The following is a 49,196-nucleotide window of genomic DNA, read 5'->3' on the forward strand; positions in this document are numbered from 1 at the left end:
TGGACGGCAACGCCGTTCAGGCCACCCTGCTCGTCGCCGAGCAAGAACGCGGCGTCGATGAAGGAGTCGGCGTCGAAGAACTCAGCGCCGCCGGTCAGGGCGGAGATGTCGCTGACGTTGGCTTCCATGCCGGTCGAGCCCATCGCACCACCGAGGGTCGCGAGCAGCGCGGTCTGCATGCGCTTGTTCCACCAGTCGGCGAAACGGTTGGCGATGGCTTCGATCGGGTCGGCGCCGGACAGGTCCGCCGCGAGGTCCGAGCTGCCGAACGCCTTACCGCGCAGAAGCTTCACGGCCACGTCCTGGCCGGTCGTCATCTTGCTGACGGTCAGATCGGTCGAATCGTCGAGCACCTGCTCGGCGTCCGAGGCGTCCAGATCGTTGAAGAACGGCATGTTGACCGTCTTGCCTTCGATCTCGGCGTTGATGACGCTGGTCAGGTCGGTGATGATGCCCGACGTAAACAGTTCCGACTTCTGCGTCGAAAGGGTCTGAACGTACTTGTTGAACTTGGTCGGGACGATCATGTCCGACAGACGAGTCTCAGTCATTTCTCACTCTTGAGGTTGTGACTGGCCGCGCCGCTTTTGCATTCAAGCAAGCGTCCGGACAGAATCCGGGCGCCTGCATGTTGGATGGCGTGAGGTTAAGCCTTCACGCCGGCCGCTGCTGAGAGCTGCTTGGCCAAATCAGGTTTGGTGTTTTCCAGCACCATTTGCTGGGTAAGGTTCCAGGTGTCCTTGGCCCAGGGGTTCACGACCCCACCGGCCGGAGGACTACCGTTGTTGCCCGGGGGCACCCCGAGGCCACGCTTCTCGTCGGGCTTGAAGAGAGACGCACTCTTTTCGCGAACCTCGGCAACGAGGTCGGCGACGGTGAAGGGAGTACCGTTGTGGTCCTTGATGCGCGGGTTGCCGTTGGTGTCGAGAACCTCGACGACGACCTTCCCGTCCTTCATGGACGTCTTGACGAACTTGCCCACCAGGAGTTCGACGGCATCCCGCGCGTCGTCCAGTGGGTTGGATTTGGCGACTTCGTCCTTGATTTGGTTGTCCCGCATCAAGTTCTGAAGCTGCCCCGTCAGGCTTTCGATCGTAGCCTTTCCGCCGTTCACCATCGAGGTCAACTCGGTCTCACGCAGGTTGAACTGCGCGGTGAGCTGGCCCCGGAGGGTGTCGAGCTTGGTGGACGCGATCTGTTCCGCCTGCTTCTCGGGATCGAGTGCAGTCAGTCGAGTTGCCGTTTCGACCGCCGTCTTGGCGGCTTCCGGCGTGATGTCACCGAAGGCGGCAATGCGCTCGATCGCAGTGCGAGCCGCGGTTGCATCCAGGCCTTCGTAGGGCTTCAACTGCGCGGTCAGAGTGGCAACGGAGTTGCGTTCTGCGCCGAGCGCGGTCTTGAGGCCCGTAACGTTGTCGAGTTGGAAACCATCGACCGGCGTGACGTTGAGGAAGAACTTGCCGTCCTTCTGCACGTAAAAGCCGCGGTGGCCCTCGTCGATTTCATTGATATCAATAACGACTGCTTTGAGCATATCCATCCCGGAAATGCGGGGCATCCCGCCCCTCGTGATAAAAGGACCCTGGGGCATCCCGCCTTCGGGTCCGGTGATATCCCCGAGGAGTTCGGGGAATCGGAGTTGCCAGCGGCGATCGGTTCGAGGCCGTCCCGGCGCTCGATCGGTCATTGCTGGCGAATAGGAATTGGTCAGCGGCGGCGCGGGCGTGCGACGCGCTCTTGGTTATCTCTGTTCGTCTTGTGCGGGATGCGAACTGAGACCGCTGACACCGCGCTCAACCAAGAGGGAGCGCGATCTGGTAGGGTTCTCGGCCGCAGCCCTCGAAGGCGCAGGCACAAAGAAAAACCCGCCCAGGACGTCCTGAGCGGGCTTGAATTGTGGTTTGGCGAGGATCAGGTCACGCGGCGCGAAGCTGCTCGGTCGTGACGACGACTTCGAAGTCCATTTCGAACTTCTCGGGCTTCTCGAACCCGATGGAATTGTCTTGGTAGAGGACGACGACGTCGCCTGCAGCGCACTGCTGGACGCCCCAGTCGGTTCGCATCGTGAGCCCGCCGAGGCGGTTGATCTCCAGATCGCCCGTTTGCAGGCGGCTCACCAGCCAATGCGGCGGCGTCTCGTCAGCAGCGCGTCCCCAAAGTGGCAATTTGAACGCCTGGACGAGGAGTTTGCGGGAGAAGAGCTGCACGGTCACTCCATTTGCATTTAAGCAAATGATTAAGCACAGCACCCGCCTTTTGTCAAGGCGAACGTTTTGCCTGTATGCAAATACCTAGCGCCCCAGGATGAACCAGACCAAGCCGATCAGAAGCAGGAACGCAATGCCCGGCGCGAAGAAGTCGAACGACTGCATCCGGCGCATCGCGCGGAGGTCTGAAGCCATTTGCTTGACCAGTGGATCCTGGATCGACTTGGAGGGCATGGGCGGCTGTTCACTTAATGGCTCGCAGCCGGTCCTTGCCTGATGCTCCAGATCGAGAATCCTTTGCCAGCGGGGCTTTGACATCTACCGGACTCCTCGTCTTCGCGTCGAATTTGGGCTCGAAGCAGATCGGGCAGCAGAAGTATTCAGGCCCCACCAGTTTGCCGAACACCACGACCGACTTGGGAATCATCCGCACGAGTTCCCGCACCACTGTGCCCTGCCTCATCGAGCAGGGATCACAGCGGTATTCGGAAATTTCTAGCTTCAGGGTCAAGTCAGCCATGGGGTGGCGTCGATAGCATTTCCGTTTGCCGGATGTCAATCAGATTTGCTTTTTCGGACGCAACTGACCGGGAGGAAAGTTCGGAAGAGGCTGTTTGCTTCCGCTCGCCGGAGTAGTGTTTGCAGGGGCTGCGGCTGCCGCTGCACCTGGCTCCTTGGCAGGATCGGCCTGGGTCCACCGGCCCGGCAGCATGCCGTCCGCGGCGAGCATGTTGGCATCATCGACCGCCTTCCAGAAGGCCAGCTCGTCTTGCAGGTTGAAGTCGTCACCAAGCAGATTGCGGTTTCGCACTTCGGTGAGCAGAACCTCGCGGGACAGACCGCGCTCTTCCCACATCTTCACCAGCTGGGCGACTTCGAGCAGCCGGTCCTTGGTGTTCGAGAACTCCGTATTCAGCAGGGCGGTGACCATACTCAGGTCTTTTCCGGTCCATTGCCCCATGAAGCGGAGCGCCTTCTCGATCGTGTCCTGGCAGTTGATCGCCATGTCGTGGACGACCGAATGCACCCGGGTCTCCTGGATGTCGCGCTCGTTCTGCGGAACGTACTGACGGTGCGTGCCCGTCACCGGGTTGAGCGCCATCATGTCCATCTGCATTTCGAGCTTGTCGAGATCCTTGGCGCCGGACTCGATCGCCGTGCCCTTGGGCTCGACGAAGTACCAGCGGCCATTGGCCTCGGGCGCGTAGAGCACCTTGTAGGGACCGATCGCGAACTGCTTCTCGTCTTCCGGGTCGATCTGGACGCCGGAGCATGCGAGCATGGGAAAGCGCGCGGCCGACAGGATCGATCGCTGATCCGAGCTGGAGATCCAGTGCTCGATCTGCTTATAGGCCAGATCGATAAACACCGGCCTGACCTGATAGTCCGCCTCCTTTTCGCCGGCATAGAGCGTGGCGAAAGGAACCTCTGCCATGTTGTTCAGTGGCGTCTCGCCGATGAAGTCCCAGTTCGAGCCACCCGACGTCGCTTTCTGCTCCCAGAGCTGAACAATGCCGGATGTCTTCGACGGGTCGATCTCGATCACCCGCATCTGGTTGTACAGCACTTCCTTGAAGCCGTCGCGCGCCGCCCGCTGACCGCGGATGCGGACGTGAACGGTCTTGGTGTCGCCGCCGACATACTGGTCATAGGCTGCTGCCACGTCGTCGACCTTGAACAGCTTCATGAACGGCCGGGCGCCGGACGCCTTCTGGGCGGCCAGGTTCGGCAGATTGTAAGTGTCAGGGTGATCGACCAGGATGTGGCACATGCCGTCGAGCATGGCATTGTTGAAGAATTGGTGGGCGAAGACGTGCAGGTGCGTGCCTTGTAGGTCGATGTCCTGGGTCCAGAGATCAACATCCGGATCGGTGTTGTTGAGTACCCTGAGCAGCGTGCGGAACGGCTTGGCAGAAGCGGCATCCACCGCCTCCCTCAGCTTGTTCAGTGCGAAGGTCGAGGCGAGCCGCGTGTTGTAGCGAGCGTCCGACTCCTTTTCGTACTGCGGCAGGAAGGTCTTGTCCTTGGCGCGCATCGTCTCGGTGCCGCCGTAGACGGCGCGAAGCATTGCCGTGCGGTTCTGCATCGTGGTGGCAGCTGCCGAAAGCAGGCCGGGATTGCCGGCCTGGGGAGACGGCACGTAATTGGCAGTTGTGTCAGCCATTGTTTTGGGTGGTCCTCGTTACCAGTCGAGAACTGCGGCCCGTCTCGGTCCGAGCAGAGAGTTGAAGGCATCGGAAGCGGCGTCGACCTGGTCGTCGTTGACGCCAAGCGGGAACATTTCCAATTCGTCGGTGAAGCACTGATTCCAGTGTCCCTTCACCATCTTCACATTCTTTGCCTCGCACTGCGCAGCGAATGCGGCAGCACGGGTTTCTTTCGGTCCGGTGGGGCGAACAGCCTTGACGATGTAGCCGGCGAGCCGGCGGATGAAGCTTTGGGCCTGGCTCTTTCCAGCCTGGCCGGGGTCTTGCGGAAGAATGATCTGGACAGACCGGCCGTCGCTCTTGGCGGTCTCAAAGATTTTCTTCTCGACGCCGAGCGGTGTGTCGCGAAAGCGGATCACGTTCTCGATGTAGAAGATGCCGTTGGCGTCCTTGGACATCAGGATGCCGACCGTGTAGTCGCCGTCCGCAGATGCAGCCAAGTCCCAGGCACGAACTCGCACGCGCTTGGCCGGAAGCTCGGTGGGAGCGTCGAACCAGTCGGCGCGGAACATGCCTCCGTCGTCAGCCATCGGCTGCTGCTGGTAGAGCGCAGAGAACGAACGCTCGCCAAGAACGTCCTGGCGGTCCCTCAGCGCATTGATCGAGAAGCGCCGCGGAGCCAATGGCTCGTTAGGCTTGCGTCCGAGCGGGTCGCCAGGAACGGTACCGTCCTCATTGAGGATCAGCTCTTTGGTGCCGTCCTCGCGCTCGATCGACTTGGTGTAGGGAAGCGCCGGCAAATACAGGATCTCCCAGGGGAGACCTTTGCCGTCGTTCATCAGCTCGATCAGCCGGCCGGCGATGTCGTCGTAGTGCCACCGCGTCAGGGTGAGAACGATTGCTGCGTCCTCTTCGAGACGGGTGTAGACGACGTCGCGGTACCAATTCCACTGGTCTTCCCGGAACGATGCCGAGTTGACTTCCTTGCGGTCTTTGATCGGATCGTCGATCAGGAAGAGATGGGCACCCTTACCGGTGGTACCGGTGCCGACGCCGACCGCGAAGTATTTGCCGCCCTGCTCCAGCTCCCATTCATCGGCCGCTCGGTTATCCGAACGGATCTTGATGTCGGGGAACAGGATGGGAAATTCTTTGCCGCGAACGATGTTGCGGACGTCACGGCCGAAGGTCGTGGCGAAGTCGCCATTGTAGGATGCCGAGATGACGTTCTTCTCGGGATTGCGGGCCATGTAGTAGGCCGGGAAGCGTCGGGTCGACAGCTCGCTCTTGCCGTGCCGCGGAGGCGCAAAGAGCATGAGACGCTTGATCTCGCCGCGCTCAACTGCCTCCAGCTTTTCCGCCACCAGGTGGTGGAAAGGGTCAGCGTTGTATTTTGGCAGCGTGTATTCGGTGAAGCCGATCAGCCGCTCGCGGCCCCTCCTGCGACGCAGGATTTCGGCCGCTGCCTCCTCGGGGGAGACATCGGTGAGTGATTGCACTGGATTTCCGTGGTTTAGACTCCGGTCGAGGCGCAAAGCGCTAATGCCCCCGAAGCGGCAACTCGACCAGAGTGAGGAATGTTTGAGGGCTGTCCCGCAGGAGCAGCCCACGAGCTTGCGCTCGTCGTGCGCCGAAGCGCAAAAAAGACGGCCCCACGCCCGCTGGCCAAGCGGATCGTCCTGTCAATTCAGGACTTGGTGTTGCGGTCGATCGTCACCGGGTAACAGGAATATCCGGCTGCCACGATCGATCCCGTCAGGGGACTTGTTCTCGGTGAATGGTGAACGGCCGGCACACATACGTCGTGCCTTTGGTTATCTCGCAGAGCCGTCCAATTCTTACTTGATGTTCAGCTTCGCAGCTTCGAACGCCTTCTTGGTGTCGTTCAGCCACTTGTTGACCTTGCCCTTCATGACGAAGGACTCGCCGTTCTTGGCGTAGTCGGCGAAGGTGGCGTTTGCGGCCTCGACGTATTCGGTGGCGCGCTCGTCCAGCTTGGCGATGTCGATACGGAAGTCGGCGCCGGACAGCACGTCGGTCGACACGCCAGCGATGCCCTTGAAGAAGGCGGCGTCGTTGGTGTGGTTGGTCACGACGAAGTGCCGGACACCTTGCAACAGCTTGGCGGTTCCTTCGATCTCGTTGAACGACTGGATCGTGCTGCCGATGACGTGCAGAACCGATACGTTCAGCTTGCCTTCCGTGACCAGGTCAAAGAACGCGATGTCCGTGAGCAGCTCCAGCGTCGGCGTCAGCAGGCCGGCCTGGATGTCGATGACGGTGACGTCGTTCTTGCCGACCGTATCGAACACCTTGATCTGGTCGTCCGAGGTCGACAGGTTCACGACTTCGGTTTCGGCTGGGAAGAAGCGCTTCAGGTTGCCATCGGGCTGCTGAGTGTCGAATGCACGAACGGTCGCGCCCTGAGCCTTGAAGTAGTCCATGACGGCGCGGGAGACGAAGGTTTTGCCAACGCCGCCCTTGTCGGCGCCGACGATTACAACGTGGGGAAGCCCCATTCGAATTCTATCCTCTTTTTTGGTTTGAACGACCTTTGGATGGTCGCGGTCTATGATGACCTTCGGCTGCTCGATCGGCGCAGGCGCTTCGGTGGTCCTGGGCTCTTCGACCGGCTTTTGGTCAGTGGTTTCCCGCCGGCTGGCGGAATAGTTGGCGCGGTGCCAGAGACTCTTCTCCAGAGCCTCCTGCCGTTGCCGGCGCGCTACTTCGGAAAGTCCCTGGGATCTGCGACGGTCGTAGTTCATCAGGGATCCCTTACTTCGGTGATCAGAACATGAGCCGCGTCAGTTCAGCTTTTCCTTTGGAGTGGGCTTGGGCGCTGGCACGCCGCGGGATGCAATCTCGAGGAGCTGATCCTCGGTCATCTGGGACGCTTCGGACTTGACGTTCTGGTTGATGGTGCTCTCGTCCTTCTGGGCGAGGTAGTTCTTGCCAAGGAAGATGGCGGCCGGCGCGTTCTTGTCGGCAAGCGACAGCTGCTTGCGGCGCAGCGACACTTTCGCGTGCTGCAGGCCGTCGTCCCAGACTTCGCGAGCCTCTGGATATTCGTTCAGGAAGTTTCCAAACGTCTTCTTGCAGACGCCGAGGACGCCAGCGACCTCTTCCTGGGTGCAGAACAGCTTTGCCAGCTCCCCGATGGTGCGCAGCGTATCCTCCTCTGGCTGGAGCTTGGTGTTGCGGCGTTTGATCGGTTGAGCCAGCACCTCGTCGAGGAATGCGGTCTCCTCGTTATCCTTCTTAGCCTTGTCCTTGACGGCTGCCTCGCGGGCAGCCTTCTCCTCGTTCGTCGGTCGACCCCGGCGACGCGGCGGCAGATCAGTCATGTTGTTGTTCTTTCTTGCGACTGAGTTTGTAATCAGTGGAATGAAGGGTAGATATGCTCGTTATCGAGGTCGCGGATGTCGACGGTGACCAGCCGGCCTTCAGGAGGCACCCGCACGACGACGTACACCGGATCATCTTCATGATGATCCAGTATCTCTTCACCCTTCTCGTCGAGGATGTTGGTGATCGGGCAAACGAACCCACCATCGAACGTCACGGTTTCGGTCTTGAGATCGATCACGAAACTGACGTCGTCATCGTCACCGATCATTTCGAAGGCTTGGGACGGACTGAACCATCCACTGGACGATTTCCGCTTTGGAAGCGGAGCCGTGCCGTTTGGCGATCATGATACCCTTGTCGATCGCGATGATCGCCGGGATTTGCGTAACTTGGTAGCGCTGGGCGATCAGGTTGCAGTGCTCCACGTTCGCGGTGAAGAACTGAACGCGGTTGCCGTATTCTTTCTCGATATCGAGGAGGATCGGAGTCATTGCCTTGCATGGCTGGCACCACTTGGCTTCGAACTTCATGACGATGGGCAGCTTGGCACTTTCCAGTTCGGAAACCAGGCTGGTGTCGGTGATGGCTTTCATCGGGAGAAAATCTTCTTGATCGCCCCGACCCCGGCCACGCCGCAGATCGTCATGACGATGTTGTATTGCATGTCGGCGTAGAGGCCTGGCAGCTTGGAGACTTGCCAGCTACCTACCTCGTGACCGAGAAGCGGAATGCTATCGAAAACGACAGCTGCGATGTGAATGATGAAGATGGCGAACGCGGTGGGCACCATCCAGGCCGTGAACCAGTGCTCACGGTCGTCCTTGCGCATGTCGGCCGCCATTCGGGCGACCTCGACCTTGTAACGCAACTCGGCGACATTCAACTGGACATCACCGCCAACCGCGGTCTTGAACTTTTCGAGATCGGCGTCGGACTTCTTGTTCAGGTAGTCGAGAAACGACGCCCCGAGCTTAGGCAGAAGCCCAAGCAGGATTGAAAACAGCATAACTTGTCCTTGAAGGTTTGACGTCCTAGAGCGACGAAGCCACTCGGAACAGCTCATCTATCTGCGCTTCCGTCAGGGAAAGACCGAGACCGATAGCTAAGATGAGAGGATCGGTTCTGGTAAAAACCGAAGCGTAATCCCAGGTGATCTTTGTTGCGCCGCCAGCAGCCTCGACAGCAGCTTCGACCTGCCCAAGAAGTCCAGCGCCCAGGAGCGCGAGGCGAGCCTGACGTGGCGTGACATTCTGAGGCACTATCGATGGCGTGTCCTCGTATGCGACGGTGACAACAACCTTCGTGCCGTCGAACGCTGAAGTTCGAGATACCTCGGCGTGCCACGGTGATGGAGGATCGTCAGACATCCAGCGCTCAACGAAGCGATAGTCACCGTAGGTGTCGCCAACGGTCGCGCAAAGAACCTGATCAAGGTTAGGAAGTACGAGGACTTCTGGAGGGCTACGAAGCTGCCCCTTAGTTTCACCGAAGGCGATAAGCTCGTTACCGCCTGCGTCCATGACAGAGTATCCAATCTGTTCCATTACATTCCTAGCATTGGCATGTTGAAGGCCGGTACGGATATGTACGGCGTGTAGTTGAGGACGATGACGCCTTGGTAGGCGGGGCCTGGTGCGCCGCCGGCCTTGGCAACACGGTCAGCGAAACCAGCGCCGCCGCCGCCACCGCCGCCACCTCCCCACGCTCCACCTGGAGAACCGGCACTTGGGTAGTTTGGAGATTGACCTGTCCCGGCTCCGCCGGCACCGCCATAAGGAGCTGCTCCAGAACCACCCGTACCGCCTGCGCCTCCATAGGGAGAGGAGATTCCTCCTCCTGCAACGCCATTGTTTCCGCTAACAGTTACGTCACCGACGCAAGATGCTGCGTTGCCTCCTAATTGGCCGTTGCCTCCAACAGCGAGACACGTACTGCCGTTGATAAACCAAGAGGTTCCTCCGCTGTTGAGGCCGATAGCGAATGAGACCGTCGATCCGGGAGTGACGGGTACGTTGTTTCTTCGAGCGTAAGCACCGCCACCACCACCGTACCCACCATTTCCTGGAGAAGTAAGGCCGTCAGTACCAACACCAGCTGCGCCTTGCGCACCCGCTCCCATGCATTCGACGCTGTCGAATTTGACGCAATCCGCAGGGATAATAAGCTGCGACCCAGACGAAAGAACAATCTGCGTCACTGGAGTGCCTTTATCGTGTAGGTCGAGATGCTGTTGATGCGCCTGATCGACATGATGAACTTGCTGCCGTTCGTGGTCGTAATCGCGTCACCGGTCGTTCCGATGGAAAAGCCTGATACCGTGATGGCACCTGCACCGGCCGCGTTGACGATGAGAAGGTCGACAGCGCAGTCAGTTGCTGGTGCCGTCAGTGTGAAAGCGCCAGCGTTGCTGCCGAACTGGTAGTTGCCCAGAGCCGGATTGACCGTGAAGCTGGTGAACGTTCCGAGGTTGGCTGGCGTGAACTTGAAGCCGCCAGTGATCGTCTGGTTTCCGGCAAGAGCAACCGCATCGGTAATGCCGTAGCCGGACAGGTTGGTCGGCTTCGATCCGATCTGAGCGAACGTGTAGTCATTGGCCTGAGCTGTGACAGCTCCGCTACGACCAAAGACCGTATTGGCAATCGCGTCGGTAATGCCGTAGCCAGCAATCGTCGTTGGTTTGGCGCCGATTTGAGCGAACGTGTAGTCGCCAGCCTGAGCCGTGACCGCACCGTAGCGACCAAACACCGTCTGAACTTCGTTATCGGCGCCGTCGATCGCATCCCAGGTCGTGCCATCGAAGATGATCGTATCACCGACTTGCCAGGTGTTATGGCCGTCGATGTTCGTCGTGCCTGGAACTGAGACCTTGTAGTACCAGCCCTTGGTGCCAACGCCTGAAGCGAGCGGCGGCGTATTGGTGCTGGCGTCCCAGGTGCCGTGATAGACAACAGCCCCGACAAGAGAAGCAGGGATCTGAGAGGTCGACAGCTTTCCGCCGGCATCGAGGGTAGCAACGCCGTTGCTGGCGCCAAGGCTCGATGCACTCACCGCGTCGGTGATGCCATAGCCGCCCAGCGTGGTCGGCTTGGAACCGAGCTGAGAGAAGTTGTAGTCACCAGCCTGAGCGGTTACAGCCCCTGAGCGTCCGAAGACAGTGTTCGTCAGGGTGTCGGTGATGCCATATCCCGAGATGGTGGTTGGCTTGCTGCCAATCTGCGCGAAGGTGTAGTCGCCGGCCTGCGCCGTTACTGCGCCGGTCCGCCCAAATACCGTTGGAACGCCAGCCGTAGCGCTATATGCGCCCCAGGCAGAGCCACTGTAGATCTTCAGCGTATGGGAAGTCGTATTCCAATACATTCCGCCAGCTGTGATGGCGGCGCCGAGCGGATCAAGGGTCGGGTCAGAGGATTGCGCTCCGTACCAAGCGCCCTTGAAGCTATTCAGGCTACCCAATGCGCTCGATGCGCTTCCGGCCGCTGCGGTGGCGCTATTGCTAGCGTTGGTCTCGCTGGTTTTTGCGTCGCCGGCTTTGGCCGATGCCGTAGCAGCGCTGGTAGCTGCGTTGGCCTCGCTTGTATTGGCGCTGATTTTCGAAGCCGCGGCAGATGTCTTGCTTGCGAGACCTTCAGCGGCACTAGAAGCCGCGCTGGCAGCACTGGTGTTCGCTACGTCTACCCGCGCTTCCACAGCGGCAAACGCATTTGCGAGATCATCCGTGATGCCTCCGGTGTCTCCCTTTACACCCTTTTCACCCCTGTCCCCCTTCAGGCCACGCGGTCCAGGAGGGCCTTCTTGACCTTCTGGTCCAACGATACTCGGGAACATTGCCCGGAGCTTGGTAAGCGTTACGGACAGGAACCGGTTGCCAACCTTGATGTCGACAAGAACTTCATCTTCGCTCGGTCCCGGCAGCTCGCCGACTGGCGCCTGATCGGAAGCAATCGCAATCTTGCTGTCCCGGACTAGATATTTTGCACCAGCGGTCGTCAGATTGACGATGGCGTTGATGTCGTAAAAGTCTTCGCCGACGAAGATGCCCTTCGGGGCGATAACGCGGTACCGCTGCGTGCTCATCGTTCTTCTTTTTTTGTTGTTGGCACCGGAGGAGAGACTTGAACTCTCTCACAACAGTTTTGGAGACCGGGCGCCTTCGCCGGAGGACTCCGATGCATGTTTTTTGAATGACGTTCCCCAGCCCGATTTCTTCAAGCGACGGCGTAAGCCAGTCGTCGGGACGCGATGGGGGTATGCGTGCGCCTTTCGGCTTCTCGTCTACTGTTCTGAAGTATGCGGTATACTGGAACTCAGTATTCGCAATTCGCGAACAGCGAATTAGTCTCGCGGGGTGGTTTCAGCACCGCGATCCTTTCGACCTCGACGCGCCATCAGGCGTTACTCGTCTCAAACGGTCGTCAACGCCATACCATGGACCTCTGCGTCGATTGGCTGTGAACGATATTGTTACCCCTCGTCCAGGGCCGCGAGATTAGGTGGGAGTGCCCCAATCCAGAAGTCGGGCACTCAGTTGCCTCAACCGCATCGCGTTGATGATGATCAATCATTCCCCCTCGGGGGCCGCTTTGAGGAATTACGAGGGCTACGGGCCTACTGGCTTATCCCGTTAAAGCCGTCACCGTTACCGGTCCGGTGAACCACCTAATTGCTACCTGATACGATCAGGTACAGGCCGAGGAGGATGAGCGGCGAAGACAGCACAGTGATGCGCTGAAGCAAGCTCGGCTCCCAGGCCTCCCAAGCCTTAATGTATTCGTATTCGCTGAACGGCTTGGCCATCCTCAGAGGACGAGCAGCACGGTTTTCAGCACCACCACCGCGAGGATCGCGTTGACGGTTGCGTTCTGATGGGTGGAAACCCAGGCGACGGCGTAGTTATAGACGGATTTGACCTGATCGATTTTGGACTCCGCGGTTCGAGAAAATGGTGCCCGAGTTTTGCAGCGAACTGATTTGTGCTCGGGCGCCAGCAACCGGGGAAAGGAGGAAAACCCCTCGCTGGCAGGCCGGGCCGCGGACAGACGGTCGGCGCTTTTTACGCCGCTCCCTGTCTCAACAGGCTCCGGGGATGACTGAGGTCTCGTTAACCCTTGGCCTTCCGACGACGGCGGCGCTTGCGCTCCAGCCGAAGCTCGGTCAGCTTCATGTTCTTCGAGACCTTCTTGATATGTTTCTTCTTCATGTCTCTCTCAGTCGACGTGTTCTTGCGGGATCTTCCAGTGCGGAGGCACCGTGGTCACCGTGAGGCACAGGTGAGGCAGAAGCTTTCCCATGACCCAGTCGGCGTGCTCCTTGAAGACACCTTCGCTTGGGCGGATCAGCTTTGCGTGCTGGTAGAGGTTCGAGAGCTGCTGGCCGTAGACCACCGGCACCCACTCAGTGGGGTCCAGGCGCTGCCAGCGGATCATCGCCTCGGCCTGCGTCTTCGAGGACGCGACCATTGCGCTAACCATGGTTCATTCTTTCTGAGCCACAGCCCGGTCGATCCAGGCGTAGACTTCAGGGTTGTCGCGGCGGGCTGCGATCTGAACCGGTGTCAGTCTGTTGACGACGGTCTCTTCGCTTGCGCGGCCTTTCAGCTTCGCGGCAGCCCAGCAGGCGTGGTTGATTTCATGTTCGAGGATCTCGGCGAAGTGCGAGTCCGGCATGTCGGTCCGGATCCGGATCTCGAAAGTGAAGATGTTGCATTCGCCCCGGCAGCCGGCAGCTTCCGCTTCCACTGGATCCCAGTGGATGAGCGTGTACTCGCAGATACCGATCTTGATGATACCTGGCAGCGTGCGTCGGTCAGGCAGCCTTCGCCGCCTCACGATATGTCTCCGGGACCGCAGGAGCGGATGCCGATGGCACCAAGCTGGCGTGGAGAGACGTAGACGATTTCCCGATGGGCGATCGAGCTGTCGTCACCGTTCCAGCCGATGCGTTTGATCAGCTTTCGAACCTTGCCTGGATAGATATTCCACATCAGCGCCGAGAACTCCTCGGCGTGGGAATAGGTGAAGCTACCGTCAGGCATCTTCTGCTTGACTGATGCCGTGTGAAATCCGAGCCTGGCGTTCGGCGTGATGCAATAGTTCTGCCTCGGTACGATGCCGAGGAACAACGTGCAGGAAGAGACGCATTCTCCGTCGACCACGACAGTCTCGCCGCGGTCCCGGATGTCTGAATACTTCTTCACGAAGTCGACGATGATCCCGCCGGGATCGTCCTCGATGATCAGTGCGTGGGATGGCGCCACGGCAGCAATCATCATCAGGCCCGCAAGGGCCAATGATTTCAGAGCCTTCATTTTCGTGCTCGGTATTTTTGGGAGCCGCTGGCTCTCAGCTGAACAGGTGCGCCATCAGACAGGTGAGAATGACAAACAGCAGCGGCGCCAGGATGATTAGTCGATCAAACGTCTTCAGTCCTCGCATAGCGCACCTCGAACGGGTTCAATTCAAAAGCCCGGTCGATGGACGCCTGCCATATCGCGTAGCTGAACATCAGGAAGCAAAACGGAAACGGCATCAGCCTTCATCCGGTTCGAGAAGGAGGTCGAGGCGCGAGGAGATTTCCTCTGTCGCGCTTTCGAGAGCATCGGCCAGGATATTGGCGGCGAACATCAGGCCGATCGCAACGATGATGCCTGCAACGATGACAGACATCACATGATCCCCAGCCAGATCAGCCATCCGTGGATGACGCCGATCGGGAAGATGATGGCTCCGATCAGGAGCAGCGCGATGGCGCCGGCCTTGAGGCAGCTGACGACGTGGGTGACCCAGGCGCACAGGGCGAGGAGCCAGCACAGAATGGGAAGCAGAGCGAGTGAACGCATGAATTTCCTCAGATGACTTTGAAGTGGCCGCCAGTTTCAACCCGGTGGCGCCAGTGTTCGGTGATTTGTCTTTCGAAGCGCGCAGTCTCTTCGAAGTCCATCCGCCAGTGCGGGCGGATGACCACGATGCGATCGAAGAGGCGACCGTGCAGCGAGTCTTCGTGGCGGTAGATGGCCCACATTTCCCGGGAGAGCCCAAAGGCGTCCAGGTAGATTTCAGCGATATCCTTCGTGGCCGCGATCACCGCGCACCACGGCTTTGCCATCTGCAATCTCATTGCTCGCCCTCGTAGGGATCGCGGAAGATCCCCTTCTCCATCGCGACGATGCGAATGGCGTTCTGGAGGCCAGCGGTCCGTTTGGTTTTGATGGCCTCGACCGGCGTGATGCCGCCGAGGTATTCGTTGCCGCGCATCATGAAGAACTGCGCCTCTGCCGGCCCGACCAGCTTGTCGAGCACCTGGATGGACCGGTGCAGCACCGATGCGAGCCGACTGGTTGAGATTGGATCAGGCTTCGTCATTACGGAGCACCGTGATGTTACCGCCCGATCCCGGGTCGAACCGCATAGCGACTTCGACAGCCGCCTCAGCCGAGGCGCCCTGCGCCATTGCGCCGAGAGCGAACTCCTTGCCGCTGCCCATCGCGAAGAATGGCGGCTTGAAGACGATCGTGCCGCCCTGCTCGAACATCTCGATCGGCTTGCGACGGCGCCGGATGATGACGCCCTTGCTGTTCTCTTCGAGCATCGGAAATTCGCCGTCCTCTCCGTCGAGGAACCAGCGATGAAAGGCCTGCGCCCATCCGGCATCGCCGGCAGCGCCAGCGAGTGCTCCATCGTCGCGGCGCACGATCTTGACCATGCTGCCAATGATGGCGGTGCCCTGGATCATGCGGGTGTCGGCGGCCATGATGCCGTGTCGATAGGCGACCGTGGTCATGCCGGCTCCTCGACGAGGAGGAGCATGAAGGCGATGCAGATCGCGATTGCGATGATGATCTGGGTGACCTCAGGCGGCATCGCGCTGGCTCTCCGTGAGCAGGTAGCTGACCTCGGTTTCGAGACTATCGAGATAGAAGTCGACGAGGCGTCGGGTCAGCGACCGGTCCTTGAGGCGCGTCTGCGCCCGGATGATGTTTCCCCGTCTCCAGCTTGCGCTGTAGATGCGGGATGCGGCGTTTGCCGCGGCGTAGATTTTCTCCACCGGGTCACGCGCCGACCGAGACTGCGCCGAGGATGGCCTCGACGACCTTTTCCATGGCGAACCGAAGCACCAGGTCGTCAGCCTGTTTGGCCTGGACGTCGTGGTAGCAAACGGTCTCGGCATCGTCCGAGATGGCCGCGCCGGCCGGCGACAGGTCGATCTCACTGAGCTGCGGAAACCGCATCAGGCGAATGACGCCCGGGTACATCGGGATACGCCGCCAGCAAGCTACCTCGTCCTCAAGCGCATTCATCGCGAGGTCGGTCAGTTCGGCAGGTATGTGTGCTTGCGGCATCGTGATGTTCCGTCAGTTAGCGCTTCGGCTTCCGCGTGGACTTGCGAGCTGGCTTTGCTTCCTTGACCGGCTCGTCTTTCGGAGCGGCCTGTTGAAAACCCGGCGAGTGCGCGTACAGCATGAGCTGCTCCTGATTGGTGACCCGGGCTGCCGTTGGCAGGCACCGGGCTCTGTGAAACTTGTGAGAGGAGAGCCGGCTGACTTCTCGATGGAGAGCCAGCCGACTTCGATCCTTAGCGGAAGGCCAGGAAGGCCGTCACGGCGATCAGGGCGAGAGCGATGCCGATCACGTAGTACTTGGTGTTGCTGAGGTTGTCGGAGCCGCCTTCAGCGGGCTCGCGGGTGACGATTTCGATGGGAGTGCGATCAACCATTTATTTTTCCTTGGGTTGGTTGCGGGCGGGGTGAACGGTGGACCCGCTCTGCATCGAAGCAGATAGCGGGTCTTTGAAATTCGGTATGCCGAAGAGGTCGCGCTCGATCATCTTGGTCATCCTGTCGGACAGCCAGCGAGCAACCTTCTCGGTCTCCTCCTCGCTCAAGCGCGTGGCAGGCTCGGCGAGCTGAACGGTTTGCGTGTAGGTCGTGATCGGGACAGTCTGGACCTCGATGTGAACCTGCGTGAACCCTTGCGGAATTACGAACGTCGGCCCGGTCATTTGACCTCGATGCAGAACATGCCGTTGATCTGGGCGCGGACCTGGTTGGTCTGCACGGTGGCCCAGACGTTCATGGCGATGGCGACCACGAGCACGGCGGCAAGCGCCAGGTTGGCTTTGGTCTCACCACTCATCGAACGGCGCCGAGGATCAGCCCGATGACGAGGCCGAGGACGATGCCGAGAACGGCGTCACGCAGATACAGCTTCATTTGAACCACCAGCAGATGACGGCCACGAGGATCAGGGCAAGAATGTCGAAGGCGAGTATGGGCATCATCGGATCGCCCAGGCCACGAACGCCGGGAGCCAGATGCCGAGCAGCACGATGAAGACCAACACGATGTTCGCACCCGTCCCTGGTCCGTCCGCGTCCGCGGCGTGTCGGTTTGACTCTGGCGCGGAGCGCCCCGCGCGCTCAGCGCGGATCAGCTCTTCGGCACGGTCCAAAATTGCCTCACGGCGGTCAGCCGGAAGCGCGTTGAAGCGGTCGATCGCGTTCATGGGCGGTACCGACCGATCAGGCTGAGCACGATCATCGCGACCAGGACGCACAGGATGGCGCCGCCGCTCAGCACAAGAAGCTGGATGATCGATCTGGAAATGATCACCAGGAACTCGATGTCCGCCGTCGCCAGGTATTGTGCAGGAGCAGCTGACATCGAGTTCCCTACCGTTTGCATTCATGCAATCCCTTAGACACGCCGAACTCCTGTCGCCTTGCCAGCCGGCCTTGAGCCGGGTCAGCATGGGGTTTGTGGGTCCGGGAACCGCCCAATTGCCCGGTTGATGGCCGGGCCGTGTCTTAGGGGCTCTTGGTTACGTTTGCACGAATGCTAACGCTACACGAACTCCTACAGCGGTACCCGGCTTTTGTCAACCCGAGCTTTTGCCCGGATGCAAATGTCGGAACACAGGGTGACCCGCCGTTGAAATTCGACCCCCCAGATGGCAGATAGAGCCCATGACAGACAGCGACATCGAAAAACGAAAAACCGCCCTGCGGGAGGCGCTGCGGCGCAAGCCAGGCACCGGCCTGCGGGTGACGATCGATACCCTCCTTGCCGCCGCCGAGCTGGTCAAAGCCGAAGAGGCCGAGCCGCTCGAGATCGGCCGCGAGATCTGGATCAGGCTGCCGGTTTGACGGCCCTCAGCCGCCGCCCCTCCAACGACCCGCACCGCAAAGGCTGGCGGGTGTTCTACGGCGACGTCCAGATCGGCCACATCGGGGAGCGAGCCGGCGTCCCGATCGACGTCGACCAGTGGGGCTGGAGCCTGAGCTTCTATCCCGGCACCGAGCCCGACGACGGCGCAGGCGGCACGGGTGCGACCTTCGAAGAATGCCGGGCCGCGTTCGAGCGAGCCTGGGAGGAACTCCGACCGAAGCTCACCGAGGAAAACTTTGAGGTCTGGCGCCGCGAGCGCGACCGCACCGCTTGGAAATACCGGATGCACGACCTGGGCCTGCCGATGCCGACCCAGACCACCACCGGCTGGTCGAAGTGCTTCTGCGGCGCTGACATCCCGATTTCATGTGAAGAGCATATCCATACCGTCCACCGAGGAATTGGCGAATGAGACTGACCAACGAGCGGCCCTACGCGAAGCCGGAGGCTGCGGCGAAGCGGCTATGGGAGATCATCCAGAAGATCGAGCCGGTGCATGGCCGCACGCACGTCGAGAAATTCAACGGCCCGTTCCTATTCGTCGACATGGCCACACCTGCCGAGTATTCGGCCGGCATGAATATCCTGGTGGAACGCGGGTTCTGCCAGTGGCACGAGAGCGGAACTTTCATCACACTGCTCAAGGAAACCGACTCGCATTTCGACTGAGGCGACCCTACGTTTGACTCCGGTCAGTGGAGTTTATGCGTATGGCCTCGCCCTCGATTATTCCCAACGACCGGCTCGACCGGGATTTCTACATCGTCCTCGAAGAGTTCCGGGACGGCGCCGCGTTTCGGGAGACCGACGAAGGCGTCGGTTATGACGACATCATCGATCAGCTGCTGGCCGGCGAGTTCGGCCAGGTTCTACGGGTGGTGGCGTTCAACCCATCCGAGGGATGGTCGAGGGACGCCAGCGAGGATATCGCCCGCGAGCTGGAGCGCCGGATCAGCAACGAGGGTCGCGAAGTCTCCGACGCCCTGACGGACTTCATCGAAGGTCAGCTCGGCCGCAAGATCGGCGTGCAGCTGCCGCTACCGCTTCAGATCTGACCTGTAAGAAAATCGCCGCAAATTTCTGACACGACTCGCATTTTGCCTTCGGGCTCATAGATCACTTCAATGCCAAAACCGTTCGAATATTGTCGGCCGGTCGCCCAAAAGGCCGTACCCGCTGGACCCGACTGGATCCACGAGGTCAAATACGACGGCTACCGCGGTCGCATCGTCCGCGAGGGTAAGGACGTGCGCCTGCTATCGAAGTCTGGCCTCGACTGGACCTGGCGTTTCCCCTGGATCGTCGAGACGGCGCACAAGATCCGCACGAGCCGCTTTGCGATCGACGGCGAGATCGTCGTGCTCGATGTGCAGGGAATCTCCAACTTCGACGCGCTCCACTCAGGCCGGCACAACGAGGAGGCCCAGCTCTACGCCTTCGACCTCGTGGCGCTGGACGGCGATGACCTCCGCGACCTGCCGCTGTTCGAGCGCAAGGACCGGCTCGGCAAGCTGCTCCGCGGCCGGCCCGAAGGCATCTTCGTGGCGCCGTTCGAGCAGGGCGAGATCGGCCCCAGCCTGTTCGAGGCGGCATGCCGCATGGAACTCGAGGGCTTGGTGTCCAAGCACCGTGATCGGCTCTATCGGCCCCGGACCTGCGACTGGGTGAAAGTGAAGAACCGGGCTCATCCGGCGTTCTTGCGAGTGATGGACTCATTTTGAAAAGTGGAGGTAGGCGACGACGAGAGCGGCGACGATCATGTCGACCCCGACCGCTTCTGCTCCTCGACGGCTTTCTCGCACATCGTCTTGAACTGCTGGAACGTGTTGAGCAGATGGCGACCGCGCTTCATGAACTTCTCGAACCGCCAGTAGTCGAAGGATTCGGCGGTCACGAAGTCGTCGCTCTCCAGCATCTTCGAATGCCACAGCACCATCGGTATGCCCTCGGGCGGCGTCGCCGTCTCGCCGGGCATGTCGCCGCCGAAGCGGACGGACCACGTCCCGTGGGCGATCAGGTTGCGCTCCTGACGGAGTTCGGCGAGCGCGTCCCACATTGCCGACACGTCGAGCTTCATGTGGTCCTCGACGATGGAGCGGATGAACTTGATGTTTTCGTGCGCGTGTTCCTTCGCGATCTGCTTCTTCCGCTTCAGGTCGGGCTGTTCGAGAGCCCATACGCTTTCAATCAGCATGCAATCGATGTGCGAGAAGACGGTCACCGCATCTGCGATGGCGATCTTGAGGCGGTCCGGCAGCGTGAACGACCACGTCATGCCGGGGACGGCGATGCTGGTCGGCGGCGGTTTCTGTTTGGACATCAGGGCCTCTCGAAGATCGGAATGGCGTATATCGCCTTCTCGATTTCGAACCGCAGCCTGGCGCAGCGGTCGGCCTGCGCGTCGAGGTCGCCTGGCCGGTCGAAGTGGACCTCGCTCTTCATCGAATTCCGCGACGTATGGATCGCGCGGTCATGGCCGGATCCGACGACCCAGAGTCCGTGCACTACGCGGATGCGAACCGCGTTGACGTCGTGGCATTCGGCGATCAGATTCTTGAGCGCCGGGTCCGGCTTGCCGCCTTTTTCCTTGGCGGACAGCGCCAGCAGAGCCGAGCACAGCTTGGCGAAGTCGAGTCCGGAGGTCACGATGTCGAAGTATTCGTCGCCGATGCGGGCCATCTCGGCGACGTGGTGCCGCAGAGTGTACTCCAGCTGCGAGAACTGGAAGATGAAGCGTCCGATCTCGCGATAAATGGTGTCGGTAGGCCCGGGACCGCCGAAGGTTATGCCTGTGACGACGTTCTCGGTCACCGGAACGGATTCCAAAGTTCGACGTGGAACGCATACCGGAAGATGATGACCACGACGCCGTACATCAGCGTCAGGCAGAACAGCCCGGCGGCGGCCTGCACCAGGCCGACGAAGCCCAGGAACGCGACCGCGCGGCCTACCTTTAATTCGTCCTTCGGCTTGTCTATCTCGGTCACGGCCGCCTCAATTGCAGTTCGTGTAGATCGTGTTGCCGTTCACGTTGCTGATGCAGTTGTGCGGCTGGGCGACCGGCGCAGGCGCGGGTACCGGCATGTAGTACGGCTGCGGCGGCGGTGGCCGGTTAGCCTGCTGCGCCAGCAGATACTGGGCGGCGAACGCCCGCTGCTCCGGCGTCATCGGCTCCGAGGCGCACCCGGCCAGGCAGCCGGCGGCGACGGCGATCGCAATCCATTTTCCCCAGAAACGGCCCATTACTCTCCCCCAAGTTGCGGCCTATAATGGACGGGTCCAGGGCGGGAATCGAGGGGGATCAGTGAAAATAATCGGTATTTCAGCGGCGATGGCGGTCGCTTGGGCCGCGACCGCTCAGGCGAATGCCTTCGACGACTGCGTCCTGAAAAACATGCAAGGCGCGACGTCCGACGTGGCGGCCAAGTCGATCAAAGTGGCCTGCATCCGCAAGTCCTCGGTCACGCTCACCGACGACGATCTGAAGGGGCTGAAGGTCTCGAACGGCTTTTACGGCACGTTCGGCATGATGCGGACGCCGGGCTTCACCGCCGAGGTCAAGAACAACACCGGCTTCATCGTCACCGAGATCACGTTCGCCATCACGATCGGTGACGGCCCCGCCGAGATGTACCGGGTGGACAACTTCAACTACCAGGAGCCCGGCGTGATCTACACGGGTCCGGCGCCGGACCCGACGTTCGACATGCGCATCGATCCTCTCAAGAGCAAGAAATTCCAGTTCGAGATGGACCGGCGGGAGATCGAGAAGAAGAAGAAGTGGGGCTGGTCGCTCGTCGGCGCCAAGGGGATCGTCAGCCAATGAGCGGCGGCTTCAGGATGGCCTCGGCAGCCGACAGGGCGAGATCGGCCCCGACCTCTTCGACGCGGCATGCCGCATGGGGCTCGAGGGTTTGGTCTCGAAGCACAGAGAGCGCCCCTACCAGGGCGGCCGGTGCGACCACTGGGTCAAGGTGAAGAACCGGCAGCACCCGGCCTACTCTCGCGTCGCCGACCAGTTCTGAACTCGGAAGCGGGAGTTCAGAAGGGGCTCGTTATGCCCTTGCATCCGTGAGCGTAGATGTATTGCCACGCACGAATAATACGAGCGTGGTCAGGAGACTCCACCATCAGTTCGTAATCGGTGATCGGTTGCGCAACGCCCTGATATACCTCTTCCATCACCTTCGACTTACCGTGGATACCGACACGGGAGTAGTTGCCCATCTGCCGGGTGAAGGGCTGAAACGTGATGCTGTTGGTCACGATGTTATTCAGGAAGTAAGTGCGGGCTCCCATGCGGAAGACGCAGTTTTTCTTGTCCACCACATCTACCGTGCTCCCATCGCGCCCCGTAATTGCGAAGCTCACGGCCTGGATCATGTCATCGGCATGCGCCGAAGATGCCGACACCGCTCCAAGCAACACAGAAACCATAAGATATTTGATCACGGCAGCCATGGGATATCCTCGGTGAAGGCTCTGTGCCTGCATGGCACGCGGTCGTTAGTACAGGTCGTCGCTGCGAAGCTCATCCGGCTCTACCCTGTCGGGAAAATGTAGCCGATAGGCCTCCCGCCGATTTACGAACCTGTTGGTTGACGTGACGAACCCATGGTCGTCACCATATGGTTGTTCGCCCTGATACCCCTCCATCGCTTGAAGAGCACGGATAGCATCACTGTGCCGGTGGCCTCTGATGACCTTTCCATTGGAGGCACGAACAGCAGCGCAGATAATTATTTCGGGCGTGGACTCGTCCATGGCCACATTCAATACAGATGCTGTCATGCTCCCTCCGCCGGCACCGTCTATCTACGGATTGCCGGATAGTTTCAAGGACCTTTAGTTTGCCGCCAACGCAAGGCTTGGAGGTACCGGCCGCGGACCTGCGAGTGGATCAAGGTGAAGAACCGGCAGCCTTCAGCCGCGTCGCCGATCAGTTCTGAAGTCGTCGAGCCGGCCGTGCCGCCGCGCATCGCCCAAGTTCTCGGCCGGTCCTCCCCGAAGGGGACTATAGGGGTTGGTTCTAAGGTGGTGGTTCTAAGTAGTGGTTAAAGGTGTCACTTAGGATGACACCCCCCTGTCATCCTGGATGACACCCCCTGTCAGTTAGGATGACACCCCCACGGTGCGGAGATTAGGCGGCCTATTCTCCGCATCACGGCCGGCGGAACTGGATCCTCTTGAGCGCTTAGCGCTCGCCGGCCATTGGGTCTAGGCTCTGACGCCGAGGGTGCAACATGAACGATGAAGCCGCAAAGGCTGCTCGCCTTATGAAGGTCGTCGAGGTGATGGTCGCCGAGCTGCAGCGCCAGGGCGTCGCCGAGGCACTGGCGGATCTTGGTTTCGACCCGACGCCTTTGGCCGAGTCGGTCATCAAGGCAGCGGACGGCGATGTGATCGACCTCAGCAGCCGCCGGGACCGATGATGACTGAGCGCGGAGCGCTCGCCGGCCATGCTCGCTGCAATTCCAAAATCTTGCCTTCCGTTTGCATTCGTGCTAGGCAGGCCAGATGCAAACAGACTGGTTGAGATGGGGCGTCGAGACGGTCCTCAAGACGTTTCGCGACTCCGAGGCCGCCGGGTATCGCTCGCGCGATCGGCAGTATGCCATCGAGATCCTCGCCAAGGCCGAGGAGCAGGCTGGCGCCCCGGGCGCGCTGCAGGGCCGCGACGACACCCTGCGAGGGCTTGCGGCATTCTTCAGCGAGTCGCCGCATACGGTCTGGTCGAACGACGAGATTGCCGACTGCCTGACCAGCATGATCACCCCGCCCGCGGACGAACCGGTCAAGGTCACGCCGAGCTGCGGCTGCATCTTCTGCGACTTGGACCTGGAGGCCGTCGATGGCATTCACGACGGACCGGCCGGCGAGAGAATTGAATGTAGCGCGTAGCGCTCGCTACCGGCGGCGGCATCGAGGGGGGCGGTCGGCAGACCGGCGGTCGTAATAGCGGACCGTGACAGGGGCACTCGCTTTCGAACCCTGCCTCCCTCCATGCTGCCGTGATCTTGAAAGAAGCGCGTAGCGCTCGCTACCTACGGTTATGGTCGACAACTTGTTCGCCGCGTTGTATCTAATCTAAAACTGGGGGTGAACGATGAGACGATCCGGAGTTGCGATTATTGCTTGCCTGATGCTGATCCATCCGGCCGCCGCGCAACAGGCGACCAAGTTCAAAGGGTTCTTCATCGGCATGAGCAAGAAGGATGCGATCAGCCTCATGCCCCAAGGCTATCGCCTGAAGCAGGGACCGGCAGCCATCGGATTCGTTCCTCCAAACGCCATGATGGATCTGGCAAGCGCGATGTTCGACCTGGATCCGGACGGCACGGTAACGCAGATCTATCTGAACAAGAGCATCTTTGGTGCTGAAGAGATGCCGGGCGACCAGTTCATGAAGGCCATCGTCTCGAACTATGGGGTGGGAGAAGTGTCGTGCGAGACGAAGCACACCGAGTACGAGCGGCTCAACGGTGTGCCCAAATACATCACCTCAACCGAATGCACCGGCTATTCCAAGAACGGTGAGCTGGTCCAGCTGACCGAGTCCAGGATCAAGGTAACGAAGCCGCGTCAGAAGCCTTCGTTCAATTGAGCCGGTCACGCGCGGCGCCGATCGATATCCTTCAGCGCGGAGCGCTCGCTACCCATGCCCGTCTCGGCGTTCCTCGTCGCGGCGCGCGAGCCAGGACAAGCTGTCCGCGAGGTCGTCCGCATCTTCTGCGCTGAGCCCGGTGAGGGTAACGGTGTCTTGGCACGCCACCAGGCCGGTCAGCACGTCGATGACTGACCAGCCGAATGTGTCCCGGCGAATGGTATAGCGGGCGTACTTGGGCTTATGCGCCATCGCGTCATTCTACACTAGCGCGGAGCGCTCGCCACACTCGGCCTCGACCTCATCCGGTAAATGGCCTTTTAGGCGCGGCGCCGCTCGGGATGACCTCCCGAATGGGGTGGGGTCTTTTCGAAGGCCACCCCCGTTTGCATTTTCCAGGGCTTAGGAAGGCCATGGAGAGGCTTGCCGACCAGCCGGTACTGACCCAGCGGCCAGGGTGTTTTGGAGGGCCGCCCGTGCTCCGCTGCTCCTGGAGGGTGACATCCAGTGATGGTCCTAAGGGGTTGGCGGAAAAGGGCCTTTTAGGGGTTCGAAGTTTGGATGAGCTGGCCGACCCAGTACCCATGTCAAGAAAAAAAATATTCTCCCAAAATTGAAACTTTGAAATGATATTCTTTGCTCGAATGCAAATTTTCGTTTGCATTCCTCATTGGCTTTCGGCATATTCAATCCATCGAAACGACGTTGTTTCGGTCAAGTTGCAAAGCGGTCGGTTCCCTCTTGAACCTTCTGACTCTGCCCGGCGATGTGATGCCGAGTAGTTTGGACCTTTGAAACTTGCACATAGCAATTGCGGACCTTGTAGCGGTAGCAAGCAAATGCGTTCTAGGGCCTTGGGCCGATGCCGGACGGCGGAACGTGTAAGCAAGTGAGCGAAGGGGAAAAGCGGCGAACGTGTCATGTAGCAACCGGGCAACCGGCCAAGCCTTGATACCAAGCCAGCGGATTGCAGCCCTTCAATGGGCGGATGTGCAAGGGGATAGGTTACAGGCTTTCACCTAGACGGTTGACGAAACCGGAAAATAGCATCGGAGAGTCCTATTCAGTTAGGTATACCGTTGCCTGCTAGATCGGAAATTATGCATTCGACCCTGTACGGAGTCGCGTGGCATTCCTTAAACTGCTTTGACCGGCTGGTTTAGGGAACGTTCACGCAATAGACTTTCCAGACGCTAACACGCGCGGGTTACCCTAGCGGTAACCTTGTGGCCTCCGAATGCATGGTTCAACCGGCTATCGTTTCCCGCTCTATTCGGCAATGGCATGCTTTGAGCGGTGCGATAGCGGCGGACAAACCAAGCCAGACAATAGCGCAATGATATAGGCGGAACGGCGGAACGCGGGCGATTTATCGCGGCGTTTTCTGTTTCGTCCGGACCATTGCGAACTAGGCCCGGCAAAGTCCCGTCTTAGCAAAATTTCAACGTCAAACACCAAGCGACTCCGAGTGCATTTCAACGTGCGCTCGGAGTCTGCCTGCTATCCGGCAAGCGCATTCGACTTGCCCTTACCCGATAGCAGCACAGCATGACTATCGATCACCCCCACTCCCAATGGAGACTCGAACTATGTCTGTCACCAACACTGTCAAGACTACCGCTCCCGCCGTCATCAAGCTCATTGAAGGCGAGAAGGCGATTACCAAGGCCCTTGAGTCAATCAAGGCCCGCGGTGCATCGCTCCAGCGCGATATCCACACCGCGGCGTGCTCCGTGCTGTCGCATGTCGGCAAGCATAAGGACGTCCGGCTTGTGACCAAGCTGCTCGAGTCCATGCCTGACATGTCGCGCAAGAATGCGCTCAAGGCGTGGTTCGAACACCACGGCCCGGTCGCCTTCTCCGAGAAGGGCGAAATCAAGTATGCGCCCGAAAACCGGATGCTGCTCGGCAACGCTATGGCCAAGCCGTTCTGGGCCTTCAAGCCGGAGGCCGCCTATGTCCCGATGGACGTGTCCGCCAGCTTCGACTCCTTCATCAAAAAGCTGGAGAAGGATCACAAGGAAACCGGCCGCGACCATACCGCGCTGGTGTCCCAGCTCCTGAAGCTGCGCCCGGATACCGACGAAACCGCCAAGCGCGACAGCCAGAACGAAAAGGTCGCCAAGGCACCCAAGGCGCCCAAGGTCACCGCCCCGGCGCCCGTGGAAGCTCCGAAGGTCGCCGTCGCCGCCTAACGGACGGTTTGCGCCCTCTCCCGATCGCAAGGTCGGGGGAGTGGCAAGCCGTACCCTTCAAACGAGACCGACTCTCCCAACGCCAGAGGTGCGCCCATGCGTGTCTACCTGCAAACCCAGAATGCCCATGGCTCTTGGGTGACCCTGCTCGACGGGTCTGCCCTGTGTGCCCGCCCCGCCCGTGGTCTGCGCGGCAAGTCCCACCTGGCCAACCGTACCCCCAAGGCATCGGGTGGCAATCGCGTCGAGTATGAGCTGACCCTTGCCCTGTTCGACCACCTCGAAGCGTCGCCCGCGAACGCCCGGCTGATTGATTGCGACACCAGCCGCGTCGTCGCCAGCAAGATGACCGTCGATCGCGACCGTCACCGCTTCAAGTATCCGGCCACGCCAGAGATCCGCCGCGCGCCCCGTCCCGTGGTCCGTAAGTGCGACGTCGGCATCATGCCCCGCATCGCCAAGTGGAAGCGCACCGGCCATCTCCAGAGCTGGTACGCCGGCATCGTGATGCGCTGATGTCCCGCTGCCCGATATCCCGTCGCGACTGGCTCGCCCTGATCGCGATCCTCGAACCAATCCCCTCAACCACCGCCCAAGGTGCGCCCCATGGTGACCATCCGAGAAGCCCGTCAGCGTCTGTTGGTGTCAGGCATGCGTCTGTCCCGCCGCGATGCCGAGTTCCGCGTGGCCTTCGCCGAGTTGCCGTACCCAAAGGCTGAGAAGTCCGCCTACTACACCGACGATATCGAGGACGCCATGCTTACCGGAGCCATGATGCGCCGGAAGTGTGTCCGGCCGCTTGCTTGAATGCCAACGTTTGCTCTGGAGTTGCGTACCATGCCCATGACCATCTTCGAAATCTGCGTCGCTGGCTTTTTCCTCACCGTGATGGCGCTTGCCGGCGACCATCTGGGGCGCGTCCATGCAGGCGTGGCACCCCTGATGCACTACATCTGGTAATTCAGAGCCCAAAATCGGGTCTAGACCCGTGTTTTTGAACACCAAAGTACCGTTTTAGCCTCCGTAGGCCCCACATCTAGTGTTTTTGGGGTCTAACTGGCGCAATTAATTGCCCGCCTTTTATGGGAAGCGAAAGATCGACTCGACGGACTTCTGGCCTTTTGAGTTACATCTGACCCGTAGTTCGCCTGTATGCGTCAGATCTGGTGCATTGATAGGTGCCGTTTGCATCTGGTCACAGACCACGCCAGCTGACCGGCTTGTCTCTCCTGTCCTTACTGCTCCTCCTCTCGTATCTCAGTCTTGAGGTGGTGCATGTTCGGCGGCCGGCGATTCCGGGGCGGCTGCGTTTCGTCTGGTTTTCATGGGGTTTTCGATCTCATGGGCGCCGGCTGATGCCGCTGCTACCCTGACCGGCTGAGCTGATCCGGAACCGTGTCCGGGTGTCTCCAACCAGTCCCGACCAGTGCCTTCTGCTGGTCGATGCTGCCCTAGTCCTGGCTCTGTCCGCTCCCCCTGTCTTGATGACCATGGGGGTGGTGTGCCTGGTCCGGGCGGCCTCCGAAAAATCCCCTCGGCCGGTCCGATAATTCGTCGGCGGCCCATTTTCCGGGGAATTAATTTCGAATTTCGGAGGGCTGATCGAGGCCCTTCCGACCCCCGATTTATCTCACACGAACGTGGCGATGTTAGGGCCAATTTGCTCTTGCATTTCCGCTTGCAGTGATGCAAATAGCGAAAACAAACGAGGCAATCGACGATGAATATGCGCCCCACCCTGACCGTTGTGATGCTCGACGGCACCGTTGAGAGAGTCCGCATGCGGTCCCTCCGGATCGCCCGACACGCCGCTTTCCTCATGAACGAAGGCGGGCGCTACCGCGCCGCGTTTGCCCGAATGATGCCGGTGGTCCCTCTCGGCTGGCAGGCGGTCTGACCATGACAACCGTGTTTCAGGCGCTGACCGTCACCCGCGAATTGATCGCCGATCCGGCACGCTGGACCAAGGGCTACTTCGCCCGGGACACCGCCGGCTCCGAGGTCTACCCGACCGAGTCCAACGCCGTCTGCTGGTGCGCCGATGGCGCGCTGGCAAAGAGTGCCGATGTGACAATCGACGCCGAGAGCGGCGAGTGGAGCTGGGACACTGCCGGCGTCTATGAGGCCGCGTCCAAGCTGCTGCGATCGGTCACCAAGGAGCTGACCGGCCAGACCAGCTATTCGCGTGTCAACGATGGCAACGTCGAGATCGAGGACAAGAGCCCGCATGAGGCGATCCTGTTCGTGCTCGATACCGCCCTTGAACGCTTTGAGAAGGAATCCTGACCCATGGCCCGACGTACCAAGCAGAGCAAGGTCGACGCCGCCCGCATCCAGCGCGCGGTGACCGGGATACTGATCCCGATGACGTCCATCACCCGCGTCTATGCCCACGCCGAAAAGCTGATCGCCGAGGGCGCCGACGACGACCACCTCGCGAACGGCATTCGCGTTTTCTTAGGAGGCCTGTGATGCTGCCGGCATCCCCTCACCCGTTCGACCCGATGCAGGCTGATCCGGCCATCGTCGAGTCCCAGGACAACGCGGTCCGCACGACCCGCACGTTCTGCGAACGTGGTCTGGATGCGTTCGAGTTCCGCTGCTCCGAGAGTAACCGACACTACGTCGTCACCCGGACCGGCGAGGCCGCGCGCTGCTTCGAGTTCGACCAGCTCGTCGCCTTCACCTCGTCCCGCATGATCCAGGCGCTCAACAAGCCTTGGTCGCTACCCGGACGGGCCTGATGATCCTGACCGCAAAGACCGAAGGCGCATTCTGTGTCGCCGCCAATCTGCCCTGCTCGCTGCCCTTGGGCGGCTGGCGGGTCGATGTCGATCCCGACATGGCACATGCCCTCGATCCCGAGGACTACTTCGAGACCAGCAGGATGACGGCACGCAATACGCCGCACCCGCTTTCACCCACACCCCATCCCTCATGGAGCGAGATATGACCGCCCACAAGCGCATCAAGGTGACGGACGATCTGGGCAATGTCGCCTACATCCATCGCAACCAGCTTGGCTGGACCTGCACGCTCGCCAACGGCATTCCGGCCAGCTTCTTCTACGCAGTCGGAAATGTCGACGAGACGGCATTTCGATTTCATCTTGAAGATGCTGCTGATGATGATGCCCGACTGAACGTCGTCAAGGATCACGCTGGACCTCGCCGAAAGGTGGAGTTCTTCAGCTAACGAGGCCCCGAGGTGTGCAGTAAAGCGGTCTGCACACATAGGCAGGGGAAATCCGCAGCGGTCAAAAACTAGGGTCTAGGAGACATGGCGTCCCGCACGCCAGCCGAGGATGACCCGCCATACAGAGAGCAAGACGTTCGCGATCCCGGAGAAATGGGTAGCGTATTCATTGGTTGCTGCGACCCAAACGCAGTGGCGAGGCCGGCGCTATCCGGCCATTCAATTCGAGGCATTGATGCAGAACAAGTTTTTGGCTGCCGCCATCTGGATCGGTCTGGCGCTCTGGTCGTCGAGCGACAACACGGGTGTGATCTTCCTGATTTCCTACTCGTGTCTGCTGATCGGATACAAGTTCGGCAAGGCCAACGCTGACTAGCTTTCGTCCCCCGCCGTGTAGCGCCTGCCTTGCGTGATACGGCACGCCGCACATGCGGACACGGTGGGGGTCGTCACTAAATTCAACTGCCACGGAGAAAGACAATGAAGTAAGCGACCCCGCCTAGATGACACAGCACGGACGACCTTTATGACCGGAGCAGCCGGGAGCGACCGGACCCAATGCACGACCAGCGGCGTGCCAACCAATCCGCTGGAGCTATTCGTCCCTCACCGTGACTGCCTGCCTTGCGTCATACGGGACGCCGCATTTGCGGACACGGTGAGGGATTGAACGAAATGGGAGGGCGGCAGGCCGCCCACAAAAGCGAGAGGCTGATCCCGGCTCGCGCCCTGCTGCTTCCCCGAAGGAAGTAGTCGTCGGTTGGAGGCAGACCTGCCGTCAGATACCCCAAGCTCTGATGGTGGTGGAGAGAGAACCTCGCGAACCGACTGCAATTTACGCCAGAGGTGCGCCTTGTGGCTTGTTTGAATGCGAATGAGGAATGAGATGACCGACAGATCGACCATCCACGCCATCCTCGTGGCGGCGCGCAAGCGCATCGAGAACCCTGCCAATTGGTGTCAGGAGTGGCACTTCCTTTTCACGGACGGCACTCCCTGGCTCTGGTCCTCCGTGATCACAGAGTCTGGATACCTGCTTCCTGGCCCGGAACAGTTGGCCTACGTCCGAACCAATGTCGCCCGATGCTGCGCTGACGGCGCGATCCTGCTGGAAGTTTTGAACGATCAATCGCAGGCCTACATCGAGGCTGAGGACATCATGCGTACCGAGGCCCAGCGCCTCTACGGCATGACCTATTCCAAGGTCAACGACAGCGAGGACGGTCACGCCAAGGTGCTGAAGGTGTTCGACGCGGCAATCGCCTGGGCATCGGAAGCAGAATGAACCCCTTCGAATTTTACGACGCCGGTTACCTCGCCGGCCTCGAAGGCGATGACGCATGCCCGCATCTCGCCTTCACCCTTCCCTGGCTCTGGTGGCGCACCGGCAACTTCGTCGGTCATCACACCATGTGCTCGCAACTGGAAGCCATCGCGCTCCTATTCGAACAGGACTGAGCATGACCAAGCGCAAGAACCAGCCCGAGACGAATGTCGAGTTCGTCACCCGCCTCATCGAGTTCAGCAACTACGGACCGTTGGCGCAGCTCTTCATCCTCGAAGCCATCCGCAACTGGGCAGACCTCGTCGCCAAAACCGAACCGGCAAAGGTCGATACGCCAATGATCAGCGGCCATGCCTGGGTCGGCGTTGCCCGCGAGATCAAGGCAAAGATTGAGGAGCGTCAATGAGGCAGTTGATCCACGATCCTCGCGATGCCTGCAAGTGCTCCTACTGCGGCATCAAGGAAGACATTCACCTGCTCGACGGTGTGCTCGACAAGCATGGCAACGACACCGGCAAGCTCGGATGCATCAAGTGCTACCCGACCGAAGGATGGTGCTGCGGTAGTCCCGAGATGATCGAGATGAGCATCGCCCCTTCCCTCCGCCCTTTCTACGACCAATACGCCGCAAGCGAACAATGGAACATGCGCCGATGACAGACCAGCTCGAAACTATCCTCCGCCGCGTCGTCCATCCTAACTGCGATGCAGACGTGCCGGCCCTTGCCGATCGCATCAAGGGCATGTTCCCCGGCTTCACCAATCTCGAGATGGAAGCGGCGCTGTGCGTGTGGGAATGCCTCAACGAATGGACGCTCGGCACCGAAGAGCAGGTCGAGGCCATGCGCGTCAACTGCGAAGAGCATTCCCACGAAGCGCTTCGGCTTGAGTGGATCGAGATGCGGGAAGCAACAGGGTCCGGCGAGATGCGCTCGCAGTCGATCTTGCTCGGCAAATGGTGCCTGGAGATCTACGACATCCTGACCAAGCGTAACGAGGACTTCTTCGGTTACTGGTCATACGACTGGGAAGTGATCCCGGCCATGCTGAAGCATGCCGTCTGCAAGGATGGCAAGGCCTCGATGTATCGCGGCGATTATATCTACGCCGGTGGCGAGCTGATCGACCCGCACAGCGCTGCCCAGCTGGTGGCGCAAGAGTTCATCCAGCGTGGTTTCGATGACGAGTGCAGGCGTGAGGCCGACAAGCAGTGGGCTTATGCCGACCTGGTCACAGACGACGCTGGCGAGCGCATGCGCCAAGCCTTCGAGATTGGCGAAGAGCCGGCCGCGTTAGTGAAGTGGCTCGGCGAAAAGTTCGACCTCACACCTGCATCCGGGTATTTTTGATGACCGACAATATCAGCCTGTTCAAATCCTGCCCGTGCCCCGCGCGTTCACCATGGGGAGCCATCCAGACCAAGCGCGAACTGGCGCCTGGCATCTGGTCGGTCTCGACCGCGGGGCACGGCGGCATCAAGCTTTCCCGAGAACGAAACGCTGGTGTCCCGGACTATATGCGAGCCGAGGGCGGCTGGTATGAGGAAGATTGTCAGTGGTCGATCGCAGCGATGATCTATCCTGGAGCTTTCCAGCGCGTCGTCCAGATTGATGGTCGGCCTGACAAGACCGAGTACGACTACGCTCTCGACTCATTCCGTGGCTGGTACCCTGACGAGTACGAGAGGTTCTTCAACGTCAAGCTCCTGCCCGGAGAGTCGCGGAGCCGAGACGAGAGGATCTTCATCGAAGAGACAAAGGACAAGTTCGTCCTGCGCTCTGCTTGGGGAGACTGGGCGAGCTGGGTGCCAAAAGGCAAGGTCGGCGTCTGCGCAAGGCGGGCCAGCGATGGAGCCGAGAAGTGGTTCCTGATCGGCGAAACCTACACTGAGCGACGTGCAAAGGGCATGCACGGCATCGTCATCGATCCATCAGTCGACACTGAAATCGAGAAACCGGAGAACCCGTGATGTCATATTCTTGCGTCGATTTTGTCGACACCATCCTCAACCTGCTCAACATCAAGGTGCCTTTGGAGGATCAGGATAATCCGCAAGGACAGGCTGAACTGGCTGGGGCTGAGATCCTCCGGCTTCAGGCCTCCGACGCTGCCTTGAAGGCACGGCCGGCAACCTCAATGGAACGAATGCTCTATCTGGTCGCCCCAATCCACGATCAATGTCCCGTCGATCAGGACGGTGTGGTCATCCGCGACCTTTTCGTCTGGGCGACCGACGCCAGCGAGGCCGTCAAGTTCTGGCGGGAATATTACGAGATCGGCGACGACGAAGACCTTGAGGAATACCCGCTCGGCATGACCGAAAACGTTCGCGTCTTCGAATGCCCGATCATGCCGAACGCCGCTCCGTCAGGCGCTGTCTGCTGGGGTCAAGTTCACTCTTACGGCGCAACCGTCAACGAAAGGATCGAGCTGTGAAGAAGCGAGCGTACATCACGATGACCCTGGCTGTTGATCTGGATATGGTTGCCGGCCCCTGGGACAAATCGACCGACTACACTGACGCAATCCAGCGTCAGTTCCACAGCGCTGCCTGCTACGATCCCGAGCTGACAGTCCACGAGATCATCGAGCGGAACTACGACTACGTCGAAGGCAAGGGCTATGTCCGCCCCACCGTCTTCACGATTGTCGATCCATCCCCCGCTCAACGTCTCGCAGAGGATAACGCGGGCACCTGGGGCGAACACCACACCTTCACGCCAGCGGACTGGCGAATGGACGTCGATAATCACGACACCCGCGCCGGCTACTGGGACTGGGTTCAGGCGATGATCGAAGCGTCAGAACGTGTCGACGATCCCGACTATGACGACGACGGCAACCTTCGTCCCGGTGTCGACCATGCGTGAGTACGTCAATGCCAACTGCAGCAGCTGGAAGATCGACGACGGCGAGCACGACGTCATCATCCTATTCTTCTCTGGACCCAGGGGCGGCACGCAGTTCACCGGCAACATGACGCCGGATCAGGCCCGCCATCTGCGGGACAATCTCGACAAGGCCCTACTTCGGATTGAAGGAGCGGCGCCAACCGGCAGCATCGACCATATGCCCGACAACAACTCCGACGCCGTTGACGCAAACGGCAGTCCAACCTGGTGACGTCATGACGGAATACCGCATCAAGGTGGCGCGAACCACCATCGAGGAGTTCATCGTCCACGCCAACAATCCTGTTCACCTTCAGGAAAAGTGGCCGGACTCCATCGGAGTTGCCGATCCCGTCGAGTCCTACAGCGACGGCGACGAGCTTCTCCAGTTCACCGATGAGGAGACCGGTCACACGGTCGTGGTGAAATCATGAAGCTCTACTCAATCCCAAGCCTGACGGAGCTACTTCAGGAGCTGCTGCACACCAAGAACTTCGCAACCGTCAGGTCCAACACAAATCGGGGCGTGATCGAGGTCTGGCAGTTCGACACATCCGGCAAAGTGTCGCAACGGTTTCTGATCAGGGTCGATAACGCCCCGGGCGAACCGCTCTAAACCCTAATTGCTCCCGTCGTCTATCGGCTAGGACGCCGCCTTCTCAAGGCGGAAAGGTTGGTTCGATTCCAGCCGGGAGCGCCATCCATCACACACAAGGAAAATGAACCATGAAACTGCACGCACTCTGTGCGTCGGCGGTAACGCTGATGCTTGCCCTCTCCGCCCCGGCCAAGGCCGGCAACGTCAACCGCGAGTTCATCGCTCTGGCAACCATCTCCTATGTGGTCGTCCAGAAGTGTTCCGATTACGAGTTCGTCGATAATGCCGCTCGGCGTGGCGCCGACAAGATGGGTGCCGACTTCGACACCTACGCTCCCGCAGCCATGAATGCCATCTTCGCCATCATGGACATGGAATACAATCGAGAGAAGCTGATCCCCGAAGTAACGCAGAAAGTCCGGTCAGACCTGGGCGAGCTGGCTGATGACCTGAAGAAACGGGGTCTGGCCGGGTTCTGCAAGCGATACGGGACCGTGATGGTCAGCATCGACTGGATGAAACGGAAATGAGGGCGATCGGCTTCCTGGATCTGCGGGTGTTCGCTGTCTCAACCGCCATGGCTCTGGCATTCATCGGCATCGTCAGTCGCGTTGCGTTTTAATCATTGCTTGAATGCAACGATTTGTTATGCAAATATCCTGCAAACGGAGGTTCCGATGGTCGTCTTTCTTCTGGGCAGCTATGCCCTGCCCTTTCCGCTGATCAAGCTGAACTCGTTCTCCTACACCCACACCCACCGCGCCCCGGATGGTTTCGCCTGGAAAGAGGACATGCACCTGAAGGTGTGCGTACCCGGCGCCAGGCCTGCCCGACTCCGGATCGCCAACGATAACCAGAAGGTTGCCGACCATGGATAGAGTGAACGCTTACATCGAGGCCGGCTCCGATTTTGCCAGGGCCGCTCATGCTGACCACAAGCGTAAGTTCACAGGCGAGCCCTACTGGAACCATCTGCACGAAGTGGCAACAACGCTGCGCAGCTACGGCGCCACGCCGGATATCATCGTCTCCGGATATCTGCACGACACGATCGAGGACACCAAAGTTACCTACTTCGATCTGGTCAAGAAGTTCGATCGGAACGTCGCCGGCCTTGTGATGGAAGTCACCGATGTCAGTCGGGCAGACACTGGCAACACACCGGAAGGTGTGGGCAACCGGGCACTGCGAAAGGCGATGGATCGTCAGTTCCTGGCCGGTGCGTCCTGGCAAGGCCAGATGATCAAATGCGCTGACATGCTCAGCAACACCGCGGACATTCTGACCCACGGCGGCGGCTTCGCTCGGATCTACATCCCGGAGAAGAAACTGCTGATCGATGTCCTCGATAAGGTCCGCAATGTCAACTATGCGATCTGGCGCGCTGCCTATGACCAGATCGTCCAGGCGGAAGACAAGCTCCGTGCCGCCGCTTGAACACGGCCAACTCGTCAACTTCGGCGGCACAGACTTCCAGGTCGAGGTCGTCTCACCAAAATACACCAGACTGGTGCCGGTGAGCGATCCTCTCTGGATGCTGCGCTTTCTGGCAACGTTAGCGCCACCCAAGGGTAAAAAGAAATGAAGCGCTTGTTCCACGCCGTGATGAACGGCATCTCGACCGTCGCCAACTACTGGTGGGCCGGTGTGATCTACATGGCTGCCGGCATTGACATCACCGAACCACACGAGGAGCGCTGGAAAGCAGAACGGGAACTGATCGATGAAGATCAATCAGCCGCGTAGCCATGAGGACCAGCTGTTAGCCAAGGCTGCTGCTGGTCGCCTGAAGGCCCGGATGCAGCAACGACTGAAGCGATACAAGGTGACGCTGCAATGGCGCAGACCTGATGGCCTGCGTCCAGGCGGCGATCCCCACAACTGGCGTGACTGGCGAGTGTTCGCCGTGATCCCGATCCTCTTCCACAGCGAGGAAGAGGCCTGGGACTACATGAGAATGGTGGACATCTTCAAGAACACAGGACGCAAGGCATCAGCCTCGGTCCAAGCGGTTCGCATCGCTATGCATTCCTGATGGCTGCCTCGATCCGCTTCTTCCTCACATCTCTAACCTTGTCGAGCATCTGAACATGGCTGAAGGTCGGTATATTGGTCTTATCCGTGGCAACCCGCAGGGCTTGCTGAGCGAACTCCGGCGTGACGTCGAACCAGTCTCCTGTGAGACGTCGTTTCGCCTTGTCGAGCAGGCCGACCGCCTCATTGAACAGCCGGATGGCGAGCATGTCGCCAGCGGTCCAGGCGATATCGTGGATCTGCAGCTCCTTCCAGCAACCCAGCTGTAGTTCCTGCATCCGGTCCTTCAGCTGCTTGGACCAGCCGATGCGCAGCGGCCGGCCCCCTGAAGGACCGACCGCATAGACACATGCGAAACCGAGTTCACTAAAAATGGCGCGTTCCGGCTTCGTATGAAGCCAAGGGAGTCCGCAAACAATCTCGGTTTTCTGCATCACCACCCTATAAGCACATTATTTGCGTGAATGCAAATTTGTGCTTGCGGTTCCAGAAAAGCGCCATTATCGAAATGCAAATGAGATTGAGGCCAACCATGACCATCTTATCCGCTGATCAGCTCGGCATTCTGAGCTTTGAGCACCGCGCGCTGCTTGAGGTCAGAGGTCTGTTCGCCAGCCATTCGTTCCATCACGACCCGGACGTCAATCTCGAAAAGCCTGACGGCTTCAATATGAACGTCTCGTTCCAGCAGAGCGATTGCGGGACCACAGCTTGCATCGGGGGATGGATGTTCGAGGCGATGCGCCGAGACCGCATGGCGCCTTGCCACACAGCCCACGCCTACCTGACCTTTCATTCCAGCGACGCTCTCGGACCCCTGTTCTGGCCCTTCAAGAAGAAGAACGGCGCCGAGATGCTCGATTGGGCGGGCGACACCTACGATTTCCCGCCAGACCTGATCCCGCCGGCCTACGCGCTCACGGCGATCGACAACTTCCTGGCTACGGGTGATCCCGATTGGCCCACAGCCTGCCAACTCACTCCGCAACTGGAGAAGCACTTTGCGTAGCCCATTCATCAGCCCGTTCTTCGCTTTCGACATGATCTCTCGCTTGCTTGAAAGCAAACAATCCACCCCAGCTCCCACCCCGGACGCCGCCAAGAGCGGGGACATTGACCAAGGCGACCACCCAAAGGAGAACTACATGGATCCCACACAAGGCCAAATCTACAGCTTCCAGCCGCCAGTTTTCGATGCGTCGCCTGTCGCTGAACAGCTTCAACCCGCCGCCGCGCCGGAAGCGCCGCTCAGCGGTGAAGTCCTTCCTCCTGTTGCGGATGCGTCGGCACTGGTGCCGCAATATCCGATCGGGCTGATCGACTTCAATCTGCCGATCGTCGTCCTCGACAACGCCGATTACAACGAAGAGGAATACGACAACGCCTCGATCGTGACTGTTCTCAAGGGCAGCGTTCACCCGGTTGTCATCAGCTTCTGGAAACACGGCGAACAGTGCATCGCCCAGTTCGACACGGACGGCGACTCTTCCTGTGGCGACTACAAGGTTGAGCAGGAACAGACCTATCCGCGAACGGTGTTCGTGGTGATTGGCCGTGACGGTCGCATCCTGAACGTCGACGAGGAGCTGTACGCCAGCGAAGACGCCGCCCGCGCCGAGACCTCCGTGGACGACATCGCCGGCATTTTCCCGCTGGTGATCCAGGCACCGGAAGCCACGCTGGCGGATGAAGTTGCTGGCGTGACCAGCCATGTTGCCGACGAGGCCTTCGTTGAAGGCGCCGACACCGATGACGGCATCGAAAGCGAAGAGGATGAGGACGAGGTCGAGGGCACGGAAGGCGCCGCGTTGGCACCTGCCCCTGCCCCAACCGCTCCGACCGAAATGTACGTTGCCGGTCGGACCCGTCATGTTGGCGAAACGGTTCACGCCTATCGCAACGGCTTCGGCACCCGCGTCTGCACCATCGTGAAGCTGCGCCGCGACGCTCGCAAGTCGCTGTTCATCGACCCGAAGGATGGCAACGAGCCGTACTGGGCGCTCAATAAGAACGTTCGGTACTGATCTTCAACTGCGGCCCGTCTCCTTCGGGAGGCGGGTTCGCCTACAATTTCAAACCGGAGACATCATGACCGACCCGAGACACAAGCCGGTCCGCATCGTCAGTGAGGCCGAGTTTGCCGAGCGCATGCAGCTGGTGCTGAGCGGCGGCCTCGAGAACATCGGTGCCGTCACTGGCCCTGGACGGTCTGGCGCAGTTGCCGCGGTATATGCCTCGCACATCCTTGGCATCCCGTTCATCCCCTACGGAATGCGCTGCCCGGAGCAATTTCAATTGCTGATTGTTGATACCGCCCGCGAGAGCGGACGGACACTCCGAAAGGCTGCCAAACGCTATGATTATGCTAATCCTGTGGTTGTTGTCGCGTTTGAAGAGCCGCCGCGCGTAGCCTTTTGGTACGAGGCGCCGAAGCCGCAACGATACCGCCACGAACTTCAAAAGGTGGCGGCATGAAGCCGAAGCTGTTGGCGCTGATCGCAGCTTTCCTCTTGACCGGCTGTAACGATGACAACCTTCCCGAACCGCGCCAGGTCTGCACGGTCATCACCGGCACCTACAGCTGCGGAAAGGGTGGCACCTGTCAGCGATGCGGACAGTGGGAAATAGGATGCCCCAGGCCGTTGGAGCTTCGACAAGTTCCAACCGGAGCCTACGACAAGGGAGATCCGCGACTCGTCTGCCGAATGAAGGAAACCAAAGATGTTTCGTCATCGACGCCGCTGGTGGAGACACCCTTGCGATAAGGGTGAGCCGGCACAACGCGCCCTGGGCGCTGCATTCCGCTTCCTACTTGAGACTAAAACCTGGAAGCGGCACCACGAGCCGTTCTCCAAAACGAAACGTGGCCGGCAACGGCGGAGCGAACGGCGCTTCGTCCTCGATAGCAAAAGGCTGGTCCAGGCATGAGTACGCCACGAGATGAACTTGAACACACGCTTGGCTTTATCCGAACCCATTTCGATTGCCCCCACTGCAACTTCGACTTCGACGAAGAGGGCGACAAGTCCAGTGAGGTCATCGAGTGTCCTGCTTGCCAGGAAAAATTCTGGTGCCGAGAGGTTCGATAGCGCCTCTCTGGTCAAGCGTGGCAATGCCTGGACGGTCGCTGAGATCGAGATCATGCGGCGCAACCGGCACCTCAGGACATCTGAGCTGCAGAAACTGCTGCCGCCTCACCGATCGAGATTGTCCATCCAGGGCAAGCGCGACAGAGCGGAAGGCCTCGGCTACCGCCGGCTTCCGTGGAAGTCCGGAGAGGACGAGGAACTCAGACGGGCAGCTCCGACCAAGGGCGCCACTGCGATCCATCACATACTGCCGCACCGGTCGCCATGGGAAATCAACCTGCGCGCAAAGGCTCTCGGCATCTCGCTATTCAACTATCACGAAAAGCCGCTCGCCATCATCGGCGAACACCTGGCGGATTCGATCCGGCAGCGCGCCAGGGAAGACGGCTTGTCTATCCGCGGTCTCGACTGCGAGCTGGGCACCGGAGGCTACTTCACCAATGTGGCAGCACATCGGGCCAGACGAGGATCTGGTCCGTACATGCCCGCCATTCGCAAGGCCATAGCGTTCTTTGAGGCTGAGCTTGTAACCGGTCCTGACGGGACCATCACCATCAACTGGAAAGATGAATAACCATGACGACAAAGACCCGACGAAAGTTTCGCCGATCCACCTCCACCCTCGCCGACCTGTTCGACACCAGGTTGGACGATTCGATCATCCTGGCCGACATGCGAGAGCGGGTGAGGCTCTTCGGCACCACGTCGCTGCGATTTGCGTGATGACCGCGATAACATTCAGGAACCACGTCATCGGCCGGGTCGATAATCCCTTCCTCATCCTGGACAGCGGTATCGAGGTACACGGACCTGACCATGATACACTGCGGGCTCACGCCGCTGACGCCATGATGAAGGCGATCACCTCGGACGACAAGAGCGGATGGCCTCGGGGCCGATGGATCACCTTCGAAATCGAAGGCCATCAGTTCAAGGCCAAGATGCATCGCAACGACATCTGGGTGCAGACCCGATGAGCGACACCGACGAACAAGCCGGCAAGCCTGTGCTCCACGCCAGGCTCAACGGCACCACGTTGCGAGCGAAGTGGCCAGGGAAACGCTGGCACGGCGCTTACAAGAACATCGACGAGCTATGCGACGCTGTTCACAAAGATGGGCTTGAGTCCTTCGTCATCGACTACGTCGACAACGAAGACTGAGCCGATGGGGAGATGCTTGATGAGGTCTCCCCGACCAATAAGAAAAGTTGGCGACCGGGAGCATCCGGACTCGGCCCCTAATCTGCAAACTTTATCACTGATAGGACTACGATCTTGAGACTTCTTTGTTGGCTATTGGGAACCAACAACAATCAAAATAACAGGGACTTGTATGCACATCATAACCTTCTGCGGGTTCACGACGTGGATCCGCACAATGAACCCGCGTGACAGACCGCGAGTATCAGCGGCACTTTCCCGCTCAGGGATTTGACAATTTGACTTGACGCAGCGTTTGCTTGAATGCAAAAGCTGACACGCCATCGAGACGCGGCGCCGAGATAACGGTTCCGCGCCTCACCAAGGGAAAGCCATGCCTACCGGCATGTTTGAATGCAAACGGAGATGCAAATGTTCTACCTGGTTCGGTTGGACCGCGATGGCAGCGGCGAACTCATCGAGACTCCGCTTCCGGATTACGGCACCTTCGAAAAGGGTGCTGATGCTGCCAAGGCCTCCAAGGTAGCAGCAACGGTCCTCAATGGCGCCAAGGTCCAGTGCCGCCGTATTGCGCAGGCCGGCGACTGGCGAGCCGCCATGCTCAAGCGTTTCGAGACCGGCGAGCTGACGCCACTCCCCGCAAAGTGGGATCTGGAACCGATCGCGGACCACTTCGCCCACGTCAGCAAGATTGATGCGAGCACCATCGGATTCATCGACAGCGAAGAGAACGGGATCATCAACAAGGCTACGTCGATCACACCCGGTCGCTATCTCACCCGCTTCTATCCGAATGTTGATGACAACAAGCGCCGGCACCTGATCGCCGCCATCGATCCGAGCGGTGAAATCTTCTTCGCATCCGAGCCGGACGACATTGCCTACGTCTATGAGAACGGACCCGAGTCCTGCATGGACGGCAAGCACTCGTTTGATGACCTGCCTTGCTGGCCCACCGAGCCCTACGCAGCGGGCGATCTGGTTGTCGCCTACACCAAGAACAAGGACGGCAGGATCCAGTCCCGTTGCGTCTGCTGGCCGGAGAAGAAGTTGTTCGGTCGCGTCTATGGCGATGCCCAGCGCATGCAGGCTGCCATGATCGCTGAAGGATACACCTGGTTGCGGGATGACAATTCCGCCGATGGGAACAAAAAGCTTCAGGTCTTCGTCGGAGCCAAGCTGCTGAAGATCCGGGCCGGTCGCAGGGATAACGGCGAGTTCGTGATGCCGTATTTTGACGACATCAAGGTCGCGATCGACAAGGGCGACCACTTCGTCACTGCGCTTCAGGCAGAACCTGGAGACCTGTTCGTCGCCAGCGGAAGTTCATCTGAAGGTGTTGCTCACATGCAGCGCGTCTGTCCGCGAAACAAGGTGCCGGTCAAGGCTTCTGACACGTACTTTGTCCACGGCGTCAACGAAGAGTGGTGTCAGGCGGCGATCCGCAGCGATGCCTTCGCCTGCGGCGGCAACGGCAAGTATTACCCACACGAGTTCAAGGTGATCATGGGCAGCGGCATTCCGTGGTCCAAGGAGCACTTCGAACAACACGGCGAGCACTGCTCCTACACCAGGAAGAACTGGCCGAAGAACGACATGCTGCAGTTCGGTGACAAGCGGGTGCATTCCAGTCTCGCCTATCGTTTCAACGATAAGGGCGAAGAGCTGGAGGCGCAGCTCCAGGCTCCAATCATCGAGTCGTCGTTTGCCAAATGGGGCATCGACTACGCCAGTGTCGAGAAGGATCTGGTGCGGGATAGCCGCCACTTCCGGAACCTGCACCTGCAGGAGTGGCCCGCGGAACGGGATCCGCATGGTGCGGATGATCGCTTCGATGCCACTGCTCTCGCCCTCCGCAGCCGCAGCGCCGCTTAAGGAAAACTCATGACTGATCTCGAAACCATCATCGCCATGCTTTCTCACCGCCGGCCAGCCGGATCGGCGACCGAGATGGCCTTCATCAAGAAGTTCATCATGCCGCTCGGCGCCAAGATGGACAAGCACGGCAACTGGTGCCTGTCGATCGGCGACAATCCGACTGTGTTGTGGTCGTCGCACACCGACAGCGTCCACCACAAGGAAGGTTACCAGAAGGTCGATTTCGACGGGAAGTTCATCACGCTCTCCGTCAACTCGAAATCTAACTGTCTGGGAGCGGACTGCGCGGCGGGCGTCTGGATCATGACGGAGATGATCAAGGCGAAGGTACCTGGACTCTACATCTTCCACTTCGCCGAGGAAGTTGGGTGCGTTGGCTCGTCCGCCATCGCAGAGAAGGAACCCGGTCGTCTCGTCAACATCGAGGCAGCCATCGCGTTCGACCGCCGGGGCATCGACCAGGTTATCACCCATCAGCGTCAGCGCACCTGCTCGGACACGTTCGGCAACTCTCTCGCCGCCCAGCTGCCGAGCCGGTTCAAGATCTGCGACAAGGGTATCCTGACCGACACCAAGCAGTACCGCCGCCTGGTGCCGGAATGCTCGAACCTGTCGGTTGGCTACTACAACGAGCACCAGCCACACGAGGCGCTCGATGTCGGTCATCTGATCGAGCTGAGGAACTACATGGTCAAGATCGACCAGTCCAAGTTCGTGATCGAGCGCGACCCTTTGGGCGAGATCCTGCTGCCGACCAAAAAGAAGAGCCATGGTGGACTGGCTTTTGGTAGCGGACGCCGCAAGCCTGAGACGCTGCGTGATCTCGTTTACTGGAACGCAACCGACGTCGCCCTCTTCCTGGAGAATATGGGCGTCACCTACGACCAGCTATTCGATGCCATCCGTAAATCGCAACGTCCACTCACCATCGCAGACATCCTCGATCAGCCAGACCTGATCGAACACGTCGCCTGATCCATCACATAACAACAGGAAATTATCCATGAAGCTTGGAATGAAGCAGCACGCCCACACCGCAACCGGCGTCAAGAAGGAAATCAAGGTCGCGTTCGAGACCAACGCGGTTGCCTTCTACGCCACCTTCTCCGGCCTGGCGTCGGACAAGATCGGCTATCCGGTACGTGAACTTTGCACCAATGCCTGGGATGCTGCCCGTGGGAATTTCGAAGTTCATCTGCCGACCTATCTCAACCCCGTGTTCAAGGTTCGTGACTTCGGAACCGGCATGTCCGAGTTCGACATGGAGAACGTCTATGCCAAGCCGTACGCCTCCAAGAAGCGTGAGAGCAACGACCAGGTCGGCGGCTGGGGCATTGGCTCCAAGAGCCCGTATGCCTATCTGATCGGCGATACCGGCGCCGGCAGCTACAACGTCACTTCCTACTTCGAAGGCGTGATGCGCTGCTACGTGATGTCGCTCGCTGACGACGGCATGCCGAAGATGGAATTGCTGTTCGAAGGTCCGTCCGACCAGCCGGCCGGCATGGAAGTGTCGTTCGCGGTCAACAAGTCCGACATCAACACCTTCCGGGACCGGGCTCACCAGATCCTCTGGTCGTTCAATCCCCGTCCGACCATCCTGCCGGCGATCGAGTGGGACGAGCCGGTCATCGAGAGCCAGGGCGATAAGTGGATCAAGTACAAGAAGGGATCGGTTCCCTTCTACGGTCCGCGGGTCCGCATGGGCTGCGTGATGTATCCGATCACGCTCAACAAGATCGAGACCAGCGGCTTCCTGGACAGCAGCGATACCGTTCTGTTCGACGCGCCGATCGGGTCGCTCAAGGTGACCCTGTCGCGTGAGGATATCGCTTACGACGAGACCACCATCACGACGCTGAAGTCGTTGATCTCGGAATACGAAAACACGTTCATCGAGCAGGTTCGCCTCAAGGTGACCGAGGCCAACTCCCTGTTCGAGGCGTGCAGCATCTTCGAGGACGAGACCAACACGCTCGGCTCGACCCGGCAGGCCTCCCTTCGCCGTCTGGTGAAGTGGGAAGGTCACAACCTGAGCGAATACGTCAGCAAGGAGGACTGCAAGGTCGAGTGCCTGTCCGAAGGCTGGACCTCGTTCGATAAGTTCGAGGACGGTCAGGCTCGCACCAAATGGGCGGCAGACGCCACGGTCGTCATCGAGCACAACCCGAGCTACTCGTTCGGCCGGTTCCAGATGGCAGAACTGGTCGGCAAGAAGGTGCTTTGGGTGCGCTGCAAGCGGATCGTCCGCGACCAGGTTCTCTATCGTCTCGGCAATCCTGAAGTCATCGACCTCGACAGCTTCAAGGTGCCGGTGTCGAAGCGGACCAGCAAGACCATCCGCAAGCGCAAGACCTTGATGGTCCTGAGCGGTGGCCGCGTTCAGCGTATCACCCAGGACGTCGATCTCGCTGAAGGCGGTTACATGGTGGAAGCCACTCCGACCTATGGAGGTCGACGGCGGCGTGGTGGCGGCGACAGCTTGAGGCTCACAAGCGACGGCGTGTCGATGCAGTTCAGCGATGCTGAAAGCGTCATCATGACGGCGGTCGAGTTCGGCCTGATCGAGGTTGGTCAGGTCATCCTGGTCAAGGACTACGACAAGGAGGTTTCGGGCGACTGGAACTTCATTGCCGACGATCTGCTCGATGCCTTGCGGGATCGCGTTGACGTCTCGGAGTTCACCGGCCTGCACCACAAGACGCTCGGGCATCTGAACCACCAGCTTCATGACCTGGCTAAGATGGCTGTCTTCGTAAAGGCGCCGGACGATGTCCGGCAGTTCCAGGCCGACTTGTCGGCTCTGCATGTCGCGTTGGACAACAACTCCACCGCGTCCACGCAGACCGACAAGGCGTTCTCGGCGCTGCGGAAGCTTGGCGTTCAGATCAACAAGCCGGACGTGGTCTGCCCGATCGGCGAGATCGAGAAGCGTTACGAAGCGCTTTGCGAACGGTATCTGCTGCTCCGATCGATCAACGAGGAAAATGGCTACTACCACTCCCATCGCCAGGCAACGAAGGTTCTCAAGCTGAACCACTACTTCGCCCTCCTGGCCCGACCGGAAGTGGCGAATGACAACAACGACGTCGAGGAAGAATTGGTCCTCAACGAAGCCGCCTGATTACCGAACCGGAGAGCAACATGATCGCCAGTGTGATCACTGACACTTCTATCTTCTTCATCGCCAGCGGCCGTCCTTGGACTCTTGCGGTCGACCACCCGGCGTTTGCCGTGGTGAAGGCGCGTCTCACTGAGGGGTGCGACAACGAAGAAGAGCTGGTCCGCCTGACGGACGTGCGAGCGGCAGTGGACCACGCGACCGAGGGACGGGCCGTCCTCAGTGAGGATGGCCTGTTCCTCGACGGCGAGCAATTGCCTCCAGCATGGGAGCATAAGGCGGCGGCAGAACCTTCCGCCATGCGTGTCCTGATCGTGAGCCCGGGAGATCGGGTTCGCGTTGAGGGCGACGATGATGCGCCAGACGGCGAATACACCGTTGGCGACGTCGACAATGACGACACAGACAAGCGCGTGATGGTCGAGTCTGAGGACGGGTATCTCGGGTTCGTCGCCAACGCATCCATCAAAGAAATCATCAAGGATTAAGCCACCATGGACTTCTGCAAGTTCAAGAATGCCGTCGCTCTCCAGTTCAAGAAAATGGGCAACGGCGGCCTGTTCTGTACCGCCGTCGAGAAGGATGACCTCTGGTCTACCTATCTCTCCGGCTTCCCGGCCGGAACCAACCCGATGTTCCGGGAGCGCACCGAGCATGACTGCAGCTGCTGCCGCCAGTTCATCCGCGCGGTCGGTAACGTCGTGTCGATCGAGAACGGCAAGGTCGTGACGATCTGGGACGGCGCTGTCGGCGACCCGACCTATCAGGTTGTGGCTGACGCGATGGCAAAGCTGGTCCGCTCGAAGTCGATCGAGAACGAGTTCCTGCACACCGAATCAACGGCCGGCGCCGACAAGACCCTCGAATCGATCGAAGAGTTTGTGCGTTCCTGGGATCACTTCTTCGTCCGTCTTCCGGCCGGCGTTGTTGCCCGTGGCGAGCTGATCGGCCCGCAGCTGTCCGGTACCCGAGCCCTTCACGACGTCCTGCTCCGCAGCATCAACGAGCTGTCAATGGACGCCGTCGACACCGTTCTGGATCTGATCAAGCAAAATTCGCTGTACCGCGGCAGCGAGCACAAGTTCGCCGTCGAGACCTTCCGCAAGGTCAAGCTGGAAGCCTCCGAGCTGACCGATCTCGACCGGGATGTGTTCGTCTGGTCGAAGGTCAAGACCATGCCCGGCTCCGTCGCCAAGATCCGCAACACCTCGATCGGCCAGCTGCTGGTAGACCTGTCGAATGGTCTGGAGCTGGAGAATGCGATCGGCAGGTTCGAGGCCATGGTTGCTCCCCAGAACTACAAGCGCGCCACTGCGCTGGTCACTCCGGCCATGATCAACAAGGCCAAAGCGACGATTGAGGAGCTGGGGCTGGCTTCGGCTCTGGAGCGCCGCTACGCCAGAAATACAGACGTCACCGTCAACAACATCCTGTTCGCCGATCGGGCGGCCCGGAAGGCTCTGGGCGGCGACGTGTTCGACAGCATCCCAACCAAAAAGCCTTCGGCCAGGAAGCTCGACAAGGTCGAGGATGTGACCATCGAAAAGTTCATCTCGGACATCGTACCCAACGCGGACTCGATCGAGGTGATGTTCGAGAACCGGCACCTCAACAACCTGGTCAGCCTGATCGCACCGGTCGACCCGGCCGCGGTGCCGCTGTTCAAATGGGATAACGGTTTCTCCTGGTCCTACAACGGAGACCTTGCGGACTCGATCCGGGAGCGGGTCAAGAAGGCGGGCGGCAACGTCAGCGGCGACCTGTGCTGCCGACTGGCCTGGTCGAACCATGACGACCTGGACTTCCACATGGTGGAGCCGGACGGGCACGAGATCTACTTTCGCAACAAGGGTCTGCAGTCACGGCTCGGCGGCATGCTCGATGTCGACATGAATGCCGGCGGCGGCACGACGCGGACGCCGGTCGAGAACATCTTCTACCGGTCCCGGACGACGATGCGGGAAGGCGTTTACACGCTCTACGTCAACAACTTCTCCAAGCGCGAGAGCGTGGACGTCGGCTTCGAGGTTGAGATCGACTGGCTGGGTCAGGTCACCCGCTTCGCCCACGAGAAGGCGGTCCGTGACAAGCAGAAGATCATGGTCGCCAAGCTCAAATACTCGAAGGCCAAGGGCATCGAAATCATCGAGTCCCTGCCCTCGACCCAGGCAAGCAAGACCGTGTGGCAGCTCCCCACCCAAGACTTCCACAAGGTCGACCTGCTGATGCTCTCCCCGAACTACTGGGACGGACGGGGTGTCGGCAACAAGCACTACTTCTTCATGATGCGCGGTTGCCAGAACGACGGTCAGGCACGCGGCTTCTTCAATGAGTTCCTCAGGGAAGAGCTGGATCAGCATCGCAAGGTCATCGAGATCGTCGGATCGAAGATGAAGGCTGAAAGTTCGGCCGACCAGATCAGCGGCCTCGGGTTCTCAAGCACACAGCGCAACGAGATCCTAGCCAAAGTGAAGGGCAATTTCACCCGTACCGTCAAAGTCACGTTCTAAGGAAGGACAACATGTTCGAGAAAGCAACACGAGAGAAGCTTCGCTTCGATACCCAGGTCGGCCCGCTGTCGGTCGAGGATCTGTGGGATCTTTCGCTGACCAGCGAGAAGAAAGTCAACTTGAACGACATCGCCAAGGTGCTGTTCAAGCAGCTGGAAAACGGCGACGACGTTTCGTTCGTCGATACCGCCAAGAAGACCGACAAGACCGTCCAGCTCAGGTTCGACATCGTCAAACACATCATCGATGTCAAGCTGGCCGAGAACACCGAGAAGGTTGCCGCCCGCGGCAAGGCTGAGCGTCTGGACAAGATCAACCAGGCTATCGCCCGCCGGCAGGATCTGAACCTCGAGAACCTGTCTCTCGAAGAGCTGGAAGCGGCCAAGGCCGACCTCACCACCTGATGCGAGCCGGCCGGGTGGCTTCGTGCTGCCCGGCCCCTTGCTTGAATGCAAAGGAAATCGAAATGCCCGACCTGAAAGTAGCTGTCGAGTCCTTCTTCGAAGGGTGCAGGCAGATCAGCGACAAGCACATGGATGCCAACTACCCCAAGCTCGCCAAGCCGGTGTTCGAGCTGGAAGAGCTGATCGTCCGTTATCGCATCAAGCGTGACGGCAGCGCATTCGCCTTCGTCGACAAGAAGACCGGCGACGTTCTCAAGGCTGCAGGCTGGTCGACCCCGGCCAAGCACGCTCGCGGAAATGTCTTCGACGAGCACAACGGCTTGAAGCAGATCGGCCCGTACGGCCCGGCCTACCTGAGGTGATGAACAT

General features: G+C 59.8%; 86 protein-coding genes and 1 tRNA gene (1 of these 87 only partly in view). 52 read left to right on the forward strand and 35 right to left on the reverse strand.

Annotated elements, in window-relative coordinates; genetic code table 11:
• The 28 genes from BLR13_RS39075 to BLR13_RS39200 all read right to left on the reverse strand — a co-directional run.
• On the reverse strand, positions 1–551 hold the 5' portion of the coding sequence (locus BLR13_RS39075) for a major capsid protein (RefSeq protein WP_157793772.1). 430 nt of this gene lie to the left of the window's left edge; the window shows 551 of its 981 coding nt (coding positions 1–551); its start codon is at positions 549–551; its stop codon lies off the left edge, out of view.
• 95 nt (positions 552–646) lie between these two features.
• Positions 647–1,558, reverse strand: a complete 912-nt coding sequence (locus BLR13_RS39080) for a hypothetical protein (protein WP_157793773.1) — start codon at positions 1,556–1,558, stop codon at positions 647–649.
• A gap of 358 nt (positions 1,559–1,916) precedes the next feature.
• A complete protein-coding gene (locus BLR13_RS39085) occupies positions 1,917–2,207 on the reverse strand; it encodes a hypothetical protein (protein ID WP_157793774.1) in 291 nt (96 codons plus the stop codon).
• 84 nt (positions 2,208–2,291) lie between these two features.
• Complete coding sequence (locus BLR13_RS40915; protein WP_157793775.1) at positions 2,292–2,525, reverse strand: hypothetical protein; 234 nt, start codon at positions 2,523–2,525, stop codon at positions 2,292–2,294.
• Positions 2,526–2,766: 241 nt separating this feature from the next.
• Entirely contained in the window at positions 2,767–4,371 is a 1,605-nt protein-coding gene (locus BLR13_RS39095) for a DUF4055 domain-containing protein (protein ID WP_091977139.1), read from the reverse strand.
• An 18-nt stretch (positions 4,372–4,389) separates the two neighbouring features.
• Positions 4,390–5,853, reverse strand: a complete 1,464-nt coding sequence (terL, locus tag BLR13_RS39100) for a phage terminase large subunit (RefSeq protein WP_091977142.1) — start codon at positions 5,851–5,853, stop codon at positions 4,390–4,392.
• 339 nt (positions 5,854–6,192) lie between these two features.
• Positions 6,193–7,119, reverse strand: a complete 927-nt coding sequence (locus BLR13_RS39105; protein ID WP_091977144.1) for a hypothetical protein — start codon at positions 7,117–7,119, stop codon at positions 6,193–6,195.
• 39 nt (positions 7,120–7,158) lie between these two features.
• Positions 7,159–7,698, reverse strand: coding sequence for a hypothetical protein (locus tag BLR13_RS39110; protein WP_091977146.1), 540 nt, complete (start codon positions 7,696–7,698; stop codon positions 7,159–7,161).
• Positions 7,699–7,730: 32 nt separating this feature from the next.
• Positions 7,731–7,970 (reverse strand): hypothetical protein, encoded by a 240-nt coding sequence (locus BLR13_RS39115; protein WP_091977148.1) that lies wholly within the window; start codon positions 7,968–7,970, stop codon positions 7,731–7,733.
• Positions 7,960–8,295, reverse strand: coding sequence for a thioredoxin family protein (locus BLR13_RS39120; protein ID WP_091977150.1), 336 nt, complete (start codon positions 8,293–8,295; stop codon positions 7,960–7,962). The genes BLR13_RS39115 and BLR13_RS39120 overlap by 11 nt, the downstream gene beginning before the upstream one ends.
• Entirely contained in the window at positions 8,292–8,708 is a 417-nt protein-coding gene (locus BLR13_RS39125; protein WP_091977153.1) for a hypothetical protein, read from the reverse strand. Before BLR13_RS39125 ends, BLR13_RS39120 begins: the two co-directional genes overlap by 4 nt.
• Positions 8,709–8,733: 25 nt before the next feature.
• Positions 8,734–9,222, reverse strand: a complete 489-nt coding sequence (locus BLR13_RS39130; protein WP_157793776.1) for a hypothetical protein — start codon at positions 9,220–9,222, stop codon at positions 8,734–8,736.
• Between the two features lie 673 nt (positions 9,223–9,895).
• A complete protein-coding gene (locus BLR13_RS39140; RefSeq protein ID WP_091977159.1) occupies positions 9,896–11,776 on the reverse strand; it encodes a collagen-like protein in 1,881 nt (626 codons plus the stop codon).
• Between the two features lie 1,130 nt (positions 11,777–12,906).
• Complete coding sequence (locus BLR13_RS39150; RefSeq protein ID WP_091977165.1) at positions 12,907–13,170, reverse strand: hypothetical protein; 264 nt, start codon at positions 13,168–13,170, stop codon at positions 12,907–12,909.
• 3 nt (positions 13,171–13,173) lie between these two features.
• Entirely contained in the window at positions 13,174–13,527 is a 354-nt protein-coding gene (locus BLR13_RS39155; RefSeq protein WP_157793777.1) for a hypothetical protein, read from the reverse strand.
• Positions 13,524–14,006 (reverse strand): hypothetical protein, encoded by a 483-nt coding sequence (locus BLR13_RS39160; protein WP_091977170.1) that lies wholly within the window; start codon positions 14,004–14,006, stop codon positions 13,524–13,526. The genes BLR13_RS39155 and BLR13_RS39160 overlap by 4 nt, the downstream gene beginning before the upstream one ends.
• 220 nt (positions 14,007–14,226) lie before the next feature.
• Positions 14,227–14,364 carry a hypothetical protein gene (locus tag BLR13_RS40920; protein WP_157793778.1) on the reverse strand — a complete coding sequence of 46 codons (138 nt, stop codon included), beginning with the start codon at positions 14,362–14,364 and terminating at the stop codon, positions 14,227–14,229.
• Positions 14,364–14,537: a hypothetical protein gene (locus BLR13_RS41295; RefSeq protein ID WP_172805598.1), complete on the reverse strand. Its 174-nt coding sequence runs from the start codon at positions 14,535–14,537 to the stop codon at positions 14,364–14,366. Before BLR13_RS41295 ends, BLR13_RS40920 begins: the two co-directional genes overlap by 1 nt.
• Before the next feature lie 8 nt (positions 14,538–14,545).
• A complete protein-coding gene (locus BLR13_RS39165) occupies positions 14,546–14,803 on the reverse strand; it encodes a hypothetical protein (protein WP_091977173.1) in 258 nt (85 codons plus the stop codon).
• Between the two features lie 8 nt (positions 14,804–14,811).
• The gene (locus BLR13_RS39170) at positions 14,812–15,060 is read right to left on the reverse strand and encodes a hypothetical protein (protein WP_091977175.1); all 249 of its coding nucleotides are present in this window, start codon (positions 15,058–15,060) and stop codon (positions 14,812–14,814) included.
• Positions 15,047–15,478, reverse strand: a complete 432-nt coding sequence (locus BLR13_RS39175; protein WP_091977178.1) for a hypothetical protein — start codon at positions 15,476–15,478, stop codon at positions 15,047–15,049. The genes BLR13_RS39170 and BLR13_RS39175 overlap by 14 nt, the downstream gene beginning before the upstream one ends.
• Before the next feature lie 69 nt (positions 15,479–15,547).
• Positions 15,548–15,742, reverse strand: a complete 195-nt coding sequence (locus BLR13_RS39180; protein WP_091977180.1) for a hypothetical protein — start codon at positions 15,740–15,742, stop codon at positions 15,548–15,550.
• Positions 15,743–15,746: 4 nt separating this feature from the next.
• The gene (locus tag BLR13_RS39185) at positions 15,747–16,037 is read right to left on the reverse strand and encodes a hypothetical protein (RefSeq protein WP_091977183.1); all 291 of its coding nucleotides are present in this window, start codon (positions 16,035–16,037) and stop codon (positions 15,747–15,749) included.
• A 233-nt stretch (positions 16,038–16,270) separates the two neighbouring features.
• Positions 16,271–16,411: a hypothetical protein gene (locus BLR13_RS40925; protein WP_157793779.1), complete on the reverse strand. Its 141-nt coding sequence runs from the start codon at positions 16,409–16,411 to the stop codon at positions 16,271–16,273.
• The gene (locus BLR13_RS39190; RefSeq protein WP_091977186.1) at positions 16,412–16,696 is read right to left on the reverse strand and encodes a hypothetical protein; all 285 of its coding nucleotides are present in this window, start codon (positions 16,694–16,696) and stop codon (positions 16,412–16,414) included.
• On the reverse strand, positions 16,693–16,830 hold the full coding sequence (locus tag BLR13_RS40930; RefSeq protein WP_157793780.1) for a hypothetical protein: 138 nt from the start codon (positions 16,828–16,830) through the stop codon (positions 16,693–16,695). The genes BLR13_RS39190 and BLR13_RS40930 overlap by 4 nt, the downstream gene beginning before the upstream one ends.
• A gap of 141 nt (positions 16,831–16,971) precedes the next feature.
• Complete coding sequence (locus tag BLR13_RS39195; protein WP_091977189.1) at positions 16,972–17,199, reverse strand: hypothetical protein; 228 nt, start codon at positions 17,197–17,199, stop codon at positions 16,972–16,974.
• Positions 17,196–17,357, reverse strand: a complete 162-nt coding sequence (locus BLR13_RS39200) for a hypothetical protein (protein WP_157793781.1) — start codon at positions 17,355–17,357, stop codon at positions 17,196–17,198. The genes BLR13_RS39195 and BLR13_RS39200 overlap by 4 nt, the downstream gene beginning before the upstream one ends.
• Before the next feature lie 302 nt (positions 17,358–17,659).
• Here BLR13_RS39200 and BLR13_RS39205 point away from each other — a divergent pair, with 302 nt between their 5' ends.
• From BLR13_RS39205 to BLR13_RS39225, 5 genes are all read left to right on the forward strand, one after another.
• Positions 17,660–17,839 carry a hypothetical protein gene (locus BLR13_RS39205; protein ID WP_091977194.1) on the forward strand — a complete coding sequence of 60 codons (180 nt, stop codon included), beginning with the start codon at positions 17,660–17,662 and terminating at the stop codon, positions 17,837–17,839.
• Positions 17,836–18,273, forward strand: coding sequence for a hypothetical protein (locus BLR13_RS39210; protein ID WP_091977197.1), 438 nt, complete (start codon positions 17,836–17,838; stop codon positions 18,271–18,273). The genes BLR13_RS39205 and BLR13_RS39210 overlap by 4 nt, the downstream gene beginning before the upstream one ends.
• Positions 18,270–18,530 (forward strand): hypothetical protein, encoded by a 261-nt coding sequence (locus BLR13_RS39215; protein WP_091977200.1) that lies wholly within the window; start codon positions 18,270–18,272, stop codon positions 18,528–18,530. Before BLR13_RS39210 ends, BLR13_RS39215 begins: the two co-directional genes overlap by 4 nt.
• 41 nt (positions 18,531–18,571) lie before the next feature.
• On the forward strand, positions 18,572–18,916 hold the full coding sequence (locus BLR13_RS39220) for a hypothetical protein (RefSeq protein WP_244525034.1): 345 nt from the start codon (positions 18,572–18,574) through the stop codon (positions 18,914–18,916).
• 69 nt (positions 18,917–18,985) lie between these two features.
• Positions 18,986–19,582 carry an RNA ligase family protein gene (locus BLR13_RS39225; protein WP_091977205.1) on the forward strand — a complete coding sequence of 199 codons (597 nt, stop codon included), beginning with the start codon at positions 18,986–18,988 and terminating at the stop codon, positions 19,580–19,582.
• A gap of 35 nt (positions 19,583–19,617) precedes the next feature.
• On the opposite strand, the gene BLR13_RS39230 is transcribed toward BLR13_RS39225, so the two are convergent.
• Genes BLR13_RS39230 through BLR13_RS39245 form a run of 4 tightly spaced genes read right to left on the reverse strand, consistent with a single transcriptional unit; the run spans position 19,618 to position 21,104 of the window.
• The gene (locus BLR13_RS39230; RefSeq protein ID WP_091977208.1) at positions 19,618–20,181 is read right to left on the reverse strand and encodes a hypothetical protein; all 564 of its coding nucleotides are present in this window, start codon (positions 20,179–20,181) and stop codon (positions 19,618–19,620) included.
• Positions 20,181–20,672, reverse strand: coding sequence for a hypothetical protein (locus BLR13_RS39235; RefSeq protein WP_091977212.1), 492 nt, complete (start codon positions 20,670–20,672; stop codon positions 20,181–20,183). Before BLR13_RS39235 ends, BLR13_RS39230 begins: the two co-directional genes overlap by 1 nt.
• Positions 20,669–20,848, reverse strand: a complete 180-nt coding sequence (locus tag BLR13_RS39240) for a hypothetical protein (protein ID WP_091977215.1) — start codon at positions 20,846–20,848, stop codon at positions 20,669–20,671. The genes BLR13_RS39235 and BLR13_RS39240 overlap by 4 nt, the downstream gene beginning before the upstream one ends.
• A 7-nt stretch (positions 20,849–20,855) precedes the next feature.
• Positions 20,856–21,104: a hypothetical protein gene (locus BLR13_RS39245; protein WP_091977217.1), complete on the reverse strand. Its 249-nt coding sequence runs from the start codon at positions 21,102–21,104 to the stop codon at positions 20,856–20,858.
• A 61-nt stretch (positions 21,105–21,165) separates the two neighbouring features.
• Here BLR13_RS39245 and BLR13_RS39250 point away from each other — a divergent pair, with 61 nt between their 5' ends.
• Positions 21,166–21,687: a hypothetical protein gene (locus BLR13_RS39250; protein WP_157793782.1), complete on the forward strand. Its 522-nt coding sequence runs from the start codon at positions 21,166–21,168 to the stop codon at positions 21,685–21,687.
• Positions 21,688–21,902: 215 nt separating this feature from the next.
• Here the strand turns inward: BLR13_RS39250 and BLR13_RS39260 are convergent, their stop codons facing one another.
• Positions 21,903–22,322: a hypothetical protein gene (locus BLR13_RS39260; protein ID WP_091977222.1), complete on the reverse strand. Its 420-nt coding sequence runs from the start codon at positions 22,320–22,322 to the stop codon at positions 21,903–21,905.
• Positions 22,323–23,104: 782 nt separating this feature from the next.
• Here BLR13_RS39260 and BLR13_RS39270 point away from each other — a divergent pair.
• The 3 genes from BLR13_RS39270 (at position 23,105) to BLR13_RS39280 (ending at position 24,465) form a co-directional block, all read left to right on the forward strand.
• Complete coding sequence (locus BLR13_RS39270) at positions 23,105–23,293, forward strand: hypothetical protein (protein WP_091977228.1); 189 nt, start codon at positions 23,105–23,107, stop codon at positions 23,291–23,293.
• An 85-nt stretch (positions 23,294–23,378) separates the two neighbouring features.
• Positions 23,379–23,762, forward strand: coding sequence for a hypothetical protein (locus tag BLR13_RS39275; protein WP_091977230.1), 384 nt, complete (start codon positions 23,379–23,381; stop codon positions 23,760–23,762).
• Positions 23,763–24,003: 241 nt separating this feature from the next.
• On the forward strand, positions 24,004–24,465 hold the full coding sequence (locus BLR13_RS39280) for a hypothetical protein (protein ID WP_091977233.1): 462 nt from the start codon (positions 24,004–24,006) through the stop codon (positions 24,463–24,465).
• Between the two features lie 48 nt (positions 24,466–24,513).
• On the opposite strand, the gene BLR13_RS39285 is transcribed toward BLR13_RS39280, so the two are convergent.
• Positions 24,514–24,717: a hypothetical protein gene (locus BLR13_RS39285; protein ID WP_091977236.1), complete on the reverse strand. Its 204-nt coding sequence runs from the start codon at positions 24,715–24,717 to the stop codon at positions 24,514–24,516.
• Between the two features lie 1,337 nt (positions 24,718–26,054).
• Between BLR13_RS39285 and BLR13_RS39290 the strand changes: the two genes are divergently transcribed.
• The 28 genes from BLR13_RS39290 (at position 26,055) to BLR13_RS39405 (ending at position 36,664) form a co-directional block, all read left to right on the forward strand.
• Entirely contained in the window at positions 26,055–26,660 is a 606-nt protein-coding gene (locus BLR13_RS39290; protein WP_091977238.1) for a hypothetical protein, read from the forward strand.
• A 96-nt stretch (positions 26,661–26,756) separates the two neighbouring features.
• The gene (locus tag BLR13_RS39295; RefSeq protein WP_091977240.1) at positions 26,757–27,176 is read left to right on the forward strand and encodes a hypothetical protein; all 420 of its coding nucleotides are present in this window, start codon (positions 26,757–26,759) and stop codon (positions 27,174–27,176) included.
• Positions 27,177–27,266: 90 nt separating this feature from the next.
• Positions 27,267–27,467, forward strand: a complete 201-nt coding sequence (locus tag BLR13_RS39300; protein ID WP_091977242.1) for a hypothetical protein — start codon at positions 27,267–27,269, stop codon at positions 27,465–27,467.
• Between the two features lie 30 nt (positions 27,468–27,497).
• On the forward strand, positions 27,498–27,620 hold the full coding sequence (locus BLR13_RS42370; RefSeq protein WP_283808263.1) for a hypothetical protein: 123 nt from the start codon (positions 27,498–27,500) through the stop codon (positions 27,618–27,620).
• Positions 27,621–28,559: 939 nt separating this feature from the next.
• The gene (locus BLR13_RS39305; RefSeq protein WP_157793783.1) at positions 28,560–28,946 is read left to right on the forward strand and encodes a DUF6197 family protein; all 387 of its coding nucleotides are present in this window, start codon (positions 28,560–28,562) and stop codon (positions 28,944–28,946) included.
• Between the two features lie 3 nt (positions 28,947–28,949).
• On the forward strand, positions 28,950–29,132 hold the full coding sequence (locus BLR13_RS39310) for a hypothetical protein (protein WP_091977246.1): 183 nt from the start codon (positions 28,950–28,952) through the stop codon (positions 29,130–29,132).
• Positions 29,132–29,404 (forward strand): hypothetical protein, encoded by a 273-nt coding sequence (locus BLR13_RS39315; RefSeq protein WP_091977249.1) that lies wholly within the window; start codon positions 29,132–29,134, stop codon positions 29,402–29,404. Before BLR13_RS39310 ends, BLR13_RS39315 begins: the two co-directional genes overlap by 1 nt.
• Positions 29,404–29,613, forward strand: a complete 210-nt coding sequence (locus BLR13_RS39320) for a hypothetical protein (protein ID WP_091977251.1) — start codon at positions 29,404–29,406, stop codon at positions 29,611–29,613. The genes BLR13_RS39315 and BLR13_RS39320 overlap by 1 nt, the downstream gene beginning before the upstream one ends.
• Entirely contained in the window at positions 29,610–29,855 is a 246-nt protein-coding gene (locus tag BLR13_RS39325; protein WP_091977253.1) for a hypothetical protein, read from the forward strand. Before BLR13_RS39320 ends, BLR13_RS39325 begins: the two co-directional genes overlap by 4 nt.
• A 109-nt stretch (positions 29,856–29,964) precedes the next feature.
• Positions 29,965–30,231: a hypothetical protein gene (locus BLR13_RS39330; protein ID WP_091977255.1), complete on the forward strand. Its 267-nt coding sequence runs from the start codon at positions 29,965–29,967 to the stop codon at positions 30,229–30,231.
• Between the two features lie 510 nt (positions 30,232–30,741).
• On the forward strand, positions 30,742–31,140 hold the full coding sequence (locus tag BLR13_RS39335) for a DUF6197 family protein (RefSeq protein WP_091977257.1): 399 nt from the start codon (positions 30,742–30,744) through the stop codon (positions 31,138–31,140).
• Complete coding sequence (locus tag BLR13_RS40935; RefSeq protein WP_157793784.1) at positions 31,137–31,313, forward strand: hypothetical protein; 177 nt, start codon at positions 31,137–31,139, stop codon at positions 31,311–31,313. Before BLR13_RS39335 ends, BLR13_RS40935 begins: the two co-directional genes overlap by 4 nt.
• Positions 31,314–31,315: 2 nt before the next feature.
• Positions 31,316–31,546: a hypothetical protein gene (locus BLR13_RS39340; RefSeq protein ID WP_091977259.1), complete on the forward strand. Its 231-nt coding sequence runs from the start codon at positions 31,316–31,318 to the stop codon at positions 31,544–31,546.
• Positions 31,543–31,797 (forward strand): hypothetical protein, encoded by a 255-nt coding sequence (locus tag BLR13_RS39345; RefSeq protein ID WP_091977261.1) that lies wholly within the window; start codon positions 31,543–31,545, stop codon positions 31,795–31,797. The genes BLR13_RS39340 and BLR13_RS39345 overlap by 4 nt, the downstream gene beginning before the upstream one ends.
• A complete protein-coding gene (locus BLR13_RS39350) occupies positions 31,794–32,489 on the forward strand; it encodes a hypothetical protein (RefSeq protein WP_157793785.1) in 696 nt (231 codons plus the stop codon). Before BLR13_RS39345 ends, BLR13_RS39350 begins: the two co-directional genes overlap by 4 nt.
• Positions 32,489–33,109, forward strand: a complete 621-nt coding sequence (locus BLR13_RS39355) for a DUF7007 domain-containing protein (protein ID WP_091977265.1) — start codon at positions 32,489–32,491, stop codon at positions 33,107–33,109. The genes BLR13_RS39350 and BLR13_RS39355 overlap by 1 nt, the downstream gene beginning before the upstream one ends.
• Positions 33,109–33,576 carry a hypothetical protein gene (locus BLR13_RS39360; protein ID WP_091977267.1) on the forward strand — a complete coding sequence of 156 codons (468 nt, stop codon included), beginning with the start codon at positions 33,109–33,111 and terminating at the stop codon, positions 33,574–33,576. The genes BLR13_RS39355 and BLR13_RS39360 overlap by 1 nt, the downstream gene beginning before the upstream one ends.
• Positions 33,573–34,010 carry a hypothetical protein gene (locus BLR13_RS39365; protein ID WP_091977269.1) on the forward strand — a complete coding sequence of 146 codons (438 nt, stop codon included), beginning with the start codon at positions 33,573–33,575 and terminating at the stop codon, positions 34,008–34,010. The genes BLR13_RS39360 and BLR13_RS39365 overlap by 4 nt, the downstream gene beginning before the upstream one ends.
• Positions 33,967–34,263, forward strand: coding sequence for a hypothetical protein (locus BLR13_RS39370; protein ID WP_157793786.1), 297 nt, complete (start codon positions 33,967–33,969; stop codon positions 34,261–34,263). The genes BLR13_RS39365 and BLR13_RS39370 overlap by 44 nt, the downstream gene beginning before the upstream one ends.
• Before the next feature lie 4 nt (positions 34,264–34,267).
• Positions 34,268–34,465, forward strand: coding sequence for a hypothetical protein (locus BLR13_RS39375; protein WP_091977273.1), 198 nt, complete (start codon positions 34,268–34,270; stop codon positions 34,463–34,465).
• A complete protein-coding gene (locus tag BLR13_RS39380) occupies positions 34,462–34,647 on the forward strand; it encodes a hypothetical protein (RefSeq protein ID WP_091977275.1) in 186 nt (61 codons plus the stop codon). The genes BLR13_RS39375 and BLR13_RS39380 overlap by 4 nt, the downstream gene beginning before the upstream one ends.
• Before the next feature lie 9 nt (positions 34,648–34,656).
• Positions 34,657–34,731: transfer RNA gene (locus tag BLR13_RS39385), tRNA-Glu, on the forward strand.
• A gap of 26 nt (positions 34,732–34,757) precedes the next feature.
• Positions 34,758–35,159 carry a hypothetical protein gene (locus tag BLR13_RS39390; protein WP_091977277.1) on the forward strand — a complete coding sequence of 134 codons (402 nt, stop codon included), beginning with the start codon at positions 34,758–34,760 and terminating at the stop codon, positions 35,157–35,159.
• Positions 35,160–35,306: 147 nt separating this feature from the next.
• On the forward strand, positions 35,307–35,507 hold the full coding sequence (locus BLR13_RS39395) for a hypothetical protein (protein WP_091977279.1): 201 nt from the start codon (positions 35,307–35,309) through the stop codon (positions 35,505–35,507).
• A 1-nt stretch (position 35,508) separates the two neighbouring features.
• Positions 35,509–36,066 (forward strand): HD domain-containing protein, encoded by a 558-nt coding sequence (locus BLR13_RS39400; protein WP_157793787.1) that lies wholly within the window; start codon positions 35,509–35,511, stop codon positions 36,064–36,066.
• On the forward strand, positions 36,053–36,214 hold the full coding sequence (locus BLR13_RS40940) for a hypothetical protein (protein WP_157793788.1): 162 nt from the start codon (positions 36,053–36,055) through the stop codon (positions 36,212–36,214). Before BLR13_RS39400 ends, BLR13_RS40940 begins: the two co-directional genes overlap by 14 nt.
• Complete coding sequence (locus BLR13_RS40945; RefSeq protein WP_157793789.1) at positions 36,211–36,375, forward strand: hypothetical protein; 165 nt, start codon at positions 36,211–36,213, stop codon at positions 36,373–36,375. The genes BLR13_RS40940 and BLR13_RS40945 overlap by 4 nt, the downstream gene beginning before the upstream one ends.
• Entirely contained in the window at positions 36,353–36,664 is a 312-nt protein-coding gene (locus BLR13_RS39405) for a hypothetical protein (protein WP_091977283.1), read from the forward strand. Before BLR13_RS40945 ends, BLR13_RS39405 begins: the two co-directional genes overlap by 23 nt.
• Here the strand turns inward: BLR13_RS39405 and BLR13_RS39410 are convergent.
• Positions 36,651–37,097, reverse strand: a complete 447-nt coding sequence (locus BLR13_RS39410; RefSeq protein ID WP_091977285.1) for a hypothetical protein — start codon at positions 37,095–37,097, stop codon at positions 36,651–36,653. The genes BLR13_RS39405 and BLR13_RS39410 overlap by 14 nt on opposite strands.
• A gap of 98 nt (positions 37,098–37,195) precedes the next feature.
• Here BLR13_RS39410 and BLR13_RS39415 point away from each other — a divergent pair, with 98 nt between their 5' ends.
• From BLR13_RS39415 to BLR13_RS39475, 15 genes are all read left to right on the forward strand, one after another.
• A complete protein-coding gene (locus BLR13_RS39415; RefSeq protein WP_157793790.1) occupies positions 37,196–37,672 on the forward strand; it encodes a hypothetical protein in 477 nt (158 codons plus the stop codon).
• On the forward strand, positions 37,665–38,687 hold the full coding sequence (locus BLR13_RS39420; protein WP_157793791.1) for a hypothetical protein: 1,023 nt from the start codon (positions 37,665–37,667) through the stop codon (positions 38,685–38,687). Before BLR13_RS39415 ends, BLR13_RS39420 begins: the two co-directional genes overlap by 8 nt.
• A gap of 64 nt (positions 38,688–38,751) precedes the next feature.
• Complete coding sequence (locus tag BLR13_RS39425) at positions 38,752–39,138, forward strand: hypothetical protein (RefSeq protein ID WP_091977292.1); 387 nt, start codon at positions 38,752–38,754, stop codon at positions 39,136–39,138.
• Positions 39,135–39,428: a hypothetical protein gene (locus BLR13_RS40950; protein ID WP_157793792.1), complete on the forward strand. Its 294-nt coding sequence runs from the start codon at positions 39,135–39,137 to the stop codon at positions 39,426–39,428. Before BLR13_RS39425 ends, BLR13_RS40950 begins: the two co-directional genes overlap by 4 nt.
• A gap of 265 nt (positions 39,429–39,693) precedes the next feature.
• The gene (locus BLR13_RS39430) at positions 39,694–40,326 is read left to right on the forward strand and encodes a hypothetical protein (RefSeq protein ID WP_091977294.1); all 633 of its coding nucleotides are present in this window, start codon (positions 39,694–39,696) and stop codon (positions 40,324–40,326) included.
• A gap of 2 nt (positions 40,327–40,328) precedes the next feature.
• Positions 40,329–40,475 carry a hypothetical protein gene (locus BLR13_RS40955; protein WP_157793793.1) on the forward strand — a complete coding sequence of 49 codons (147 nt, stop codon included), beginning with the start codon at positions 40,329–40,331 and terminating at the stop codon, positions 40,473–40,475.
• Entirely contained in the window at positions 40,475–40,729 is a 255-nt protein-coding gene (locus BLR13_RS39435; protein WP_091977296.1) for a hypothetical protein, read from the forward strand. Before BLR13_RS40955 ends, BLR13_RS39435 begins: the two co-directional genes overlap by 1 nt.
• Positions 40,726–40,914, forward strand: a complete 189-nt coding sequence (locus BLR13_RS39440; protein ID WP_091977298.1) for a hypothetical protein — start codon at positions 40,726–40,728, stop codon at positions 40,912–40,914. The genes BLR13_RS39435 and BLR13_RS39440 overlap by 4 nt, the downstream gene beginning before the upstream one ends.
• Before the next feature lie 411 nt (positions 40,915–41,325).
• Entirely contained in the window at positions 41,326–42,789 is a 1,464-nt protein-coding gene (locus tag BLR13_RS39445; RefSeq protein ID WP_157793794.1) for a hypothetical protein, read from the forward strand.
• Positions 42,790–42,798: 9 nt separating this feature from the next.
• On the forward strand, positions 42,799–43,767 hold the full coding sequence (locus tag BLR13_RS39450; RefSeq protein ID WP_091977303.1) for a M28 family peptidase: 969 nt from the start codon (positions 42,799–42,801) through the stop codon (positions 43,765–43,767).
• 28 nt (positions 43,768–43,795) lie between these two features.
• The gene (locus tag BLR13_RS39455; protein ID WP_091977305.1) at positions 43,796–45,916 is read left to right on the forward strand and encodes an ATP-binding protein; all 2,121 of its coding nucleotides are present in this window, start codon (positions 43,796–43,798) and stop codon (positions 45,914–45,916) included.
• Between the two features lie 20 nt (positions 45,917–45,936).
• Positions 45,937–46,401, forward strand: a complete 465-nt coding sequence (locus tag BLR13_RS39460) for a hypothetical protein (protein WP_091977307.1) — start codon at positions 45,937–45,939, stop codon at positions 46,399–46,401.
• 6 nt (positions 46,402–46,407) lie between these two features.
• Positions 46,408–48,423, forward strand: coding sequence for a hypothetical protein (locus tag BLR13_RS39465; protein ID WP_091977309.1), 2,016 nt, complete (start codon positions 46,408–46,410; stop codon positions 48,421–48,423).
• Between the two features lie 11 nt (positions 48,424–48,434).
• Entirely contained in the window at positions 48,435–48,827 is a 393-nt protein-coding gene (locus BLR13_RS39470) for a hypothetical protein (protein WP_091977311.1), read from the forward strand.
• Between the two features lie 62 nt (positions 48,828–48,889).
• Complete coding sequence (locus tag BLR13_RS39475; protein WP_091977313.1) at positions 48,890–49,189, forward strand: DUF7717 family protein; 300 nt, start codon at positions 48,890–48,892, stop codon at positions 49,187–49,189.
• The last annotated feature ends 7 nt before the right edge of the window (positions 49,190–49,196 follow it).

The organism is Bradyrhizobium ottawaense (assembly GCF_900099825.1).
Lineage (GTDB): Bacteria > Pseudomonadota > Alphaproteobacteria > Rhizobiales > Xanthobacteraceae > Bradyrhizobium > Bradyrhizobium ottawaense_A.

Bases quoted from the DNA above. Each gene is read 5' to 3' on its own strand.
- BLR13_RS39115 (WP_091977148.1), bottom strand. From the start codon at position 7,970: ATGATCGGTGACGATGACGACGTCAGTTTCGTGATCGATCTCAAGACC.
- BLR13_RS39335 (WP_091977257.1), top strand. From the start codon at position 30,742: ATGACCGACAGATCGACCATCCACGCCATCCTCGTGGCGGCGCGCAAG.
- BLR13_RS39270 (WP_091977228.1), top strand. From the start codon at position 23,105: ATGAACGATGAAGCCGCAAAGGCTGCTCGCCTTATGAAGGTCGTCGAG.
- BLR13_RS39150 (WP_091977165.1), bottom strand. From the start codon at position 13,170: ATGGTTAGCGCAATGGTCGCGTCCTCGAAGACGCAGGCCGAGGCGATG.
- BLR13_RS40915 (WP_157793775.1), bottom strand. From the start codon at position 2,525: ATGTCAAAGCCCCGCTGGCAAAGGATTCTCGATCTGGAGCATCAGGCA.
- BLR13_RS39260 (WP_091977222.1), bottom strand. From the start codon at position 22,322: ATGGCTGCCGTGATCAAATATCTTATGGTTTCTGTGTTGCTTGGAGCG.
- BLR13_RS40920 (WP_157793778.1), bottom strand. From the start codon at position 14,364: ATGTCTGTCATCGTTGCAGGCATCATCGTTGCGATCGGCCTGATGTTC.
- BLR13_RS40955 (WP_157793793.1), top strand. From the start codon at position 40,329: ATGACGACAAAGACCCGACGAAAGTTTCGCCGATCCACCTCCACCCTC.
- BLR13_RS39390 (WP_091977277.1), top strand. From the start codon at position 34,758: ATGAAACTGCACGCACTCTGTGCGTCGGCGGTAACGCTGATGCTTGCC.
- BLR13_RS42370 (WP_283808263.1), top strand. From the start codon at position 27,498: ATGCCCATGACCATCTTCGAAATCTGCGTCGCTGGCTTTTTCCTCACC.
- BLR13_RS39295 (WP_091977240.1), top strand. From the start codon at position 26,757: ATGCGTGTCTACCTGCAAACCCAGAATGCCCATGGCTCTTGGGTGACC.
- BLR13_RS39200 (WP_157793781.1), bottom strand. From the start codon at position 17,357: ATGTCAGCTGCTCCTGCACAATACCTGGCGACGGCGGACATCGAGTTC.
- BLR13_RS39425 (WP_091977292.1), top strand. From the start codon at position 38,752: ATGACCGACCCGAGACACAAGCCGGTCCGCATCGTCAGTGAGGCCGAG.
- BLR13_RS39465 (WP_091977309.1), top strand. From the start codon at position 46,408: ATGGACTTCTGCAAGTTCAAGAATGCCGTCGCTCTCCAGTTCAAGAAA.
- BLR13_RS39230 (WP_091977208.1), bottom strand. From the start codon at position 20,181: ATGTCCAAACAGAAACCGCCGCCGACCAGCATCGCCGTCCCCGGCATG.
- BLR13_RS39275 (WP_091977230.1), top strand. From the start codon at position 23,379: ATGCAAACAGACTGGTTGAGATGGGGCGTCGAGACGGTCCTCAAGACG.
- BLR13_RS39340 (WP_091977259.1), top strand. From the start codon at position 31,316: ATGACCAAGCGCAAGAACCAGCCCGAGACGAATGTCGAGTTCGTCACC.
- BLR13_RS39300 (WP_091977242.1), top strand. From the start codon at position 27,267: ATGGTGACCATCCGAGAAGCCCGTCAGCGTCTGTTGGTGTCAGGCATG.
- BLR13_RS39410 (WP_091977285.1), bottom strand. From the start codon at position 37,097: ATGCAGAAAACCGAGATTGTTTGCGGACTCCCTTGGCTTCATACGAAG.
- BLR13_RS40930 (WP_157793780.1), bottom strand. From the start codon at position 16,830: ATGAGTGGTGAGACCAAAGCCAACCTGGCGCTTGCCGCCGTGCTCGTG.
- BLR13_RS39140 (WP_091977159.1), bottom strand. From the start codon at position 11,776: ATGAGCACGCAGCGGTACCGCGTTATCGCCCCGAAGGGCATCTTCGTC.
- BLR13_RS39305 (WP_157793783.1), top strand. From the start codon at position 28,560: ATGACAACCGTGTTTCAGGCGCTGACCGTCACCCGCGAATTGATCGCC.
- BLR13_RS39130 (WP_157793776.1), bottom strand. From the start codon at position 9,222: ATGGACGCAGGCGGTAACGAGCTTATCGCCTTCGGTGAAACTAAGGGG.
- BLR13_RS39315 (WP_091977249.1), top strand. From the start codon at position 29,132: ATGCTGCCGGCATCCCCTCACCCGTTCGACCCGATGCAGGCTGATCCG.
- BLR13_RS39220 (WP_244525034.1), top strand. From the start codon at position 18,572: ATGGCCTCGCCCTCGATTATTCCCAACGACCGGCTCGACCGGGATTTC.
- BLR13_RS39280 (WP_091977233.1), top strand. From the start codon at position 24,004: ATGCTGATCCATCCGGCCGCCGCGCAACAGGCGACCAAGTTCAAAGGG.
- BLR13_RS39215 (WP_091977200.1), top strand. From the start codon at position 18,270: ATGAGACTGACCAACGAGCGGCCCTACGCGAAGCCGGAGGCTGCGGCG.
- BLR13_RS39460 (WP_091977307.1), top strand. From the start codon at position 45,937: ATGATCGCCAGTGTGATCACTGACACTTCTATCTTCTTCATCGCCAGC.
- BLR13_RS39245 (WP_091977217.1), bottom strand. From the start codon at position 21,104: ATGGGCCGTTTCTGGGGAAAATGGATTGCGATCGCCGTCGCCGCCGGC.
- BLR13_RS39310 (WP_091977246.1), top strand. From the start codon at position 28,950: ATGGCCCGACGTACCAAGCAGAGCAAGGTCGACGCCGCCCGCATCCAG.
- BLR13_RS39190 (WP_091977186.1), bottom strand. From the start codon at position 16,696: ATGACCGGGCCGACGTTCGTAATTCCGCAAGGGTTCACGCAGGTTCAC.
- BLR13_RS39125 (WP_091977153.1), bottom strand. From the start codon at position 8,708: ATGCTGTTTTCAATCCTGCTTGGGCTTCTGCCTAAGCTCGGGGCGTCG.
- BLR13_RS40950 (WP_157793792.1), top strand. From the start codon at position 39,135: ATGAAGCCGAAGCTGTTGGCGCTGATCGCAGCTTTCCTCTTGACCGGC.
- BLR13_RS39320 (WP_091977251.1), top strand. From the start codon at position 29,404: ATGATCCTGACCGCAAAGACCGAAGGCGCATTCTGTGTCGCCGCCAAT.
- BLR13_RS39160 (WP_091977170.1), bottom strand. From the start codon at position 14,006: ATGAAGGCTCTGAAATCATTGGCCCTTGCGGGCCTGATGATGATTGCT.
- BLR13_RS39370 (WP_157793786.1), top strand. From the start codon at position 33,967: ATGACGACGACGGCAACCTTCGTCCCGGTGTCGACCATGCGTGAGTAC.
- BLR13_RS39285 (WP_091977236.1), bottom strand. From the start codon at position 24,717: ATGGCGCATAAGCCCAAGTACGCCCGCTATACCATTCGCCGGGACACA.
- BLR13_RS40935 (WP_157793784.1), top strand. From the start codon at position 31,137: ATGAACCCCTTCGAATTTTACGACGCCGGTTACCTCGCCGGCCTCGAA.
- BLR13_RS39165 (WP_091977173.1), bottom strand. From the start codon at position 14,803: ATGGCAAAGCCGTGGTGCGCGGTGATCGCGGCCACGAAGGATATCGCT.
- BLR13_RS39455 (WP_091977305.1), top strand. From the start codon at position 43,796: ATGAAGCTTGGAATGAAGCAGCACGCCCACACCGCAACCGGCGTCAAG.
- BLR13_RS39435 (WP_091977296.1), top strand. From the start codon at position 40,475: ATGACCGCGATAACATTCAGGAACCACGTCATCGGCCGGGTCGATAAT.
- BLR13_RS39175 (WP_091977178.1), bottom strand. From the start codon at position 15,478: ATGACCACGGTCGCCTATCGACACGGCATCATGGCCGCCGACACCCGC.
- BLR13_RS39110 (WP_091977146.1), bottom strand. From the start codon at position 7,698: ATGACTGATCTGCCGCCGCGTCGCCGGGGTCGACCGACGAACGAGGAG.
- BLR13_RS39445 (WP_157793794.1), top strand. From the start codon at position 41,326: ATGTTCTACCTGGTTCGGTTGGACCGCGATGGCAGCGGCGAACTCATC.
- BLR13_RS39360 (WP_091977267.1), top strand. From the start codon at position 33,109: ATGTCATATTCTTGCGTCGATTTTGTCGACACCATCCTCAACCTGCTC.
- BLR13_RS40925 (WP_157793779.1), bottom strand. From the start codon at position 16,411: ATGGTTGATCGCACTCCCATCGAAATCGTCACCCGCGAGCCCGCTGAA.
- BLR13_RS39325 (WP_091977253.1), top strand. From the start codon at position 29,610: ATGACCGCCCACAAGCGCATCAAGGTGACGGACGATCTGGGCAATGTC.
- BLR13_RS39080 (WP_157793773.1), bottom strand. From the start codon at position 1,558: ATGCCCCGCATTTCCGGGATGGATATGCTCAAAGCAGTCGTTATTGAT.
- BLR13_RS39120 (WP_091977150.1), bottom strand. From the start codon at position 8,295: ATGAAAGCCATCACCGACACCAGCCTGGTTTCCGAACTGGAAAGTGCC.
- BLR13_RS39450 (WP_091977303.1), top strand. From the start codon at position 42,799: ATGACTGATCTCGAAACCATCATCGCCATGCTTTCTCACCGCCGGCCA.
- BLR13_RS39170 (WP_091977175.1), bottom strand. From the start codon at position 15,060: ATGACGAAGCCTGATCCAATCTCAACCAGTCGGCTCGCATCGGTGCTG.
- BLR13_RS39355 (WP_091977265.1), top strand. From the start codon at position 32,489: ATGACCGACAATATCAGCCTGTTCAAATCCTGCCCGTGCCCCGCGCGT.
- BLR13_RS39350 (WP_157793785.1), top strand. From the start codon at position 31,794: ATGACAGACCAGCTCGAAACTATCCTCCGCCGCGTCGTCCATCCTAAC.
- BLR13_RS39470 (WP_091977311.1), top strand. From the start codon at position 48,435: ATGTTCGAGAAAGCAACACGAGAGAAGCTTCGCTTCGATACCCAGGTC.
- BLR13_RS39345 (WP_091977261.1), top strand. From the start codon at position 31,543: ATGAGGCAGTTGATCCACGATCCTCGCGATGCCTGCAAGTGCTCCTAC.
- BLR13_RS40945 (WP_157793789.1), top strand. From the start codon at position 36,211: ATGAAGCGCTTGTTCCACGCCGTGATGAACGGCATCTCGACCGTCGCC.
- BLR13_RS41295 (WP_172805598.1), bottom strand. From the start codon at position 14,537: ATGCGTTCACTCGCTCTGCTTCCCATTCTGTGCTGGCTCCTCGCCCTG.
- BLR13_RS39290 (WP_091977238.1), top strand. From the start codon at position 26,055: ATGTCTGTCACCAACACTGTCAAGACTACCGCTCCCGCCGTCATCAAG.
- BLR13_RS39205 (WP_091977194.1), top strand. From the start codon at position 17,660: ATGACAGACAGCGACATCGAAAAACGAAAAACCGCCCTGCGGGAGGCG.
- BLR13_RS39195 (WP_091977189.1), bottom strand. From the start codon at position 17,199: ATGAACGCGATCGACCGCTTCAACGCGCTTCCGGCTGACCGCCGTGAG.
- BLR13_RS39440 (WP_091977298.1), top strand. From the start codon at position 40,726: ATGAGCGACACCGACGAACAAGCCGGCAAGCCTGTGCTCCACGCCAGG.
- BLR13_RS39405 (WP_091977283.1), top strand. From the start codon at position 36,353: ATGAAGATCAATCAGCCGCGTAGCCATGAGGACCAGCTGTTAGCCAAG.
- BLR13_RS39380 (WP_091977275.1), top strand. From the start codon at position 34,462: ATGAAGCTCTACTCAATCCCAAGCCTGACGGAGCTACTTCAGGAGCTG.
- BLR13_RS39330 (WP_091977255.1), top strand. From the start codon at position 29,965: ATGACCCGCCATACAGAGAGCAAGACGTTCGCGATCCCGGAGAAATGG.
- BLR13_RS39395 (WP_091977279.1), top strand. From the start codon at position 35,307: ATGGTCGTCTTTCTTCTGGGCAGCTATGCCCTGCCCTTTCCGCTGATC.
- BLR13_RS39185 (WP_091977183.1), bottom strand. From the start codon at position 16,037: ATGCCGCAAGCACACATACCTGCCGAACTGACCGACCTCGCGATGAAT.
- BLR13_RS39375 (WP_091977273.1), top strand. From the start codon at position 34,268: ATGACGGAATACCGCATCAAGGTGGCGCGAACCACCATCGAGGAGTTC.
- BLR13_RS39415 (WP_157793790.1), top strand. From the start codon at position 37,196: ATGACCATCTTATCCGCTGATCAGCTCGGCATTCTGAGCTTTGAGCAC.
- BLR13_RS39475 (WP_091977313.1), top strand. From the start codon at position 48,890: ATGCCCGACCTGAAAGTAGCTGTCGAGTCCTTCTTCGAAGGGTGCAGG.
- BLR13_RS39095 (WP_091977139.1), bottom strand. From the start codon at position 4,371: ATGGCTGACACAACTGCCAATTACGTGCCGTCTCCCCAGGCCGGCAAT.
- BLR13_RS39105 (WP_091977144.1), bottom strand. From the start codon at position 7,119: ATGAACTACGACCGTCGCAGATCCCAGGGACTTTCCGAAGTAGCGCGC.
- BLR13_RS39225 (WP_091977205.1), top strand. From the start codon at position 18,986: ATGCCAAAACCGTTCGAATATTGTCGGCCGGTCGCCCAAAAGGCCGTA.